The organism is Chromobacterium sp. IRSSSOUMB001 (genome assembly GCF_023507765.1).
Classification (GTDB): Bacteria; Pseudomonadota; Gammaproteobacteria; order Burkholderiales; family Chromobacteriaceae; genus Chromobacterium; species Chromobacterium haemolyticum.
This window is the reverse complement of sequence record NZ_JALCYU010000010.1, coordinates 171,368-227,711: the sequence shown is the minus strand read 5'-3', so window position 1 is coordinate 227,711 and position 56,344 is coordinate 171,368. Positions and strand designations below refer to the sequence as shown.

The 56,344-nt window shown below is 62.6% G+C and carries 50 protein-coding genes (2 of these 50 cut by a window edge); 31 read left to right on the top strand and 19 right to left on the bottom strand.

Translation table 11 applies throughout. The features are described from left to right. The 4 genes in view from MOV80_RS15215 to MOV80_RS15200 are tightly spaced (each overlapping or abutting the next) and all read left to right on the top strand, a layout consistent with a single transcriptional unit that may run on beyond the window. Positions 1-1,343, top strand: the 3' portion of a protein-coding gene (locus tag MOV80_RS15215; RefSeq protein ID WP_249605272.1) for a hypothetical protein. Its footprint begins 148 nt before the window's first position; 1,343 of the gene's 1,491 nt are visible here — the last part of the coding sequence; the start codon falls outside the window, past its left edge; the stop codon is at positions 1,341-1,343. Then, positions 1,327-2,604, top strand: coding sequence for an aminotransferase class III-fold pyridoxal phosphate-dependent enzyme (locus tag MOV80_RS15210; RefSeq protein ID WP_249605271.1), 1,278 nt, complete (start codon positions 1,327-1,329; stop codon positions 2,602-2,604). The genes MOV80_RS15215 and MOV80_RS15210 overlap by 17 nt, the downstream gene beginning before the upstream one ends. Next, on the top strand, positions 2,601-3,521 hold the full coding sequence (locus tag MOV80_RS15205) for an EamA family transporter (protein WP_019101913.1): 921 nt from the start codon (positions 2,601-2,603) through the stop codon (positions 3,519-3,521). Before MOV80_RS15210 ends, MOV80_RS15205 begins: the two co-directional genes overlap by 4 nt. Next, complete coding sequence (locus tag MOV80_RS15200; protein WP_249605270.1) at positions 3,518-3,949, top strand: GNAT family N-acetyltransferase; 432 nt, start codon at positions 3,518-3,520, stop codon at positions 3,947-3,949. Before MOV80_RS15205 ends, MOV80_RS15200 begins: the two co-directional genes overlap by 4 nt. Here MOV80_RS15200 and fabG read toward each other — a convergent pair. Next, positions 3,946-4,719 (bottom strand): 3-oxoacyl-ACP reductase FabG, encoded by a 774-nt coding sequence (gene fabG / locus MOV80_RS15195; RefSeq protein ID WP_249605269.1) that lies wholly within the window; start codon positions 4,717-4,719, stop codon positions 3,946-3,948. The genes MOV80_RS15200 and fabG overlap by 4 nt on opposite strands. A 39-nt stretch (positions 4,720-4,758) precedes the next feature. After that, a complete protein-coding gene (locus tag MOV80_RS15190) occupies positions 4,759-5,658 on the bottom strand; it encodes a LysR family transcriptional regulator (RefSeq protein ID WP_249605268.1) in 900 nt (299 codons plus the stop codon). A gap of 458 nt (positions 5,659-6,116) precedes the next feature. Between MOV80_RS15190 and MOV80_RS15185 the strand changes: the two genes are divergently transcribed. From MOV80_RS15185 to MOV80_RS15170, 4 genes are read left to right on the top strand one after another with little or no spacing between them, the layout of a single operon-like run. Beyond that, the gene (locus MOV80_RS15185) at positions 6,117-6,833 is read left to right on the top strand and encodes an ABC transporter permease (protein WP_019101917.1); all 717 of its coding nucleotides are present in this window, start codon (positions 6,117-6,119) and stop codon (positions 6,831-6,833) included. Positions 6,834-6,886: 53 nt separating this feature from the next. Continuing rightward, positions 6,887-7,807: a glycine betaine ABC transporter substrate-binding protein gene (locus tag MOV80_RS15180; protein ID WP_019101918.1), complete on the top strand. Its 921-nt coding sequence runs from the start codon at positions 6,887-6,889 to the stop codon at positions 7,805-7,807. A gap of 10 nt (positions 7,808-7,817) precedes the next feature. Then, entirely contained in the window at positions 7,818-8,477 is a 660-nt protein-coding gene (locus MOV80_RS15175) for an ABC transporter permease (protein WP_019101919.1), read from the top strand. Further along, positions 8,477-9,625, top strand: a complete 1,149-nt coding sequence (locus MOV80_RS15170; RefSeq protein ID WP_019101920.1) for a betaine/proline/choline family ABC transporter ATP-binding protein — start codon at positions 8,477-8,479, stop codon at positions 9,623-9,625. The genes MOV80_RS15175 and MOV80_RS15170 overlap by 1 nt, the downstream gene beginning before the upstream one ends. Before the next feature lie 17 nt (positions 9,626-9,642). On the opposite strand, the gene MOV80_RS15165 is transcribed toward MOV80_RS15170, so the two are convergent. Then, positions 9,643-9,879 carry a helix-turn-helix transcriptional regulator gene (locus MOV80_RS15165; RefSeq protein ID WP_019101921.1) on the bottom strand — a complete coding sequence of 79 codons (237 nt, stop codon included), beginning with the start codon at positions 9,877-9,879 and terminating at the stop codon, positions 9,643-9,645. A gap of 430 nt (positions 9,880-10,309) precedes the next feature. On the opposite strand from MOV80_RS15165, the gene MOV80_RS15160 reads away from it, so the two are divergent. After that, a complete protein-coding gene (locus MOV80_RS15160) occupies positions 10,310-10,858 on the top strand; it encodes an NADAR family protein (protein WP_039755177.1) in 549 nt (182 codons plus the stop codon). Positions 10,859-10,921: 63 nt separating this feature from the next. Here the strand turns inward: MOV80_RS15160 and MOV80_RS15155 are convergent, their stop codons facing one another. Next, the gene (locus MOV80_RS15155; protein ID WP_019101924.1) at positions 10,922-11,929 is read right to left on the bottom strand and encodes a class 1 fructose-bisphosphatase; all 1,008 of its coding nucleotides are present in this window, start codon (positions 11,927-11,929) and stop codon (positions 10,922-10,924) included. Positions 11,930-12,128: 199 nt separating this feature from the next. On the opposite strand from MOV80_RS15155, the gene MOV80_RS15150 reads away from it, so the two are divergent. After that, complete coding sequence (locus tag MOV80_RS15150; protein ID WP_052051980.1) at positions 12,129-12,902, top strand: ABC transporter substrate-binding protein; 774 nt, start codon at positions 12,129-12,131, stop codon at positions 12,900-12,902. 33 nt (positions 12,903-12,935) lie between these two features. On the opposite strand, the gene gcvA is transcribed toward MOV80_RS15150, so the two are convergent. Continuing rightward, positions 12,936-13,829: a transcriptional regulator GcvA gene (gene gcvA / locus MOV80_RS15145; protein ID WP_019101926.1), complete on the bottom strand. Its 894-nt coding sequence runs from the start codon at positions 13,827-13,829 to the stop codon at positions 12,936-12,938. 216 nt (positions 13,830-14,045) lie between these two features. On the opposite strand from gcvA, the gene acnB reads away from it, so the two are divergent. Next, on the top strand, positions 14,046-16,631 hold the full coding sequence (acnB, locus tag MOV80_RS15140; protein ID WP_019101927.1) for a bifunctional aconitate hydratase 2/2-methylisocitrate dehydratase: 2,586 nt from the start codon (positions 14,046-14,048) through the stop codon (positions 16,629-16,631). A 127-nt stretch (positions 16,632-16,758) separates the two neighbouring features. Here acnB and aac(6') read toward each other — a convergent pair whose 3' ends face one another. The 6 genes from aac(6') to ggt all read right to left on the bottom strand — a co-directional run bounded on the left by aac(6') (position 16,759) and on the right by ggt (position 21,402). After that, on the bottom strand, positions 16,759-17,202 hold the full coding sequence (gene aac(6'), locus MOV80_RS15135; RefSeq protein WP_249605267.1) for an aminoglycoside 6'-N-acetyltransferase: 444 nt from the start codon (positions 17,200-17,202) through the stop codon (positions 16,759-16,761). An 83-nt stretch (positions 17,203-17,285) separates the two neighbouring features. Then, positions 17,286-17,417 carry a hypothetical protein gene (locus MOV80_RS23460; RefSeq protein WP_254894676.1) on the bottom strand — a complete coding sequence of 44 codons (132 nt, stop codon included), beginning with the start codon at positions 17,415-17,417 and terminating at the stop codon, positions 17,286-17,288. A gap of 300 nt (positions 17,418-17,717) precedes the next feature. Continuing rightward, positions 17,718-18,038, bottom strand: a complete 321-nt coding sequence (locus tag MOV80_RS15130; protein WP_019099898.1) for an SMR family transporter — start codon at positions 18,036-18,038, stop codon at positions 17,718-17,720. Beyond that, complete coding sequence (locus tag MOV80_RS15125; RefSeq protein ID WP_019099899.1) at positions 18,035-18,409, bottom strand: multidrug efflux SMR transporter; 375 nt, start codon at positions 18,407-18,409, stop codon at positions 18,035-18,037. The genes MOV80_RS15130 and MOV80_RS15125 overlap by 4 nt, the downstream gene beginning before the upstream one ends. Positions 18,410-18,682: 273 nt before the next feature. Further along, positions 18,683-19,444, bottom strand: coding sequence for a transporter substrate-binding domain-containing protein (locus MOV80_RS15120; RefSeq protein WP_019099900.1), 762 nt, complete (start codon positions 19,442-19,444; stop codon positions 18,683-18,685). Between the two features lie 200 nt (positions 19,445-19,644). Further along, positions 19,645-21,402 (bottom strand): gamma-glutamyltransferase, encoded by a 1,758-nt coding sequence (gene ggt / locus MOV80_RS15115; RefSeq protein WP_191186757.1) that lies wholly within the window; start codon positions 21,400-21,402, stop codon positions 19,645-19,647. Between the two features lie 172 nt (positions 21,403-21,574). On the opposite strand from ggt, the gene MOV80_RS15110 reads away from it, so the two are divergent. Next, positions 21,575-23,194, top strand: coding sequence for a methyl-accepting chemotaxis protein (locus MOV80_RS15110; RefSeq protein WP_118267732.1), 1,620 nt, complete (start codon positions 21,575-21,577; stop codon positions 23,192-23,194). 122 nt (positions 23,195-23,316) lie between these two features. Continuing rightward, positions 23,317-24,936, top strand: coding sequence for a methyl-accepting chemotaxis protein (locus MOV80_RS15105; RefSeq protein ID WP_249605266.1), 1,620 nt, complete (start codon positions 23,317-23,319; stop codon positions 24,934-24,936). Positions 24,937-25,085: 149 nt separating this feature from the next. Here the strand turns inward: MOV80_RS15105 and MOV80_RS15100 are convergent, their stop codons facing one another. From MOV80_RS15100 to MOV80_RS15090, 3 genes are all read right to left on the bottom strand, one after another. Then, complete coding sequence (locus tag MOV80_RS15100) at positions 25,086-25,280, bottom strand: hypothetical protein (protein ID WP_019102482.1); 195 nt, start codon at positions 25,278-25,280, stop codon at positions 25,086-25,088. Between the two features lie 533 nt (positions 25,281-25,813). Continuing rightward, entirely contained in the window at positions 25,814-26,203 is a 390-nt protein-coding gene (locus MOV80_RS15095) for a hypothetical protein (protein WP_019102481.1), read from the bottom strand. Between the two features lie 434 nt (positions 26,204-26,637). Further along, positions 26,638-28,284, bottom strand: coding sequence for a methyl-accepting chemotaxis protein (locus MOV80_RS15090; protein WP_249605265.1), 1,647 nt, complete (start codon positions 28,282-28,284; stop codon positions 26,638-26,640). Positions 28,285-28,728: 444 nt separating this feature from the next. Between MOV80_RS15090 and MOV80_RS15085 the strand changes: the two genes are divergently transcribed. Further along, a complete protein-coding gene (locus MOV80_RS15085) occupies positions 28,729-29,478 on the top strand; it encodes an endonuclease/exonuclease/phosphatase family protein (RefSeq protein ID WP_043590664.1) in 750 nt (249 codons plus the stop codon). A gap of 93 nt (positions 29,479-29,571) precedes the next feature. On the opposite strand, the gene MOV80_RS15080 is transcribed toward MOV80_RS15085, so the two are convergent. Both MOV80_RS15080 and MOV80_RS15075 read right to left on the bottom strand, forming a co-directional pair. Continuing rightward, a complete protein-coding gene (locus tag MOV80_RS15080; RefSeq protein WP_019103198.1) occupies positions 29,572-31,317 on the bottom strand; it encodes a methyl-accepting chemotaxis protein in 1,746 nt (581 codons plus the stop codon). Positions 31,318-31,363: 46 nt separating this feature from the next. Then, positions 31,364-33,058, bottom strand: coding sequence for a methyl-accepting chemotaxis protein (locus MOV80_RS15075; RefSeq protein ID WP_019103199.1), 1,695 nt, complete (start codon positions 33,056-33,058; stop codon positions 31,364-31,366). Between the two features lie 159 nt (positions 33,059-33,217). Here MOV80_RS15075 and MOV80_RS15070 point away from each other — a divergent pair, with 159 nt between their 5' ends. The 8 genes from MOV80_RS15070 (at position 33,218) to MOV80_RS15035 (ending at position 43,369) form a co-directional block, all read left to right on the top strand. Beyond that, positions 33,218-33,523 (top strand): STAS domain-containing protein, encoded by a 306-nt coding sequence (locus MOV80_RS15070; RefSeq protein ID WP_019103200.1) that lies wholly within the window; start codon positions 33,218-33,220, stop codon positions 33,521-33,523. Further along, on the top strand, positions 33,510-35,609 hold the full coding sequence (locus tag MOV80_RS15065) for a chemotaxis protein CheA (protein WP_249605264.1): 2,100 nt from the start codon (positions 33,510-33,512) through the stop codon (positions 35,607-35,609). The genes MOV80_RS15070 and MOV80_RS15065 overlap by 14 nt, the downstream gene beginning before the upstream one ends. 27 nt (positions 35,610-35,636) lie before the next feature. Continuing rightward, a complete protein-coding gene (locus MOV80_RS15060) occupies positions 35,637-37,298 on the top strand; it encodes a methyl-accepting chemotaxis protein (RefSeq protein WP_191186753.1) in 1,662 nt (553 codons plus the stop codon). Between the two features lie 13 nt (positions 37,299-37,311). Beyond that, positions 37,312-37,854: a chemotaxis protein CheW gene (locus tag MOV80_RS15055; protein WP_019103203.1), complete on the top strand. Its 543-nt coding sequence runs from the start codon at positions 37,312-37,314 to the stop codon at positions 37,852-37,854. Further along, positions 37,855-38,736 (top strand): protein-glutamate O-methyltransferase CheR, encoded by an 882-nt coding sequence (locus MOV80_RS15050; RefSeq protein WP_019103204.1) that lies wholly within the window; start codon positions 37,855-37,857, stop codon positions 38,734-38,736. Beyond that, positions 38,711-39,781, top strand: coding sequence for a chemotaxis response regulator protein-glutamate methylesterase (locus MOV80_RS15045; protein ID WP_019103205.1), 1,071 nt, complete (start codon positions 38,711-38,713; stop codon positions 39,779-39,781). Before MOV80_RS15050 ends, MOV80_RS15045 begins: the two co-directional genes overlap by 26 nt. Positions 39,782-40,247: 466 nt before the next feature. After that, a complete protein-coding gene (locus MOV80_RS15040) occupies positions 40,248-41,885 on the top strand; it encodes a methyl-accepting chemotaxis protein (protein ID WP_081574562.1) in 1,638 nt (545 codons plus the stop codon). Between the two features lie 128 nt (positions 41,886-42,013). Then, positions 42,014-43,369, top strand: a complete 1,356-nt coding sequence (locus MOV80_RS15035; protein ID WP_118267716.1) for a glycosyltransferase — start codon at positions 42,014-42,016, stop codon at positions 43,367-43,369. A gap of 519 nt (positions 43,370-43,888) precedes the next feature. On the opposite strand, the gene MOV80_RS15030 is transcribed toward MOV80_RS15035, so the two are convergent. Both MOV80_RS15030 and MOV80_RS15025 read right to left on the bottom strand, forming a co-directional pair. Beyond that, complete coding sequence (locus tag MOV80_RS15030) at positions 43,889-44,449, bottom strand: C40 family peptidase (protein WP_019102279.1); 561 nt, start codon at positions 44,447-44,449, stop codon at positions 43,889-43,891. Then, positions 44,446-46,356: an ATP-binding cassette domain-containing protein gene (locus MOV80_RS15025; protein ID WP_019102280.1), complete on the bottom strand. Its 1,911-nt coding sequence runs from the start codon at positions 46,354-46,356 to the stop codon at positions 44,446-44,448. Before MOV80_RS15025 ends, MOV80_RS15030 begins: the two co-directional genes overlap by 4 nt. Positions 46,357-46,479: 123 nt before the next feature. Here MOV80_RS15025 and MOV80_RS15020 point away from each other — a divergent pair, with 123 nt between their 5' ends. From MOV80_RS15020 to MOV80_RS14990, 7 genes are all read left to right on the top strand, one after another. Beyond that, a complete protein-coding gene (locus MOV80_RS15020) occupies positions 46,480-46,833 on the top strand; it encodes a hypothetical protein (RefSeq protein ID WP_019102281.1) in 354 nt (117 codons plus the stop codon). A 3-nt stretch (positions 46,834-46,836) separates the two neighbouring features. Beyond that, positions 46,837-47,280, top strand: a complete 444-nt coding sequence (locus MOV80_RS15015) for a protein YgfX (RefSeq protein WP_043590671.1) — start codon at positions 46,837-46,839, stop codon at positions 47,278-47,280. Then, positions 47,277-48,545 (top strand): bifunctional tetrahydrofolate synthase/dihydrofolate synthase, encoded by a 1,269-nt coding sequence (folC, locus tag MOV80_RS15010; RefSeq protein WP_107731842.1) that lies wholly within the window; start codon positions 47,277-47,279, stop codon positions 48,543-48,545. Before MOV80_RS15015 ends, folC begins: the two co-directional genes overlap by 4 nt. 7 nt (positions 48,546-48,552) lie before the next feature. Next, positions 48,553-49,374: an SPOR domain-containing protein gene (locus MOV80_RS15005; RefSeq protein ID WP_019102284.1), complete on the top strand. Its 822-nt coding sequence runs from the start codon at positions 48,553-48,555 to the stop codon at positions 49,372-49,374. 5 nt (positions 49,375-49,379) lie between these two features. Beyond that, on the top strand, positions 49,380-49,874 hold the full coding sequence (locus tag MOV80_RS15000) for a CvpA family protein (protein ID WP_019102285.1): 495 nt from the start codon (positions 49,380-49,382) through the stop codon (positions 49,872-49,874). A gap of 107 nt (positions 49,875-49,981) precedes the next feature. After that, positions 49,982-51,517 carry an amidophosphoribosyltransferase gene (gene purF / locus MOV80_RS14995; protein WP_039755384.1) on the top strand — a complete coding sequence of 512 codons (1,536 nt, stop codon included), beginning with the start codon at positions 49,982-49,984 and terminating at the stop codon, positions 51,515-51,517. 270 nt (positions 51,518-51,787) lie between these two features. Continuing rightward, positions 51,788-52,186 carry a hypothetical protein gene (locus tag MOV80_RS14990; RefSeq protein WP_019102287.1) on the top strand — a complete coding sequence of 133 codons (399 nt, stop codon included), beginning with the start codon at positions 51,788-51,790 and terminating at the stop codon, positions 52,184-52,186. Between the two features lie 171 nt (positions 52,187-52,357). Here MOV80_RS14990 and MOV80_RS14985 read toward each other — a convergent pair whose 3' ends face one another. Beyond that, positions 52,358-52,774, bottom strand: a complete 417-nt coding sequence (locus MOV80_RS14985; protein WP_198001669.1) for a hypothetical protein — start codon at positions 52,772-52,774, stop codon at positions 52,358-52,360. Positions 52,775-53,290: 516 nt separating this feature from the next. On the opposite strand from MOV80_RS14985, the gene MOV80_RS14980 reads away from it, so the two are divergent. Continuing rightward, positions 53,291-54,427 (top strand): DUF4158 domain-containing protein, encoded by a 1,137-nt coding sequence (locus MOV80_RS14980; RefSeq protein ID WP_081574567.1) that lies wholly within the window; start codon positions 53,291-53,293, stop codon positions 54,425-54,427. A 1,060-nt stretch (positions 54,428-55,487) separates the two neighbouring features. Further along, a protein-coding gene (locus MOV80_RS14975) for a type VI secretion system ImpA family N-terminal domain-containing protein (RefSeq protein WP_249605263.1) crosses the window boundary here: on the top strand, positions 55,488-56,344 show its 5' portion. It continues 64 nt past the right edge of the window; only the first 857 of its 921 coding nucleotides appear in the window; the start codon lies at positions 55,488-55,490; its stop codon lies off the right edge, out of view.

The following is a 56,344-nucleotide window of genomic DNA, read 5'->3' as shown; positions in this document are numbered from 1 at the left end:
TGGACAGCGTGCTGGCCATGGCCAATCCGGACGCGGAGATTTGGTTCGACATCCACGCCGGGTCGGCGCCGTCCTGGCAGCTGTCGCTGGCGGAGCAGCTAGACGCCTTGTCGCTGATCCGCGACGCGCCGGCGGACCCGGCGGCGCTGGCGCGGCAACGCAGGCAGTGGGATGCCTTGATCCGGCGCTGCGTCGACAAAATGTTGGCGGCCACCGCCGCGGACGCGCGCGGCGCTTACGCGCCGGTGGTGCTGAGCATGCTGCGCTTGTTGGATGAGCCGGCGCCGCGGGCCGACGCTTTTTGCATTGACGATGTGGGCGCGCCGGAGTGGCGTGACAATTTCGCGCTGCAAACCTTCTACCTGCAAAAGCTGTATCTGGCCGACAACCTCCCGCAGGCGCTGACGCTGTGGCGGCGGGTGCTCAACGGCTTTGCCGACGGCGCCGGCTTTGTCGGGCTCAGCCGCCGGGAGGCTCGCGCGGAGGAAGACCCCGCCAGCGACGGCTTCTACTGCCCGGCGCATCTGGAAGCCTATTTGCTGTGCCTGGCGGACTTGCTGCTGCTGGCGCCCAAGCCTCAGGCGCGGCGTAGGCTGCTCAGCCGGGAGCCGGCGTCCACGGTGGACAGCGGCGTCAACTTCATGCGCCGCGCCGAGCAGTTTGCGCTGGACGGCCTGGCCCAGCTGGGCGAATCGCGCTACGTAAGCCGGGTGAACGCCGAGGACGCCGGCTTCGGCCCCTTGGTGCAAGGCTTGTTCATCGAGCAATACCATGTCACTCAGCGCTTCGTCGAAATCATCGCGCCGTTGATGACCAAGCGGCTGCGCAGCCCGCTGAAGCAACGCGTTTACCGTTACTTCCAGGAAGAGCTGGGCCATGAGGTCTACGAGCGCGCCACCTGCGAAGCGTTGGGGGTGCCGCCGGCCTGGCTGGATCAGGCGCTGCCCTTGCCGCTGTTTCAGGCCTATGTCGACGCCTTCACCGTGCTGGGCCGCTACGATCCAATCGGCTATCTGAGCTCCATCATGGTGACCGAGGGCATGCTGGGCGTGGACAACCCGGTGCACGAGCGGCTGGAATCGCTGGTGGAGTTTCGCGCCGATTACCAGCGCGTGGCCAAGCGCCACGACGATCTCAACGTCGAGCTTAATCACGCGGCGTTGTCGCGGTTGTTTTTCCGTGAAATCAGCGCCTTGTCGCCGCTGACGCAGCAGCGCGCGCTAGCCAATCTGGCGTATCTGCTGGAGCTCAATCTGCGGGCGATGGACCAGGTGGCGGATTTTTACGGCCCGCAGTCGCAATTGGCCGTCTGCTCGCTGGACAGCTATGCCGTCGCCGGCTGAGCGCGAGGCGACGCAAACGGCCTACGCGGCCAGCGTCAACCCGGCTTGGCTGGACGTGTTGCGGCAATGCGGGCTGGACGCCCGGCCGCTGGAGGCAGAGGGCTGCTGGCTGCGGCTGGAGGATGGCCGGCGTTGGTTGGACTTCGTCGCCGGCTACGGCGCGGTGGTATTGGGCCATCGGCCGCAAGCCTTGCTGGCCGGCTTGGCCGAAGACCTGTTCGATCCCGCGCCCAATCTCCATCCGCTGGGGGTTTCCGGCTTGGCCGGCGATCTGGCGGCGGAGCTGCTGGCGCTGGCCGGCTTCGCCGACGGCAAGGCGCTGTTCGCCAGCACCGGCGCCGAGGCGGTGGAGGGCGCGCTGAAGCTGGCGCGGATGGCCAGCGGCCGCCGGCGCGCCTTGAGCTTCGACGGCGGCTTCCACGGCTTGACGCTGGAGGCTACCGCCTTGGCCGGCGGCGACTTCTGGCGCCAGGGCCTGCCGCGTGGCGAGGACTGCGCTGTCCTGCCCTGGGGCGACCCGGCCGCGGCGGCGGCGGAACTGGCGCGCGGCGACGTGGCCGCGGTGCTGCTGGAACCGGTGCAGGGCAGCGCCGGCGCGCGCGCCTGGCGCGGCGAGGCCTTGTCGGAGCTGGCTGAACTGTGCCGCCGCCACGGCGCGCGGCTGATTTACGACGAGGCCTTGTCCGGCCTGGGCCGCTGCGGCGCCTGGTTTGCTTACCAGGCGCTGGGCGCGCCGGCGCCGGATATGCTGATTGCGGCCAAGGGCCTGAGCGGCGGCGTGCTGCCGGTGTCGGCGCTGTTGTTTCGCGAAGATATTTACCAGGCGGTGTTCGCCCGGCCCGGCTGCGCCAAGATCCACGGTTCCACCTTTGGGGGCAACCGGCTGGCGTTGTGCTGCGGACTGCGCATGCTGAGCCTGCTGCGCCAATTGGACGCGCCGGCGCAAGCGCGGGAGCGCGGCGAAGCTTTGCGGCGACGCTGGCGCGGAGCCGGGCTGGAGGGTTTTGAGCTGGAGGGCGTGGGATTGATGCTGGCGCTGCGCGCCGGCCCGGCGGCGCAAGAGCGGCTGGGCGAGGGCGCGGCCGGCCTGCTGTGGCTGCAATTGCTGCAAGAAGGCGCGCTGACGGCGCCGGCGGCCCACGACGCCGCCGCGTTGCGCTTGCTGCCGCCGCTGAACGTGGCGGAGACGGAGTTGGATTATTTCCTGGAAGCTTGCCGGCGCGCGATCGCCGCGCTGGAGCAAGAGGCGACGACATCATGAAGATAGGACACGTATTGCTGGCGGTGCTGGTGGCGGCCATCTGGGGCCTCAGCTTCATCGTGGTGAAGATAGGCTTGACCGAGTGCCCGCCGCTTTTGCTGGCGGCCTTGCGCTTCGTGGTGGTGTTCGCCGCCGGGGCCTGGTGGTTTTCGCGGCCGTCCTTGCCCTGGCGCTGGTATTTGCGCGCCGGGCTGTGCCTGGGGGTGATCCAGTTCGCCTGTCTGTTCTCCGCCATCAAGCTGGGCATGCCGGCCGGCATCGTGTCGGTGCTGGCCCAGTTGCAGGTGTTCATCACTTTGCTGCTGGCCAGCCTGTTGCTGGGCGAGACGCGATCCCTGCTGCAAAAGGCGGTGATGGCGCTGGCCCTGCTAGGCGTGTTGCTATTGGGTTACGCTCGTTATCATGACGCCTTGCCCTTGCTGCCGCTGGCGCTGGCCTTGATCGGCTCGGCCGGCTTCGCCTGGGGCAATGTGGAGCTCAAGCGGGCCGGCAAGGTGGACATGTTCGCCTTCACCGTATGGATGAGCCTGGTGCCGCCGCTGCCTCTGCTGCTGCTGTCCTTCGCGCTGGAGGGCGGCCCGGCGGCGGCTTGGGCCGCGTTGGCCGGCTTCGGCTGGACCGCCACGCTGGCGCTGTTGTTCCTGGCCTTGATCGGCACGCTGTTCGCGCTGGGCAGTTGGGGCAAACTGCTCAGCCTGTATCCGGCCACGCTGGTGGCGCCGTTTTCGCTGCTCAGCCCGGTGTTCGGCCTGCTGGGCGGCTATTTGATCCTGAACGAGCGCTACGACGCGCTCAGCATTGTCGCGTCGGCCTTGATCGTGGCGGCGCTGGCGCTGAACACCTACGCGGGCAAACTGGGCGTCTTGCGCGCTTGGCTCGCGCGGGTCCACCTGAGCAAGGGAGCCGCGCCGCGATGAGAAAGCCGGAACTGGACATCTCCACCGACAAGCACAGGCTGGACGTGGCGCTGATCCACGCCTTCCTGCATAATCACGCCCCCTGGGCGAAGGGCATTCCTCGCGCCACCGTGGAGCAGGCGATTGCCGGCTCGCTGTGCTTCGGTGCCTACCTGGACGGCCGGCAGGTGGGCTTTGCCCGCGTGGTGACCGATCTGGCCACTTTCGGCTACCTATGCGATGTGTTCGTGGTGCCGGAATGCCGCGGGCGGGGTTATGCGCGGCAGTTGATGCAATGCGTCGCCGCCGAGCCGGCCTTGGCCCGGCTGCGTCGCATCGTGCTGGTGACTTCCAACGCCCACGCGGTGTACCGGCCGTTCGGCTTCGCCGCGTTGGAGCATCCGGAACGCTATATGGAGCTGCACCGGCCGGATGTCTATCAGGGCTAGCCGGCCAGCGCGTCCAGCGACTCAGGCAACACCTGGCCGCCGTCAACGATCAGGGTCTGGCCGGTGATGAATCCCGCCTCCTTGCTGGCGAAGAACAGCGCGGCATTGGCGATGTCGTCGACGCTGCCCAGCCGCCGCAGCGGCACCGCCGCGGCCATTTTGTCCAGGTAGTCCTCGCCCAGCTCGCGCAAACCTTCGGTCAGCACATTGCCCGGCAGTACCGCGTTGATGGTGATGGCGTCGCGCGCCAGCTCCAGGGCCGCGCTGCGCATGAAGCCCAGTTGCGCCGCCTTGCTGGCGCCGTAATGGCTCCAGCCGGCGTAGCCGGTGACCGGGCCGGTGATGGAGGAGGTCAGGATAACGCGGCCGTATTCAGCTTGACGCAGATAGGGCAGCGCCGCCTGCACGCAGAGGAAGTTGCCGCGCACATTGGTGTGCTGCACCTGGTCCCACTCCTCCGCGCTCATGCTCTCCAGCGGCGCGGACGGGAACACGCCCGCATTGCAGCACAGCACGTCCAAGCCGTTTTGCGTCGCGGTGTCCGCCATCAGGCGGGCGACATCCTCGGGGCGGCCCACGTCGGCGATATGGCCGGACGCGTTCAGGCCTTCGGCGCGCAGGAGGGCCAGCGCGGCGTCCAGCTTGTCCCGGCTGCGGCCGCTGATGGCCACGCGCGCGCCGGCGCGGGCGAAAGCCCGGGCCAGGCCCAGACCGATGCCGGCGGTGCCGCCGGTGATGAGTACGGTTTTGTCCTTGAGCGGGGTCAACATGATGAATCTCCTTGTGGGGGGATGGCGGTGTCGATGGCGTTAGCGCAGCTCGGGGTGGCCGCGCAGCCGCTCCGCCATCAAGTCGATGAAGGTCCGGGTTTTGGCCGAGGCCAGTCTGCCTTCTTGATGCAGGATGTGGATGGGCTGGCTGGCGTCGTCGTATTCGGCCAGCACCTGTTGCAATTGGCCGGCGGCTAATTGCGGTGCCACTTGGTAAGACAGCAGGCGGGTAAGGCCCAGGCCCGCCACCGCGGCGGCGATGGCCGCCTCGTTGTTGCTGACGGTGAGCCTGGGCTTGAGACGCACGCTCAGCGGTTTGCCGCCGTCGCTGAAACGCCATTCGTGGCTGGAGCCCACGCCGCGAGAGGCGATCAGCGAGTGCCGCTGCAAGTCCGCCGGCGAGCGCGGCGCGCCGCGCTCGGCGAGATAGGCCGGCGCCGCGCAGACCACCCGCCGCACTTGGCCGACGCGCAGGGCGCTCAGGTTGGAGTCCGGCAACTCGCCGATGCGGACGGCCACGTCCACGCCTTCTTCCAGAAGGTTGACCACGCGGTCCAGCAGCAAGGCGTCCACCGTCACCTCGGGATGGCGCAGCAGGTAGTCGTTGATCCCAGGCATCACGTAGCGCAGGCCGAACAGCGCCGGCGCGGTGATGGTCAGCAAGCCGCGCGGCGGCGCATTCCCGCCGGAGGCGGCTTCGTCGGCCTCGTCCGCCGCGGCGATCACGCGGCGAGCGTCTTCCAGATAGCGCTGGCCGGCCTCGGTAACGCGCACATGGCGGGTGCTGCGGTTGAGTAGGCGGGCTTGCAGCCGCGCCTCCAACGCCGCCACCGCGCGCGTAGCCGCCGGCGGCGACATGCCCAGTTTACGCGCCGCGCCGGCGAAGCTTTCCGCTTCCGCCACCGCGATGAATACAGTCATCAAATGCAATCGATCCATATTTTTTGCCGTGATTGTTGCAACGGACGAAACAGCGCATTCTGGCTTCGGGGCCGAGCGGCGGCAAGTGGCCGTTGGGACGGCGCGGGCGGGCCCAACGCGCGCGTACCTTATAGGGCTGGGCGAAGGAGAGCGGCCAAATTATCTATTTTGTTTGATGTGAACAAAAAGAAAGATTGCTTTTTCAATGCCTTGCCCTTGCTCTTTAAGTGTTGCCATGAACATTAGAAAATTTGCATGTTCGATACAAACAGTGTTATAACTTATTAGGTTTTTCATCAGGCGCACACCGCGCCACTCAAAATCGACGGTTTCGCGCCGTCGAGCCTCGCGTTTAAACGCACCTCATGTCCGGCCCGCGCCGGATGTCTATTTACTGGCAGCTCTCTAGTTGTCGCGATCATTACAGCGGATCGCCGTGGCCTTGCCGGCCATTGCTTTCGCCAAGGAGGACGCAGATGCACAAAAGAGCGTTTAGCAAGCGCAGCATGATCGGGCTGATCCTGGTCGCCGTAGCGGCGGCGGGATTGATTTACGGTGTAAGCCCAGCCGTATGGACCGAGTACCGGGAAGATCTGATCTACCTGGGCCGGCAACATCTTTATCTGGTGGGCGTCTCCATGGCGCTGGCTCTGGCCGTGGGCTTGCCCAGCGGCGTGTTGCTCAGCCGCCAGCGGCTGCGGGGCAGCGCCGAGCACTGGATGCAGATTTTCAATATCGGCAACACGTTGCCGCCCATGGCGGTGTTGGCGCTGGCGATGGCCCTGATCGGCATCGGCGACGCGCCGGCCATCGTGGCGCTGTTCCTGGCGTCATTGCTGCCCATTGTGCGCAACACCTACGCCGGCCTGGCCGGCCTGCAGCCGGCGCTGCTGGAAGCCGCCGACGCGCTGGGCATGACCCCGCGTCAACGGTTGTGGCGGGTGGAGCTGCCCAACGCCTTGCCGGTGATACTGACCGGTGTGCGGGTGGCGCTGGCCTTGAACGTGGGCACCGCGCCGCTGGCCTTCCTGATTGGCGCCAGCAGCTACGGCGAGCTGATCTTCCCCGGCATCTATCTGAACAACCATACCGCGCTGCTGCTGGGCGCCGGCGGCACCGCGCTGATCGCGCTGACGCTGGACATGACGCTGGCCGGCCTGGGCCGTCTGGCCGCCGCCCGCGGCCTGGCCTGATTCGAATACCCCCCTGTCGCCCGTTCCGGCGGGCGCTCGCACGGAGGACATCTATGACACAAGCACTTTTCTTCTCGCCCTGGCGCAAGCTGGCGCGCCGCGCGCTGACGCTGGCGGCCTTGCTGAGCGCAGTGCCGGCCTTTGCCGCCGGCCTGGTGTTGGGCAGCAAGAACTTCACCGAACAGCACCTGCTGTCCGATATCACCGCGCAGTACCTGGGCAGCAAGGGTTACCAGGTCACGCAAAAGGCGGACCTGGCGACGGTGATCCTGCGCAACGCGCTGGAGAACCGCCAACTGGATCTGGTGTGGGACTACACCGGCACCGGCCTGATCATTCATCACGGCATCCAGAAGAAAATGAGCAACGAGGAGGCTTACGCCACGGTCAAGAAGCTGGACGAACCCCTGGGGTTGATCTGGCTGAACCCGGCTCCGCTCAACAATACCTACGCGCTGGCGATGAAACGCGAGCGCGCCGAGGCCGAGGGCGTGCGCACGCTGTCCGATCTGGCGCGGCGGGTCAATGAAAACAACGGCGGCTCCAAGCGCTGGCAGTTGGGTTTCGACATGGAGTTCGCCGGACGTCCTGACGGCCTCAAGCCAATGCAGCAGCTCTACGGCATGGAATTGAGCCGCCCGCAAATCCGTCAGATGGATCCGGGCTTGGTGTACAACGCCATCCGCGACGGCTTCGTCGACGCCGGCCTGGTCTACACCACCGACGGCCGCGTAAAAGGCTTTGATCTGGTGGTGCTGCAGGACGACATGGGTTATTTCCCGGCCTACGCCGCCACGCCGGTGGTGCGCCGCGACACGCTGGAGCGCAACCCCGGCCTCGCCGACGAACTGAACAAGCTGGCGGCCTTGCTGGACAACGACACCATGTCCGAGCTCAACGCCAAGGTGGACATCGAACACCGTCCGGTGAAGGAAGTCGCCAGCGAGTTCCTGCGCCAGCGCGGCCTGATCTAAAGGAAGCCGCATGGAAACCCTATTGCAAACCTGCCAGTTCATCTGGCAAAACCTGCCGCAAATCGCGGTTTTGGCCGAGCAGCACCTGAGACTGGTGGGCATCGCCGTTGGGCTGGCGGTGCTGCTGGGCGTGCCTTTGGGCGTGCTGATCGTGCGCTTCCAGGCGCTGGCCGGCCTAGTGCTGGGCCTGGCCACCGTGGTGCTGACCATTCCGGCCATCGCCTTGTTCGGCTTGATGGTGCCGCTGTTTTCCATGATCGGGCAGGGCATCGGCGCGGTGCCGGCCATCACCGCCGCCTTCCTGTATTCCCTGTTGCCCATCGTGCGCAACACCCATACCGCGCTGACGCATCTTGAGCCCGGCGTGCGCGAGGCCGGCCGCGGCCTGGGGCTGACCTTCTGGCAGCGCTTGCGCTGGGTGGAACTGCCGCTGGCCACGCCGCTGATCTTTGCCGGCATCCGCACCGCGGTGGTGCTGAACATCGGCGTGATGGCGATAGCCGCCATCGTCGGCGCCGGCGGCTTGGGCACTCTGATATTGCACGGCATCAGCCAGAGCGACATTCGCAAGCTGATTGCCGGCGCGGTGGCGGTGAGCGTGCTCGCCGTCGCGATGGACTGGTTGTTGCTGCGCGCTCAGCGCGCGCTGACCCCGAAAGGAATTCGTTGATGATTGAACTGCAAAACCTCTGCAAGCAATTTACCCAGAAAAACGGCCAGGTCTTCCAGGCGGTGGACAATGTCAATCTGCATGTGCCGGAAGGCGAGATCTGCGTGTTGTTGGGCCCGTCCGGCTGCGGCAAGACCACCACGATGAAAATGATCAACCGCTTGATCGAACCCACGTCTGGCAAGGTCTTGATCAACGGCGAGGACACCGCCGGCATCGACAGCGTGACGCTGCGCCGCCAGATCGGCTATGTGATCCAGCAAATCGGCCTGTTCCCCAATATGACCATTGAGGACAACATCACTGTTGTGCCGCGGATGCTGGGCTGGGACAAGAAGCGCTGCCGCGAGCGCGCGCGCGAACTGATGAGCATGGTGGCCTTGGACCCCAACCGCTTCCTGCAGCGTTATCCGCGCGAGATGTCCGGCGGCCAGCAACAGCGCATCGGCGTGATCCGCGCGTTGGCGGCCGATGCGCCGGTCTTGCTGATGGACGAACCCTTCGGCGCGGTGGACCCGATCAACCGTGAGCAGATTCAGAACGAGTTCCTGCAAATGCAGCGGCAGTTGGGCAAGACCGTGATGCTGGTCAGCCACGATATCGACGAAGCGATCAAGCTGGGAGACCGCATCGCGGTGTTCCGTCAGGGCCGCATGGTGCAGTGTGCCGGCTCCGACGAAATTCTGGCGCGTCCCGCGGACGATTTCGTCGCCAGCTTCGTTGGCCAGGACCGCACGCTCAAGCGCCTGTTGCTGGTGCAGGCCGGCGAAGTGGCCGATCAGCAGGAAACGCTGACCGCGCGGCTGGATACGCCGCTGGCGGCGGCTTACGCCCTGATGGACGACAACGACCTGATGCACTTGACCGTGGTGGACGAAGACGGCCAGCCGCTGGGTTTTGTCCGTCGTCGCGACGCGCGCGGCGCGGACGGCGTGTGCGCGGACAAGATCAAGCCGGTGAGCGTGACAGCGGCGGCGGGCGAGAACCTGCGCGTGGTGCTGTCCCGCTTGTATGAGCACAACCTGACCTGGATGCCGGTGCTGGATGACGACGGCCGCTACAACGGCGAAGTGTCGCAAGACTACATCGCCGGCTATTTGAATTCGGGCCGCACCTCGGCGCGCGGTCCGCGTCAGACGGCCCGCTGACGCGGGCGGGCGGAGAATCAGACCGACGGCTCTCCGTCCGTCGGGTCCGCTTCCCGCACGTGGGTCAGTAAATCGCCGGGCTGGCAGCCCAACTGCCGGCACAGCGCGTCCAGCGTATCCAGGCGCAGGCTTTTGACTTTGCCCAGTTTCAGTAGCGACAGATTATGCGGCGTGATGTCGATGGCCCGCGCCAGATCCTTGGATTTGATCTTGCGTTGAGCCAGCATGACGTCCAGCGTGATCACGATAGCCATGCCGGTCTCCCCAGGGCTTGTAATGTCTTTTCCAACAGCGGCTTATCAGCCTTATGGGGGAAAACATACTCCGCTACGCCGCTTCATGGCAATGCGGACGGTTGCGCTTGCGCTGAGTAGTTTTACCCATGGGCAAGCGGGGTGGTCGGTCCTATGTTGGTAGGGCGGTGTTGCATATCCACTGCGCCCGGAATATGGGCGGATGCGGCCAAATCATCGTCATGCGGTAATTAATCATTGTTTTTGTCTGTTTACGTGGAAACCGGTGGATTCACGCGCGGGTCGGCTGCGCGCCGCGCTTGTCTAACCCGATTCCGGCTCTTTATAGTGATGGCCATGCAGATGTTCAGCGCCGCGGCGACAGCGGACAAAGAGGGGCTCTTGGCATTTTTGCGGCATATGGCCGCGCAGGAAGTGGAGGACGCGGACCATGGCGATCCGGACAGTAAGTGAGTTGCGCAAGCGGGCTGCGGCCGGCGAAACCCTGGATTTTCTGTTTTTCTGGGGGCATAGACCTAAACATGAAGGCAGTGTTTGCAAGAGCTGTCTGAGCCAGTGGTTCCCCGCTGGTTTTGAACTTGACGGAGTAGGGTACGCCAGCGCCGAGCATTACATGATGGCGGAAAAGGCGCGTTTGTTCGAAGACGCGGAGATTCGGAGCAGGATACTGGCCGCGGCCACGCCGGCCGAGGCCAAGGCCTTGGGACGTCAGGTGCGGGGCTTCGACAGCGACTTTTGGCAGCAGTGCTGCTGCGAAGTGGTGATGCGGGGCAATCTGGCCAAGTTTGAGCAAAACCCGGCGCTGGGCGATTTTCTGCGCGCCACCGGCGACGCTATTCTGGTGGAGGCCAGCCCGGTGGATTGCGTCTGGGGCATAGGCTGGGCCGAGGACGACCCGCAGGCCCGGCTGCCGGACATGTGGGACGGCAGCAATCTGTTGGGCTTCGCGCTGATGGAAGTGCGCGAGCGCCTGCGCTAGCGTGGGTGGCAAGCAAGAAAAACCCCTGTCGGTTTTGACAGGGGTTTTTCTTTTGGCGCGCGCTTACCGCTGTTCGGCGTGGTAGGCGGTGACGCGTTCCACTTCTTCCTTGGAGCCCAGGAACACGGCCACCCGCTCGTGCAGCTTCTGCGGCTGGATGTCCATGATGCGCTGATGGCCGTTGGTGGCCGCGCCGCCGGCCTGTTCCACCACGAAGGCCATCGGGTTGCCTTCGTACATCAGGCGCAGCTTGCCGGCCTGGTCCGGGGTGCGCGCGTCGCGCGGGTACATGAAGATGCCGCCGCGTGTCAGGATGCGATGTACCTCGGCCACCATGGACGCCACCCAGCGCATGTTGAAATCGCGGCCGCGCGGACCGGTGCTGCCGGCCAGCAGTTCGTCGACATAGCGTTTCACCGGCGCGTCCCAGTGACGCATATTGGACATGTTGATGGCGAATTCGCCGGTGCTTTCCGGCACTTTCATGTCCGGGTGGGTCAGCACGAAAGAGCCTTGTTCGCGGTCCAGCGTGAAGCCGTGGACGCCGCTGCCAAAGGTCAGCACCAATAAAGTTTGCGGGCCGTACACGGTGTAGCCGGCCGCCACTTGCTCGGTGCCGGGCTGAAGGAAGGCGCTCTCGGTGGCGTGGTCGATGCCCTGGGGGCAGCGCAGGATGGAGAAGATGGTGCCCACCGAGATGTTGACGTCGATATTGGATGAGCCGTCCAGCGGATCGAACATCAACAGGTACTCCCCCTTCGGGTATTCGCCGGGGATGTGGTAAGGCAGCTCCATTTCCTCTGAGGCCATCGCCGCCAGGCTGCCGCCCCATTCATTGGCGTCCAGCAGGTAGTCGTTGGCGATCACGTCCAGCTTTTTCTGCGCCTCGCCCTGTATGTTGCCGGTGCCGGCTTCGCCCAGCACGTCGGCCAGCGCGCCCTTGTTCACCGAGTAGCTGATGGCTTTGCAGGCGCGGCCTACGGTTTCGATCAGCAAGCGCAACTCAGGCGGCAGCGTGCCTGCCTTGCGTTGCTGTTCGATCAAAAAGCGGGAGAGGGTGATGCGGCTCATGGCAATCCTTAGCTTTGGGTGGGTGCGCGAAACAAATGCTCGATATGCCGGCTGCGCCGGCTTGACCGCCTTATTATAACGGATAAGCGTCTTGCGGTCGTTATGCCCCTGGCGGCGCGGCGGGCGGCGGAAATGGCCGGCAGGCGGCGCGTGAAACGGCTATGAATAAAAGCGGGTTCACGCGGCACGGGGAAAGATCATGGCTAAGGGTTTATTGGCGCTGCTATTGCTGCTGACGGCTTGGCAGGCGCGGGCGATCACCATTTACACCGAGGACTGGCCTCCCATCACTTTCCAACACAACGGCGTGCCGGACGGCATGGCGGTGGAAGTGGTGCGCGAAATCCAGGCGCGGATGCACGACAACAGCGCCATCGACGTGGTGCCCTGGGCGCGCGGGTATAAGGAGTTGCTGACTACGCCGGGGGTAATGCTGTTCACCGTGGGTCGAAACGACACACGGGAGAAACAGATGACGCTGCTGGGGCCCATCGCCATTTCTCAGACCGTGTTGCTGGCGCGTAAAGGCGAAGCGGCCGGCTTACTGGCTTTGGGCAACGGCATCTATCACCGGCCGGTGGGCGCTTACCGCGGCAGCATTTTCGCCGACGCGGCGATTGCGGCCGGTTTTGTGGAGGTGGACCTGGCGCCCACTCCGCAGATCACCGCGCAGAAGCTGCTGGTGGGCCGCTACGATATGTGGTCGGAAGGCGGATTCGTCGTCGCATCGGTGCTGAAAGATATCCACCAGCCGCCGGACGCAGTGGAAGTGGTGCGAGTGCTGGAAACGCTGGAGTTGTATCTGGCGTTTTCGCGCGGCACCTCGGCGGCGGAGGTGAAGCGCTGGCAGGCCGCGTTCAGCGCCGTCAAGAAAGACGGGAGCTTCAAACGCATTTACAACAAATGGCTGCCGCGCGACGTTGCGCCTATGGATGTCAAGCTGATTGGCCTGCAACCCGGCTCCGGACATTGATTTCACCCATGTTCGCGCGGCTTCGATACGGGTTCAGGCCGTGTCGGGGCGGGCTGCCTCGCTTTCCAGCCAGCGGCAGAATGCGGCGACGGCGGCGTCCTCCGCCGCCGCGCGCGGCGCCACCCAGCAGTAATCGCGCACCGTGGCCACCGGCGCCGGCAACGGCGAGAGCAGAACGCCGGCGTCTATCTGCGCCTGCGCCATCGGCATGGGGCCCAGCACCACGCCCAAGCCATCCATCGCCGCTTGCAAGGCCAGCGAGAAACTATCGAAGTGCAGGGCGCTGGCCGGTTTGAGCTCCGGCACCCCGGCCAAGGTCAGCCAGCGCGGCCACGCGGTGGGGCGGGTGTCGGCGTAGAGTAGGGTGTGGCGGGCCAAATCCGCCGGGCTGGCGATGGGCGCGCCGGCTAGCAGCGCCGGGCTGCACAGCGGCAGCTCCCATTCTTTCAGGAAGGGCTTGGCGATGTGGCCGGGCCAATCGCCGGGGCCGCGACGGATGGCGATGTCGAACGGGCTGTCCAACCGGCTGATGTCGCGGTCCGATGTGGCCAGGTGCAGTTCCAGCTCCGGAAACTGCCCGCGAAAACGGCTCAGCCGCGGCAGCAGCCAGTACATGGCGAAGGTGGGCGTGGAATTGATGCTGACCCGGCGCCGGCTGTCCGCTTGCAGCAGTTGGGAAGTGGCGTTGGCGATCAGGTCCAGGCCGTCTTGCACTTGCACCAGATAGCGCCAGCCGGGGTCGGTCAGCTTGACCCTGCCGCCGCTGCGCTCGAACAGCGGCACGCCCAGCCAATCCTCCAATTGCTTGATCTGCTTGCTCACAGCCCCGTGGGTGACGAAGAGTTCGCCTGCGGCGGCGGAAAAGCTTTCCAGCCGGGCCGCTGCCTCAAAAATGCGCAGGGTGTTGAGAGGGGGGTAAGTGCTCATGCTGTGATTTTAACTCACAATCTATGTTGCGATAACTCGTTTGAAAGCGGACGGCTAACAGCGTAATCTTCAGGCATGAAATCAAGGCCGCGCCAATGGGTGTCGCAGCGCGGCCTTGGTGGCCGCAGCAATCGCCTTACCCCATGTCCCGCAGCGTCGGAGTCCCGGCCTTGCCGGGGACGCTGCCAACAACCCAAGCCATAAAGGTCCAAAGTCATGCTGGAAGCTTACCGTCAACACGTGGCCGAGCGCGCCGCGCTGGGCATCCCGCCGCTGCCGCTGTCCGCCAAGCAAGTGGAAGCGCTGGTGGAACTGCTGAAAAACCCGCCCAAGGGCGAAGAAAGCACCCTGGTCGAACTGATCACCCACCGCGTGCCGCCGGGCGTGGACGACGCCGCCAAGGTCAAGGCTTCCTTCCTGGCCGCCGTGGCCGAGGGCGACGCCCAATCCCCGCTGATCTCCCGCGAACTGGCCACCCAGTTGCTGGGGACCATGCTGGGCGGCTACAACATCAAGCCGCTGATCGACCTGCTGGACGACGCCGCCGTGGCCCAGATCGCCGCGGACGGCCTGAAGAAAACCCTGCTGATGTTCGACGCCTTCCACGACGTGAAGGAAAAAATGGACAAGGGCAACGCCTTCGCCAAGCAGGTGGTGGAGTCCTGGGCCAACGCTGAATGGTTCACCAGCCGCCCGGAGGTGGCTGAGAAAATCACCGTCACCGTGTTCAAGGTCACCGGCGAAACCAATACCGACGACCTGTCCCCGGCGCCGGATGCCTGGAGCCGCCCGGACATCCCGCTGCATTATCTCGCCATGCTGAAGAACGCTCGTCCCGGCATCACTCCGGAAGAAGACGGCAAGCGCGGCCCGATGCAGTTCATCGAGGACCTGAAGAAAAAAGGCCACCTGGTTGCCTACGTGGGCGACGTGGTCGGCACCGGCTCCAGCCGCAAATCCGCCACCAACAGCGTGATCTGGGGCACGGGCGAAGACATCCCCTACGTGCCGAACAAACGCTTCGGCGGCGTGTGCCTGGGCGGCAAGATCGCTCCCATCTTCTTCAACACTCAGGAAGACTCCGGCGCGCTGCCGATCGAAGTGGACGTGTCCAAGATGGAGATGGGCGACGTCATCGACATCTACCCGTATGAAGGCAAGATCGAGAAGGCCGGCCAGAAGATCGCGGACTTCGCGCTCAAGTCCGAAGTGATTCTGGACGAAGTGCGCGCCGGCGGCCGCATCAACCTGATCATCGGCCGCGGCCTGACGGGCAAGGCGCGCGAAGCGCTGGGCCTGCCGGCGTCCACCGAGTTCCGTCTGCCCAAATCCCCGGTTGATTCCGGCAAGGGTTTCAGTCTGGCTCAGAAAATGGTTGGCCGCGCCTGTGGTCTGCCGGAAGGCCAGGGCGTGCGCCCGGGCACTTACTGCGAACCGAAGATGACGACCGTCGGCTCGCAGGACACCACCGGCCCGATGACCCGCGACGAACTGAAAGATCTGGCCTGCCTGGGGTTCTCCGCCGATCTGGTGATGCAGTCCTTCTGCCACACCGCCGCTTATCCCAAGCCGGTGGATGTGAAGATGCACAAAGAACTGCCGGCCTTCATCTCCACCCGCGGCGGCGTGTCGCTGCGTCCGGGCGACGGCGTGATCCACAGCTGGCTGAACCGCCTGCTGCTGCCGGACACCGTGGGCACCGGCGGCGACAGCCACACCCGTTTCCCGATCGGCATCTCCTTCCCGGCCGGCTCCGGCCTGGTGGCCTTCGCCGCCGCCACCGGCGTGATGCCGCTGGACATGCCTGAATCGGTGCTGGTGCGCTTCAAGGGCAAGATGCAGCCGGGCGTGACCCTGCGCGATCTGGTCAACGCCATCCCGCTGTACGCGATCAAGCAAGGCCTGCTGACCGTGGCCAAAGCCGGCAAGAAAAACGCCTTCTCCGGCCGCATTCTGGAAATTGAAGGCCTGCCGGATTTGAAGGTGGAGCAAGCTTTCGAGCTGTCCGACGCTTCCGCCGAGCGCTCCGCCGCCGGTTGCACGGTGCACTTGGACAAAGCGCCCATCATCGAATACATGACCTCCAACATCACCCTGATGAAGACCATGATCGCCAACGGCTATCAGGACGCGCGCACGCTGGAGCGCCGCATCAAGGCGATGGAGGCCTGGATCGCCAATCCGCAGCTGCTGAAGGGCGACGCCGACGCGGAATACGCGGCGGTGATCGAGATCGATCTGGCCGACATCCACGAGCCCATCGTGGCTTGCCCGAACGATCCGGACGACGTGAAAACCCTGTCCGACGTGGCCGGCGCCAAGATCGACGAAGTGTTCATCGGTTCTTGCATGACCAATATCGGCCACTTCCGTGCCGCCTCCAAGCTGTTGGAAGGCAAGCGCGACATCCCGGTGAAACTGTGGGTGGCGCCGCCAACCAAGATGGACGCTGAACAGCTGACCGCGGAAGGCCATTACGGCACCTTCGGCACCGCCGGCGCGCGTATGGAAATGCCGGGCTGCTCGCTGTGCATGGGCAACCAGGCGCAGGTGAAGGAGGGCGCTACCGTGATGTCCACCTCCACTCGCAACTTCCCCAACCGTCTGGGCAAGAACTCCAATGTGTACCTGGGTTCCGCCGAACTGGCCGCGATCTGCTCCCGTCTGGGCCGCATCCCGACCAAGGAGGAATACATGGCCGACATCGGCGTGCTCAATCAGAAGGCAGGCGAAGTTTACCGCTACATGAACTTCAACGAGATCGCCGATTACCAGGAACTGGCGGATACCGTGAAGGTGTAATCAAATCAATGATTTGATTGTCTGAGCCCTGGCGAGGCGTCCGGAGCGTATCATTGAATGCCCCTGGACGTACCCCCAAAAGAATACCCCGCGCAAGCGGGGTATTTTTATTGGATGCAAGCCTGATTCAGCGCAGCGGCATTCGATAAAACACCACTCTCTCCGTCTCCTCGAAACCCAAGCGGGCATGCATGCTTTGTGAGGCGAGATTGTCCAGCGGCGCGTCGGACGCTAGTTCCATGCAGTCGTGTTCCAAGCCCCAGGCCTGCACCGCCGCCACCAATTGCCGGGCGATGCCGTTTCGCCGGCAGGCGGGCAACACGAAAATGCCTTCCAGGAAGGCGACCGGGCTGTTGGCGCAACCATTGACATAGTCGTGCCGGATCGCGGCGTCGGCGAAGCCCACGGCCTGGCCGGCGGCGTCTCGCGCCAGGAAGGCGGCAAGGTGGCCCGACGCGAGAATGGCCTCGCCGTCTTGGTAGTGGCTGGTGGGGGCATGGTGCGGCCAGAGTTGTTGGCGCAGCGCCGCCCAGTCTGGCAGGGCGGCGCGGTCCAGTTTTTGAATCGGCATCGGTATTCCCGTGCCGGCGCGGAGGCGCCGGGAAAAACAAAGGGCCGGCATGGCCGGCCCGCTGTGTGGTCGAAGGCGGCGTGTCAATCGGCTTCGCCGCACAGCTCGCAAGGTTGATCTGTTTCGCCATGGATGGCCAGGATGCCGACATCGCTGGCGCAGTGCTCGCAGAGGGTGAGCAAGGCTTGGGTGTTTTCCAAGGACTCTTGGCTCATGCTGCTCACAACTCGATACTGTTGCATGTCTCAGCCTTTCATTGCTTGGATGGAGCCCGTACCCTAAACCGTTATGGCGCGCGTCGCCATACTCAGATAGGACAGGTCGAGCGCGGCGGCGCGTCATAAGAACCTGTTTACGATCTGCTGCGCGTCGGCGATACGGCGTTGAAACCGTCTTCAAAATGCTCATGTACCACTCGTACATTCCGCTTTCTCAGCCGTTTTCGCCTTGTCTCGCCTTAGCTCGCGAGATCGTAAACACGTTCTAACAGCGTCACGAAGCGCCGCCGAGGTTTATCAGGCGGTGGTCAGCACCACCACCGAGGAAATCACCACCGCCATGCCCACCCAGCCCAGCGGCTTGAGCCGCTGGCCAAAAAAGACGCGGGCGCCGATGGCGGTGCCGATGATGCCCAGCGCGCCCCACAGCGCGTAAGCAACGGCAAGGTCGATGCCCCGCACTGCCTGGCCAAGAAGGGTGAAAGCCACCCAAACCATGGCGATGGCGCCGAAGCCCCAGGCCTTGTTGCGGAAGCCGTTGGACTTTTCCAGCATCAGGTTGGCAGCCACTTCGATCAGGGCCGAGGACACCACGAATAAATAGAATACGGTTTTCATGCGTTTTGCTCCTGGGCTTGTTCATCGGCTTCGCCGGACACCACGCAGGCAATGCCCACCACAGACAGACCCAGTCCGATGATTTCCTGAGTCAGCAAGGTTTCGCCAAACAGATAGACCCCGATCAGCGCCAGGCCGGCCAGGCCCAGGGCTTCCCAGGCGGCGTAAGCCACGCCCACGGAGATGGTGCGGATGGCGAGAGACAGGAAGTAATAGGACAGCGCCAATGCCGCCGCCATCACGCCGTAGCCCCAGTAGCTTTCGGTGCGTGCGGCGTAAGCCATGAAGGACGTGCCTAGAATCTCGGTGCCGATGGCTACCAGCAGAAAAGCCCAGCCCAGCCAGGGGTGGGGAGAAGATTGAGTTTGCATGCTACGCTCCTGTGATTGGAAATCCGGAAGCCACATGCGCTAGAGGCGCAACAACGCTCCGCGAAAAGCGCGGATGACGCCGTCAGCAAAGACAGTCGGTCGCTTAGACCGCCCCGTAAAACCGTTTGGGGCAGAAGGGTTGTTTATCGCATTGAAGCGCAAGATAAGCGCCAAAAATGGCGTGGCGCTTATGGTGGCTGTTTGAAATTTTGAACAAATATAACACATCGCTAATGGATGTTCAATTTAATTGATAGCAAAAACTTTCAAATGCTATTTGCAAGCAGCCAGCCGGACGTTGTAGCGGCGCGCCAGACGGGGCAGCGTGCCGTCGTGGCACAGCGCGTTCAAGGCTTGGTTGAAATCCGCCACCATGCCCGGTTTGACTGACTTTAACGGGAAACCGTAGAGGTAGGTCAGCGGTTGGATGGTGGCCAGCGGGCGGAGGCCGCTCAGCGCTTCGCGGCGGATAATATAGCGAGTAACGTCTTCATTGGCAAAAGCCACCGCGTCCGAGCCGTAACGCATGGCGGCCAATTTTTTTAACACTGTTTCCTGGTTGTTTTCCACTGAAATGTTCATATTGGGCAGGCCGGCAATCAGCTTGTCCAAGGCGTTCTGCGTCACCGACGGGCCGTATACCGCAATGCGGTGGTTTTGCAGATCCTGCGCTTGCTGGTAGCGGAAGGTGGAGCTGGCGGTGGCGAACAGGCCGTAGCTGCTGTTGTACACCGGCGCGCTCAAGGCCAGCGATATCCTGCGCTCCGGCGTGTCCTGGACTGGAAAGATGCCGTCCACCTTGCCTTCCTCTGCCAGCAACAAAGCGCGGCGCCACACCATGGCCTGAACTTCGCAACTCCAGTTCAGCCGCTGGCATACCGCCACCAGCGTGTCCACCATCAGTCCCTGCGGCTGGGGTTTTTCGGTTACTTCGATGAAGGGCGGGAAATCCTGGGTGACGAAGTGCAGGGTGGCCGCGTCGACATGGAGCGGCAACGACAAGGCCAGCGCGGCGCTGCTCAGCAATTTCAGCATGTGCGGGCTTCTCCCCAATGAACGGCGTTGGACCGGCGGCCAGGTTCGGATGCCTTGTTACATTATGGTTGAGTTTTCATGCCGGTTTAACGCTTTATCGGCCGGCCAGGCGCTTCCTTGACGCTGATAGCGGGGAGCCGCCTGGCCGGCGCGACTTGGAACGCGTTTACGATCTTGTGCGGCGGATCGTGAGCAAGTTCTTAATAGCCCATCGTGGCGCCATCCGGGTTGCGCGGGTCGGAATACCCATACAAGCCGCCGTCGCGCAGTTGTATGGTCTGGGTCCGGCCCATGCTGGGCTTGAGCGAGATCTTGTAGCCTTGCTCGCGCAACAGCCGCAGCGTGTCCGGACTCAGGCCTTTTTCCACCCGCAGCTCATCCGGCAGCCACTGGTGGTGAACCCGCGGCGTGGACGCGGCTTCGGCCGGGTTCATGCCGAAATCGATGGCGTTGACGATGGTTTGCAAGGTGGTGGTGATGATGCGCGCGCCGCCAGGGCTGCCGGTCACCAGCCAGGGTTTGCCGTTTTTCAGCACCAGCGTCGGCGACATCGACGACAAGGGCCGCTTGCCGGCCGCCACCGCATTGGCGTCGCCGCCGATCAGGCCGAAGGCGTTGGGCACGCCGGGCTTGACGGAAAAGTCGTCCATCTCGTTATTGAGCAAAATGCCGGTGCCGCCGGCAACGATGCCGCTGCCGAAGTTCAGGTTCAGCGTGTAAGTCACCGCCACCGCGTTGCCTTGCTTGTCCACTATGGAGTAGTGGGTGGTCTGGTCGCTTTCATAGGGCTGCGGCTTGCCGGGCTTGATCTCGGCGGCGGGCCGGGCCTTGACCGGGTCTATCGTCGTCGCCAATTGGTCGGCGTAACGCTTGGAGGTCAGCCCGGCCTGCGGCACTTTGACGAAGGCCGGGTCGCCCAGGTATTCCGAGCGGTCGGCGTAGGCTAGTTTCATCGCCTCGGCCAGATAGTGGATGGTTTGCGCGCTGTTGGGGCCGTAATCGGCCAGCGGATAGCGTTCCAGCAGGTTCAGGATCTGGACTATGTGGATGCCGCCGGAGCTGGGGGGCGGCATGGACACCACTTGGTAGCCGCGGTAGCTGCCGTTGACCGGCGCGCGCTCCTCCACCTTGTAGCCGGCGAGGTCAGCCTTGTTGATCAGGCCGCCGTGGCGCGCCATCTCCGCCACGATCTTGTCGGCGATGCTGCCCTGATAAAAGGCTTTCGGCCCTTGTTGCGCGATCAGGCGCAGAGATTGTCCCAAATCGCGCTGCACCAGTTTTTCGCCGGCGCGCAGCGGGCGGCCGTCGCGGAAAAACACCGCGCGGCTGCTGTCCCATCGGCCCAGATTGTCTTTTTCCACCTCCAGCATTTCCGCCAGCGTCTGCGACACCGCGAAGCCTTGCTCCGCCAGCTTCACCGCCGGCGCGATCACCTTGGCCAGCGGCAGGGTGCCCCAGCGCTGCTGGGCGTGGGCCAGGCCGGCCACGGTGCCGGGCACGCCCACCGCCAGGTGGGTGTACAGAGAGCGGCCGTCAACCACCTTGCCCTGAGCGTCCAGATACATGTCGCGGCCGGCCTTGGCCGGCGCGATCTCGCGGAAATCCAGCGCGATATTGCGGCCGCTCTTGGCGTCGTGCAGCACCATGAAGCCGCCGCCGCCCAGGTTGCCGGCGTTGGGCAGCGTCACCGCCAGCGCAAAGCCCACGGCCACCGCGGCGTCTACCGCATTGCCGCCCTGGCGCAGAATGTCCAGCCCCACTTGGGTGGCCAGGCCTTGCTCGGTGGCCACCATGCCGTTGCGAGCGTAGACCGGGTGGAAAACATCGTAGTCGTAATCGTATTTGACCTGCGGCGCCGCCGGCGGGCTCAGCGCCAGGGCCGGGGCGTTGAAGCCCAGGCTCAGGCTTAAGGCCAGCGCGCTTAGCAGCAGTCTTGGGCGGGTACGGAATGGCGTCATGGTGATTCTCCTTTGTTGTTTGCGTTTTATGAATGTTGTGATTGCGAGAACATTCTACGGTGCCGGCGCAAGTCGCAAAAGCCTGATTTTCCATGCCAAATGATTTGAAAATTCCAAGGAACCACGCCTATAAAGAATCGAGTTTCATAAGTGACGAACCTAGGGGGCTACCATGAGCATATCCCAACGCTTGCTGCTGACCTTGGCGGTTGCCTTGCTCGGCTTGTTCATTGTCGGCGGCTTCGGGCTGCTCCAACTGCACCGCGCCAACGAACGCTTCGATTATCTGCAAACCAACTCTTTTCCCAGCATCCAAACGCTGGATCAGGCGCTGCAAGCGCAAACCGATATGCGGGTGCTGACCTATCGCCACGGCATCACTGAAGACGCCAAGGTCAAGGCCGACATAGAAGCCAACATTGCGCAGCTGGACAAGCAGATGGACACGGCGCTGGATCATTACCAGAAAAACCTAGTGTCCGACGACGAGGACCGGCGGCTGATAGAAAAGGACCGTGCGGATATCCATGTCTACCGCCAGCAGCGCGACGCCGTGTTCAAGATTTCGCGCGAGCAGTCGCCGGAAACCACCCGCAAGGAACTGGTGAACGGGCCGCTGCTGCCCGTGGCCAAGGCCGTGGTCAAGGACATCAAGGACCACATCGACTACAACTACAAGCTGGCCAAGCAACTGTCCGCGGACAACGCCGTGGCCTACGAGCAGGCCTTCGTCTCCTCGCTGGTCGCCATCGTGGCCGCCTTGATCCTCAGCGGTGCGCTGGGCATCGCCTTGTTCCGCAGCATCCGCAGCAGCCTCAACCAGATAGGCGAAACCCTGGATCAGGTCAGCGCCAGCAAGGACTTCCGCCTACGCGCACAGGTCTTGCGCAAGGATGAGATCGGCCGCACCGCCGCGGCGTTCAACCGCTTGCTGGAAGACCTGCAACACAGCTTCCGGGGCATACGCGACAACATTTCCGAGATAGACAAAGCCACCTCCGGCCTGGCGGCCAACACCAATCAGATTGCGCGCAGCTCGGAAGTGCAGAGCGAATCCGCCGGGGCCATGGCGGCGGCGGTGGAGCAGATGACGGTGAGCATCAACCATGTGGCCAGCAACGCGGTGGAGGCGCGCACCCAGGCGCAGCAGGCGGGCAGCATGGCCAACGAGGGCGGGCAGGTGATTTCCGCCACCGTGCTCGGCATTTCCGAGGTGGCGGGCGCAATCAGCGACGCCTCCCATCGCATTGGGCAATTGAAGGAGGACAGCGCCACCATCGCCTCGGTCATGGGGGTAATCAAGGATATTGCCGATCAGACCAACCTCTTGGCCCTGAACGCGGCGATCGAAGCCGCGCGCGCCGGCGAAACCGGCCGAGGCTTCGCGGTGGTGGCGGACGAAGTGCGAAAACTGGCCGAGCGCACCGCCAGCTCCACCACGGAAATCGGCGCGATCATCAACAAGATGCAAAGCAGCACGATGGAAGCGGTGCAAAGCATGGAAAAAGTGGTGGAGCAGGTGCATCAGGAAACCGACAACGCCCGCGAAGCCAGCAGCGTGATAGAGAAGATCCAGGACAGCAGCGGCCAGGCGATGGAGCTGGTCAAGGACATCTCCGGCAGCATCAACGAGCAAAGCAGCGCCAGCAATACCATTGCCCAGAAAGTGGAGCAGATCGCTCAGATGGCGGAAGAAAACGCGTCCGCCTCCAGCGCCTCGGCGGATGCGGCGGAGCAATTGCAACAGCAGGCCAAAAATATCCTGGACACCGTGACCCAATATCAAGTGTAAAGCCACGCCTTTGCTGATTTTGTATGTTTAGTGGATATTCTTATTTAGTACTTTATTCTGTTTTCTCGCTATGTCTATAACAAAGCCACATGCGGCATCGGGTGAAGAAACGGAGAATAAGGATGAATATCTCACAGCGGCTTATGCTGACCTTGATGGTGGCCATGCTGGCCTTGATCGGCGTCGGTAGTTATGGCTTGTGGCAATTGCACAGCGCTAATGAGCGGTTTGATTATCTGAAGGTCAATACCTTCCCCAGTATCAAGGCGTTGGATCAGGGCTTGCAAGCCTTGACCAATATGCGCGTTGCCGCATATCGCCACGGCATCGCCGTCGACGCCAAACGCAAGGCGGAGGCCGAAGCGCAGATCACCGAAAGCGATAAAGCGCTGGATCAGGTGCTGGCCGTTTATGAAAAAGACCTGCTGTCCAATGACGCGGACCGCAAGCTGTTGCAACAGGATCGTGCGGATCTGCAAACCTACCGTAATAATCGAGAGAGCTTTTTGCAAGCTTCACGCGAGCATCCAGGCGCGGAGGCGCAAGCGATGCTGGTGGCCGGGCCGCTCCCGGACTCCGCCAAGGCGCTGGCCAAGGACCTCAACGACCATATCGACTTCAACTACGCATTGGCTGATAGTCTTTCAAAAGACAATGCCGCCGCTTACAGCATGGCCTTCGGCAGCTCAGTCGCGGTGATCGCGGCCTGTTTGTTACTGAGCGGAGGCCTGGGCTGGCTCCTGTTCAGCCATATCCGTCTGAGCCTGCATCAGATTCGCTCCACCATGTTCAATGTGAACCAGCAAAAAGACTTCACCTTGCGGGCGCCGGTGGGGCGCATGGACGAGGTGGGAGAAACCGCGTCCGCCTTCAACCAATTGTTGGAGAATCTGCAACGCAGCTTTCGTGACATTCGCGACAGCATCGGCGCCATTGACGGCGCGATGTCCGGCCTGGCCAACAACACCCATGAGATTGCTCGCAGTTCGGAGATGCAAAGCGAATCCGCCGCCGCGATGGCGGCGGCAGTGGAGCAGATGACGGTGAGTATCAACCATGTTGCCTCTAGTGCCCAGGAGGCACGGGGTCAGTCGCAGCAGGCCGGCGAGATGGCGACTGAAGGCGGCCAAGTGATCTCCGCCACCGTGCGCGGCATCACCGAGGTGGCCGGCGCGATCACCGACGCCGCGCAGCGCATTGGACAATTGAAAGAAGACAGCGCCACTATCGCCTCGGTGATGGGGGTGATCAAGGACATCGCGGATCAAACCAATCTACTGGCCTTGAACGCGGCAATCGAAGCGGCGCGCGCCGGCGAGATGGGACGCGGCTTCGCCGTGGTGGCGGACGAAGTGCGCAAGCTGGCGGAACGCACCGCCAGTTCCACCACTGAAATTGCCGCCATCATCAACAAGATGCAGGGCAGCACGATGGAAGCGGTACAAAGCATGGAAAAAGTGGTGGAGCAGGTGCATCAGGAAACCGCCAACACCCGCGCCGCCAATGACGCCATAGACCAGATACGGAACAGCAGCGGCAAGGCGATGGAATTGGTGCGCGACATTTCCAACAGCATCGCGGAGCAGAGCGTGGCCAGCAACACCATTGCCCAGCGCGTGGAGCAGATCGCCCAGATGGCGGAGGAAAACTCTTCGGCATCCAGCGGCTCTGCGGACGCCGCCGGGCAGTTGAGCCAGCAAGCGCGGGTGATTTTGCAGACGGTGTCGGCTTATCAGGTCTAAAGATGCAGAAGTTCCGATTTGATCGGACACTCAGGCCTTGCTCGCGAGATCGTAAAGACATTCCAAGGGCGGCGCGGCGGAAACGCCGGCGCCGCCCTTGGACGAAGCCGCAGGCTTATTCAAGGCCTTGGCAGTGTTGCGCTTAAGGCTTATTCGGCTTGCTGCTTTTCGGCCTTGTCCCGCTTGGCGCGTTTTTGTTCCTTCTTCTTGGCCGGCTTGTCGGTCATCGGGTGCTTCAGCACCTTGGCGGCCAGCTTTCTAGCCGATTTAGTGGCCTTCTTCTGCCCGCGTACCTTGTCCGCCAACGCCGCCAGTTTTTTTGCGGCGCGTTTGATTTTGGCCATTCAGACTCTCCTTTACGGATTGATGAATCGAACCCCCATGGTACGGCCTGGCGGAGAATAAACACCGGACCTTTCAGGTCGTTGACAGTGGGAGGATGAACGCGAATGCAGTTAGAGCCTGTGCAATCTCCGCTGCGCTTCAGCGGTACGTTCCTAGGAGCGTGGAAAATCTGGGGAGGGGCAGGTGGAAATGGCAAGCATTTCGGCTGAGCGAGTCACCCGCCTGTGGTTTTTATCCGGCACCAAGAGGGAGGGTGAATGGATCAAACAGGTGACTCGCGCAGCCGCCTTGCTTGTGCTTTCCAGCAAGGATTGCAGGCTTTTTACCATAGATTGCCCACGCCAGCTATTGTCACATTCCCCATTGTGGCGCGGCTGAGCGGCCCGGACAAGGAAAGTCCGGGCGCTAAGCGCTTGTTTACGTTCCGCTGCGCGTCGGCGGGGTTGTTGAGACAAGGGCGTTGAAAACGGCTTCGAAATTCTCATTTACCGCCTATTCATCCGGATGTCTCCGCCGTTTTCGCCTGCGCTCGCTAGAGCGTAAACACGTTCGAGGGCCGTTGGGCTTGCGCCTCCGCGTCGCTCTCGTGCATGTGGATGCTGACGGCGATCAGCACTTCCAGATGATCGAAGAAACCGGCCCAAGCGCCGCGTTGCGGGCTGAAATCGAACAAGTTCATATCATGGGCGATGCGGGAGAGCAGGCCGTGGCCGGCGTGGTCCGGGTGTTGGCGGAAGAGCTGAACCAGCGCTTGGCCATGGCGTTCGCCCAGCGCGTAGGCCTCCGAAAAGTCCCGGCACAGAGGCACACGCCAGTAATGCGGATGGCTGCGGTCCGGCGAGGGGCCGACAAAGGGCAGTTTGGCTTCGCGGGCCTCCAGCAGGCGGTAGAAGGCGCGCAGTTCTTCTTTGGATTTACTCATGGCGGGCCTCCTGGTTGAAACAGGCAAGCGCCGATGCGGGGGAAGACGGGGAAACGGAGCGGGATACGCGGCTAATGAATGTCGACATTGCTACCTCCTCAAGCGGATGCCGGCCTGGCCGCGGGGCGCGGCTAGGCGGGCGCATGACAAGGTTGGACTACCGGACGCTATCCCAAAACCGGCGCACCGCGAGGTGCCCTCGCCACGGCCCGCCCGAATGGGCAAAGCAATAGCGAGACAGAGCGCGGGGAGGCCGCGGTCTGCCGGGATACCGTATATCGGGAGTCCAAGCCCGAACGCCGCAATTGCAGCGGCGCGGGGCTATTGTTGGCGAGGCGGGTGTTGGCTGTCAATGCAGGGACGGCAAGGATGAAAAAAAACCGCCCCGCGGACCAGGCCGGCGGGGCGGGGGATGAAGCCGTTGAGTCGCTGGCTTAGAGCTTGAAGGCCAGCGTGGTCTGCTGCAGCCGCTCCGCCACCACCGCCAGTTCGCGGGTGGCTTGAGAGAACACATCCACTGCAATGCCGTTTTCCTTGGACATCTGGGCGATGGCTTCCACGCGGGTGGCCAGTTCGGTGCTGGCCTGACGCTGTTCCTGCATCGCCATGGCGATGTCGCTGATGGCGCCTACCACGCCTTCCGCGCTTTCTTCCACCGAGCTGATGGTGGTGGATACGTGTTCCGAGGATTCCACTACTTGGCTGACGATGTGGCGGCTGCTGCGCATGCTGTCCACCGCCTCCTTGGCCCCGGCCTGGATCTTGGCGATCATCTGGGTGATTTCGGTGGCGGAGCCGGTGGTGCGCTCGGCCAGCTTGCGCACTTCGTCGGCCACCACGGCGAAACCGCGGCCCTGTTCGCCAGCGCGCGCGGCCTCAATGGCGGCGTTGAGCGCCAGCAGGTTGGTCTGATCGGCCACTTCCTTGATGACGGTGGCGATGCTGCTGATCATCTGCGCCTGCTCGGACAAGGATTCCAGGTTGTTGGCGGAGGCGGCCACGCTGTCGTTGACCTTGCGCACCTGATGGGTGGAGTCCTGAACTTCTTTGTTGCCTATCTTGGCCTGGCTGCCGGCTGCGCTGGCTTGGGAGTCCGCCAGCGAGGCATTGTTGGAGCATTGGTCGATGCTGACGGTCAGTTCTTCGATCGACGCGGCGGCGCTGGAGGTGGCGTTGACCTGCTGGCCGATGCTGGCGCTGACTTGTTCGGTGGAGGCGGCCAGTTCCTCGGCGGTGGCGGCCACGCTGGAGGCGGAGTTGATGATGTCGCCCACGGTGACGCGCAGTTTTTTCTGGGTGTCGGACAGCGATTGCATCATCTGGGCCACTTCGTCCTTGCCCTGTACTTCGATCTCGCCGGTCAGGTCGCCGCTGCCCAGCTGGAACAGCGCCGCCATGCCTTTTTTCAGGCTGCCGACGATGCCGTTTTGAATCATCACGCCCAAGGCCAGCAGCACGATCACGGCGGCGGCTAGTACGACCATGACGGTGTTGCGCGCGCGTTCATATTTGGCCGCGGCGTCTTTCAAGGCCTGGTCGGCCACTTTGATGTTGATGTCGACGATCTGGCTCATGATGTCGTCGGCAATCTGGAATTTGGGCCGGCATTCGGTACGCATCACTTCCAGCGCCTTCTTGTTATTGACGCCGTCGCCGGTATCGGCGTAACTGAGGTCGCGCGCTTTTTTACAGGCTTCCTCCATGGCCGGCCAGGCGGCGTCAAAACGTTTGAGCGCTTCTACTTCCGGCGGGGTGAGTACGGTTTTGCGATAGAGGTCCATCAGCCGGTTCATTTCCGCCAAGAATTTGGCGCGGTTGGCCGAGCCTTGGTCCTTGCGCTTTTTGTCGGGTTCGGAGATGAAGCGATAGTCGGAGCGGCTGATGTAGATGGCGTTCTGGTTGGCCACCGCCACCCAGTAGACGGACATCAATAAATTGTCGTGCATATCGGCAGTGAGGTCGTTCATATCCGACGTGCTTCTGACGCCCACTCCCCCAATAATCACGCTGGCCAGCACGCCAAGCACGATCAGCCCAAAGATCTTGACCTTGATGCTGAACTGCGCAAGAAAGTTTCCCATCGCTCGCTCCCTAAACTTCCGCCGATAACCACACATTGTTTTCTAGCTACTGTTATAAGTGTGTAGTGCAGCTGTATTCATCTTGCAATGCTGGATGTTGGATATTTTGCAGTCATGCAATACGTATTAGGAGAATGATTTTCAGTTACAGGCATCCGCGGGCGTGAAGATTGAAATTACGCCGTCAGCGCTTATCTTTGAAACTGAGGCGGCGGACAATGGCGCGGGGAACGGGGCTTGCGGCCGGTGGTCTGAGTTAGCTTATTCACGATCTGCTGCGCTGCGGCGATACGGCGTTAAAAACAAGCTCAAAATGCTCATGTACCACGTGTACATTCCGCTTTTTCGCTCGTTTTCGCCTTGTCTCGCTCTGGCTCGCGAGATCGTGAACAGACTCTTAAGAAGCGGCGGGCCGAGCGTCCGCCCGATAAAGAAGCATATCGTATGAAAGCCATTACCGTAGCCACTTACAACATCCACAAGGGCATGTCGCCGCTGAACCGCCATGTGCGGCTGGGCGATATGGCTTCCGCGCTGGAGTCCATAGACGCCGATGTGCTGTTCTTGCAGGAGGTGCAAGGCAAGAACATTGAGCGCGCCTTGCAGCACGCCAGCTGGCCCAAGCTGCCGCAGCATCATTTCCTGGCGCGCCGGCTGGATCACAAGGCGGCTTACGGCCTGAACGCGGCGTATGAGCACGGCCATCACGGCAATGCCCTGCTGACGCGTTTCCCCATCAATACCTGGTGCAACCGCGATATTTCGGTCAACCGCTTCGAAAGCCGCGGCCTGCTGCATTGCCAACTGACGCCTGCGGGTTGGAAGCGGCCGGTGGTGACGCTGTGCGGCCATTTCAATTTGCTGGCGCGAGACCGGCGCAAGCAGTTCCTGGACCTGGCGCGTTATGTGCGCGAGAACGTGCCGGAGGATGCGCCGCTGATTTTGGCCGGCGATTTCAACGATTGGCGTGAGGAAGCCTCCGACCACCTGATGGACAGCTTGGGCTTGGTGGAGGTGTTCGATCAGTTGTTTGGCCGCCATGCGCGCAGCTTTCCGGCGCGGATGCCGATGCTGCCCTTGGACCGGATTTATGTGCGCGGGCTGAAGCCCTTGGGGGCGGAGGTGCTGAAGGGCGCGCCGTGGTCGCGCTTGTCCGATCATTTGCCGCTGTCCGCCAGCCTGGTACCGGTTTGATCATCGGCTCACGATCTGCCGCGCGTCCAGAGACGATATCCAACAAGAAGGGCTCCGCATTGCGGAGCCCTGTTGCTTTGCGTAGGGCCGGGTTCAAAGGTGGAAGCGTTCCACTACGTTTTTGAGCTTGCTGGCGTGGTCGTTCAGTTCGCTGAGGGTGGCGCTGGCGCCTTGGGCCACTTCCGAGGTGCTGCGGGTCATGCCGTTGATGTGTTCGGTGGTGTGGGCGATGTTGCCGACGGCGGTGGATTGCTCGCGGGTGGCGTGGGTGATCTGGGTAAAGGTATCCACCACTTGCCGCATCAGGCCGCCGATGTTTTCGATCTCGCTGGCCGCGCCCTGGGCCAGGTCCACGCTCTGGTCCACGGTGGTGCGGGCCTGCTGCATGCTGGCGACGGTGCCGGCGGTTTGCTGGCGCATGCCTTGGGTCATATTGGTGATTTCGGTGGTGGCCTGGGCGGTGCGTTCGGCCAGCTTGCGCACTTCGTCCGCCACCACGGCGAAGCCGCGGCCCATTTCCCCGGCGCGTGCGGCTTCGATGGCGGCGTTGAGCGCCAGCAGGTTGGTTTGATCGGCGATGTCTTTGATCACGTTGACGATGGAGCTGATTTCCTCGGAGCGGTTGCCCAGCGAATGCAGGGTGTCGCTGAGGGTGGACATGGCCTGGGAGAGTTTGCCCACTTCGGCGGACACTTGGTGTACGGCCTGGCGCCCGCGTTCGGCGCTGCTGTTGGCCTGGGAGATGATGGCGTTGGCGTCGGCGGTGGTGTCGGCCACATGGGTGACGCTGACGGTGATCTGCTCAATGGTGGCGGCGCTGGAGCTGATGGCTTGGTTGACCTGGTCCGCGTCTTCGCTGATCCGGCTGGTGGTTTGGTGAAGAGAGCCGACGGCGCTGACTAGTTCCCCGGCGTTGTTGTTGACTTCGCCTATCAGCCGGCGCAGCCGCTGGTTCATGACGCCGATTTGCCCCAGCGCGCTGGCTTCCGGCGCTTTGGGCACATCCACCGCCAGGTTGCCGGAGGCGATTTCTTGCAGCACGCCTTCGATATCGGTGACGGAGCCGCCCAGCTGGGTATGGATCTGGCGGCGGCCCAGCAGGATCAGCAGCAGGATTTCGCCCACCAGCAGCACGATGGCGGTGAGGAACTGCAGCTGGGCGTTGGACAGCCTGTCCTTGGCCTGCGCCAGCGCGGCGTTGGTGCGTTGATCCAGCAGCACGAAGAAGTCGTCGATGGGCTTCATGATCTGGGCTTTGAACTGGTGGTATTCCTTGCTGTGCACCAGTTTGCGCGCCAGTTCCATGTCCGGCTGACCGCTGACGGTGTATTGGCCCTGGGCGTCGGCGAACTTGCCTTTGACCGCGTTCATCGCCCGCACTTCCAGTTTGACCAGGCCGTCGGAGTTGGCTTGAGCTTCTTTGAGCTTGGCGAACTCGGCGTCGGTGAAACCGGCTTGTTGCATCAGGGTTTGCAAGGGCACGGTTTCGCTGTCCGGCCGGGGTTTTTCCTGGCCGGCGGCGACGAAGTCCCAGTAAATGCGGTTGTACTCCTGCGGGCGCGGCGCCTTGCCGTTGCGGATGTCCAGCACGCGGTTGTATTGCTGCTCATAGCCGGGGTCGCCGGTGACGACGTAGGTGCGGCCCAGCCGGGTGAGGTCGTCCGAGCTTTGTCGCAGCTCGGAGGCCAGCAGGTAGGAGTGGTAGCGGCTTTCGCTGGCGGCGCTCATCACGTCCACCGCCTGGCGCATGGAAACGAAGGTGTAGATCACGCCGATGAAGGTGAGCGCGATGAGAAGCAGCAGGCCGGTGATGGCCTGGTTGGCGCGTAGGTTTTTCATGTGGAGATGTCCTCACAGTGCAGCTGAACGATGTGGTGGTGGCCGGTCAATGTCGGGGTCCATGGCCCGCGTGGACGCGGCCGGCGGCGCTGGTTTCTCCTCCTTGGGGAGCGGGGGCGGCGGCGTGGAAGCGCCGCATCTGGGCGTGCACTTGGTCCGCATGGCCGCGGCTATCCGCCGAGATGGCGGCGAGTTCTTCCACCAGGCTGGCGTTTTGCTGGGTGGCGGCGCTCAGTTGCTGGATGGTGGCGTTGATTTGGCCTACGCCTTGCGCTTGCTCATTGGCGGCGATGGCGATTTCCCGGATCAGGCTGGCGGTTTTGCCGCTGGAGGCGACGATGGCGGCGAGTTGCGCGCCGGCCTGGCCGGCAAGCTGGACTCCGCTGGCGGTCATGCCGCTGATTTCCCGGGCGGCCACCTGGCTGCGCTCCGCCAGCTTGCGCACTTCCTGGGCCACGACGGTGAAGCCGTTGCCTTGCGCGCCGGCGCGGGCGGCTTCGATGGCGGCGTTGAGCGCCAGCAGGTTGGTTTGATAGGCGATGTCGTCGATCACCGAGATGTGCTCGGCGATGCGCTCCATGCTGCGCACGGTGTGGTCGACGATTTCGCCGCCCTGGCGCGCGTCGTCCGCGGCCTGGGCCGCCATGGTTTCCGTGAGCGTGGCGTTGTGGCTGCTTTGGTTGATGGCGGAGGAGATCTGTTCCAGCGAGCAAGCGGCCTCGGCCAGACCGGCCGCCTGTTCGCTGGTATTGAGGGAGAGTTGCTGGGAGCTGTGGCTGATCTGAGCCGACATCATCGACAGATGGCCGGCGCCGCGCTGGGAGTCCGCTATCGCACGGCTCAGCGTGGTGACGGTCTGGAGTATGGCCTCCGCCAAGCTGTCCGCCGGGTAGCCGCCCGGCGGAGCGGCGGCGGCTAGATCGCCGGCGGCCACCGCCCGCATCAGTTGGGTGACGCGCAGCGGTTCGTCGCCCAGCATGGCGAACAGGCGGCGGTAGATGGTCCAGAACATGAGCAGGCCCAGCGCGCAGCAGGCCAGCATCAGCCCGATGACGATGGCCAGCCATAAGCCGGCCTGGGTTTGAGCCTGGGAGACGGCCTGGTTGGTGCGCTGCTCCATCAACTGATAGAACGCGTCCACCGGCTGCATGATGGCGGCCTTGTCCTGATGGTATTGACGGTCGTGCAGGATGCGCCGGGCCAGCTCGGGATCGGGCGGCCCTTGCCGGGAGAAGCCGCCCTGGCCGTCGGCGAAGCGGCCCTTCATCGCGTTCATGGCCACGGTTTCGGTGTTCACCAACCGGTCGGAATTGGCCTGAGCTTCCTTGAGTTTGGCGAATTCGGCGTCGGTGAAGCCGGCCTGCCGCATCAGTTGTTGCAGCGGGACGGCTTGGCCGTCCGGTTGCGGCTTGTTGTCGTCAGCGGCCATGAAGTCCCAATAAATGCGGTTGTAGTGCTGAGGGCGCGGTAGTTGGCCGTTGCGGATGGCCAGCACGGCCCAGTATTGCCGTTCATAGCGCGGGTCCGCGGTTTCCGCGTAGGTGCGAACCAGACGGGTGAGATCGTCCGAGCTTTGCCGCAGCTCGTTGGCGAGGAGATAGCTTTGATTGCGTTGCGATTCCGCTTGGGCTTGCAGGCCCAATTCATGCCGCAGGCGCAGGGTGCAGAGCAGGAGCAGCAGCAAGAGCAGGGCGAAGACGCCGGCGCTGGCTGTCAGCAGGGATTTGATGCTCAGTTTCATAGGCCTCCCGCCATGCTGCATTTGCCGTGTCCGCGCCGCCGCGCGCCAGGCCTGGTTACTGTTTTTTATAAAACAATCTGTTTCTTGACTACTTTTAGTGTTGACACTTAAGTAAAAACATTGAGTTAACACCCGCTTGGCGTTTGGTCTGGGGGCGGAATGACCTTGCATGTCGAAATCGGCGAGGGTTGGGCCAAGGCCAGCCTGAGCGGCGAATTGAGCATTTACACGGCGGAGCAGCTGAAAAGCGATCTGTTGCCGTTGCTGGCGCACGAGGCGGTGTCGCTGAGCTTTGCCGGGGTGACGGAAGTGGACGGCTGCGCCTTGCAGTTGCTGCTGGCGTTTGGGCGGCAGCTGAGGCAACTGGAGCTGCTGGCGGACAACCCCTTGGTCAGCGAGGCGTTTCAGTTGCTGGGCGTGGCCTTGGCCGCGCCGCCGGCGGGAGGCGAGGATGGACTGGAGTAAGGCCAGGGCGATTTTCCTGGAGGAATCCCGCGAGCTGTGCGACGCGCTGGAAGGCGCGCTGCTGGACCCGGCGGCGTTTCCCGCCGACGCCGAAACCTTCAACCTGCTGCTGCGCACCGCGCACACCATCAAGGGTTCCGCCGGCACTTTCGGTTTCGACGCGCTGGTGGCTTTCGCCCATGCGATGGAGAGCGTGCTGGAACGGCTGCGTCGCGGCAAGCTTGCGTTGGGCGAGGACTTGGTCAGCCTGCTATTGAGCTGCAACGATCATTTACGACGAATGCTGGAGGCGGTGGAGGCCTCCGCGCTGGATGCGGAACCGGTTTGGCCGGACGGGGCCCCGCTGCTACAGCGTTTGCAATTGTTCTTGTTGGACGGGGCGGCCTGCGCGGTGGCAGGCGAAGACGCGCTGGACGCCGCCGCCACGCCGCTATGGCAATTGTCGCTGCGTTTTTATCCCGATTTGTTCCGAGACGGCTTTGATCCGCTGTCCTGTCTGCGCTTTCTCAGCCAGTTGGGCGCGCTGCGCGAGGTGGAGTTGGTCTGGCCGCCGCTGCCGGCCTTCGCCGAGTTGGAGCCGACGGATTGTTTCATCGGCCTGGAGTTGAGCCTGGAGTCCAAGGCCAGCCTTGAGCAGGTTTGCGATGCTTTCGAGTTTGTGGCCGAGGGCAGCTTGCTGGGCATTCTGCCGCCTCACGCGCCGCTGGCGGCGTTCCGCTCGCTGGCGGAGCGCTTGGGCGATTCGATAGAGCCGCAGCTGTCGCGCTGGATGGCGCGAGGGGCCTTGACGGCGGCGGAGGCGGAGTGGGTGCGCGAGGCGCCCTGGCTGGCGCGGCCGGAGAGCGAGGCGCGCGGCGAACCAGGAGCGGCGGCGGGCAGGGCGGGCCGCGGCGACAGTCACTATATCCGGGTGGAGGCCGGCAAGCTTGACCGGCTGATCAACCGGGTGGGCGAGCTGGTAATCGCGTCCGCCGGCACCAAGCTGATTGCGCAGAGCCGCTGCGACGCCGAGCTGTTGGAGTCCGTGGCCATCATCAACACGCTGGTGGAAAGCATACGCGACGACGCGCTGACTTTGCGCATGGTGCCGGTGGATGAGGTGTTCTGCCGTTTCCCGCGCATGGTGCGGGAGGTGTCGCGGCAATTGGGTAAATCCATACAGCTGACGATTCAAGGCGCGGACACCGAGATCGACAAATCCATGGTGGAACGCTTGACCGATCCGCTGATGCACTTGGTTCGCAACGCGGTGGATCATGGGCTGGAGACGGCGGCGGAGCGGCGGGAGGCGGGCAAGCCAGAAACGGGGAAGGTGACGTTGAACGCTTTTCACGACGCCGGTTCGGTGGTGGTGGAGATTCAGGACGACGGCCGCGGCATAGACCGCGGCAAGGTGCTGGCCAAGGCGCTGGAGCGTGGTTTGCTGAGCGAGGGCCGCCAGTTGAGCGAGCAGGAAACCCTGCAGCTGATTTTCCTGCCCGGCTTTTCCACCGCACACGCTTTGAGCGATCTGTCCGGCCGCGGCATGGGTCTGGACGTGGTGAAGCGCAATATCGAGCTCTTGCGCGGCGAGATCGAAATCTTTTCCCTGCCGGGCCAGGGTACGACGTTCCGGCTGCGGCTGCCTCTGACGCTGGCCATCATCGATGGCTTCCGGGTGGAGGTGAACGATTCGTCGCTGGTGATGCCGCTGGACATGATGATCGAGTGCGTGGACATGCCGGAGGAGGCCATGCGGCAGAACGCGCGTCAGATCAATGTGCGCGGCGATTGGCTGCCGTTCGTGTCCTTGCGCGAGCTGTTCAATCTGCCGCCGGCCGCGCAGCCGGAGTACGTGGTGATTGTGCATTACGGGGAAAACCGCGCCGGCGTGGTGGTGGACCGTTTGATGGGAGAAGTGCAGGCGGTGATCAAACCCTTGGGCGAGATTTTCCGATCGCTGCGCGGCATCAGCGGCTCCACTATTCTGGGCAACGGCAAGCCGGCGCTAGTGTTGGATATTCCACAGTTGATTCACCACGCCTGCCGCCGTGAGCGGAGGCGGATTCGCCAATCCAGCGAGGCTCAGGCGAACGATGTCATTTAGCGCGCCTGTGCGCGCCGGGAGGTAGCCATGCAGTGGTTTCACAATGCGCAGGTCAAGACCAAGCTGGGTCTTTCGTTTGGCGTGGTGCTGTGCTTTTTGCTGGCGCTGGGCTTTGTCAGTTACTCCGCCACCGAGCGCATCACCGCGGTGATGGTGAATCTGTTCGATAATCAGCTGACGCCGATAAAGGATATCGGCAACGCGGCGCGCTACGCCATGGCGAGCAACCGCTCTTTGTACCGCTATATCGCCGAGAGCGACACTAAAATGATGGACGCGGTGGACCTGGAGATGGCGGGCTTTGACAAGAGCATGAACGCCAGCCTGGACACTTACCGCAAGACGGACCTGACGCCGCCGGAGGTGGACGCGCTGCGTCGCTTCGACGCCGCCTGGGCCCTTTATCAGCCTTACGCCACCGAAGTGAAACGCTTGTCCTACACCGACCGCGGCGACGGCGAGAACAACAAGCTGGCGCTGAAGCTGATGGCGGAGAAGGGCTGGCCAGCCTTTCAGGCCGTAGACGCGGTGCTGACCGAACTGGTGAACCTGAACGCCAAGCTGGCCGACAACTCGTTGGTGGAAACCAAGGTCATCAGCACGGACGCTTTGCGGATGTTGGTGGGCATCGCGGTGGCGGCGATATTGTTGAGCATCGCGTTGGGGGTGATGGTGACGCGCAGCCTGCTCAAGCAACTGGGCGGGGACCCGTCCTATACGGTGCAGGTGGTGAGCCGGGTGGCGGCAGGGGATTTGTCCGTGCCGGTGAAGCTGCATCCGGACGATAACTCCAGCCTGTTGTATTCGATCAAGTCCATGGCGCACCGTTTGTCAGAGACGCTGTCCGAGGTCAGCGCGATGTCGGAGGCGATAGGCTCGGCGTCCGAGGAGGTGTCGTCCACCGCCAATTCCCTGGCGCAAACCTCGTCCGAGCTGTCGTCCAGCATTGAGCAGACCAGCGCCTCGGTGGAGGAGATGGCGGCCACGGTGACGCAGAACGCGGACAATGCGCGCGTAACCGAGGGCATTGCGTCCAAGTCCGCGTCCAGCGCAACTCAGGGCGGCAGCGCGGTCAGCGATATGGTGCACGCGATGAAGGAGATCGCGTCGCGGATCACGGTGATCAACGATATCGCCAACAAGACGGATTTGTTGGCCATCAACGCGGCGATCGAGGCGGCGCGCGCCGGCGAGCACGGCAAAGGTTTTGCCACGGTGGCGGTGGAGGTGAGAAAGCTGGCGGAGCGCAGCCAGGTGGCGGCCAGGGAGATAGGCGATCTGGCCAGCCGTTCCGTGAGCGTGGCCGAGAAGGCCGGCACGCTATTGCAAGAGATGCTGCCCGGCATAGATCAGACCGCCAGCCTGGTGCAGGAGATTTCCGCCGCCTCGCGCGAGCAGCGCTCCGGCATTGATCAGATCAACAGCGCGGTGACGCAGATCAGCAGCGGCATGCAGTCCTCGGCCACTTCGGCCGAGGAGCTAAGCTCCACCTCCGAGGAGTTGAGCTCCGCGGCGATGCAGTTGCAGGAGCTGATGCAGCAGTTCAAGCTGCGCAATACCCGCGGACGCAAGTCCCGCATGGTGCACATAGGGCACTTGCACGCCGGCAAGGCCGCGCCGCCGCCGCCGATGGAAGACGATGACGACATGGACCTGAGCGTGGACGAGGACAAGTTCTCCAAGTATTGAGAGGAGCGCGGCGATGAGAAACAGCGAACAGCCGGCCGGCCAGGACGGTGGCGGCCAGAAATTCCATTGCGTCACTTTCATTCTGGGCGAGGATTTGTTCGGCATTCAGATCAACTTCATCCGGGAGATCATCGAGTTCGACGGCATCACCGAGGTGCCGATGATGCCCAATTTCGTGCGCGGCATCATCAATCTGCGCGGCGCGGTGGTGCCGGTGATCGATTTGTCGGTGCGCTTCGGCCGCGGCCAGACCGCTTTGAAGGCGTCCACCTGCGTGGCCATTCTTTCGCTGCCGGGGCTGGAGGGCGGTTACGCGGACATCGGCATCTTGCTGGATTCGGTGTGCGAGGTGCTGGAGATCCCGCAAAGCGAGATCGACCCCTCGCCCAGTTTCGGCTCCAATATCCGCAGCGACTTCATCCAGGGCATCGCCACCATCAATCAGCGCTTCGCCATTTTGCTGAATGTGCGCCAGGCGCTGTCGGTGTCCGAGCTCAGCGAGATGGCGGAGGCGGTGACTCAGCAGTTTCTGAGCGACGACATCGAGGCGCTATAGATGCTTGCCCTGGAGGAGTCGCTGGCCGCCACGCCCTTGCTGACGGATGGGGAGTTTTTCCAGTTGCGCCGCTTTATCTACCAGACCGCCGGCATTTCCATGCCCGTGAGCAAGCGCTCGCTGATTCAGTCGCGGCTGGCCAAGCGTATTCGCCATTTGCGCCTGAACAGCTACGCGGCTTACTGGCGCTTGATTTCGGACCCGGCCAACGAGGCGGAGCGGCAGTACGCGATCAATCTGTTGTCCACCAACGAAACCTATTTTTTCCGTGAGCCGGAACATTTTTTCTGGCTGCGGCAAAAAGCGGCGCGCTTGCAGGGCAAGGGCGAGTTTCGGGTGTGGTCCGCGGCTTGTTCCACCGGGGAGGAGCCGTACACAGTGGCGATGATTCTGGCCGAGGCGCTGGGCTTGCAGGGCAATTGGCGGGTGTACGCCACCGACATCAACACCCGGGTCACACACCTGGCCCGGCGCGCGGTCTACACGGTGGAGCGCGCGCGCAAGACCCCGCCGGAACTGTGGCGGCGTTATTTCCTGCGAGGCCGCGACGAGTACGCAGGCATGGTGAGGGTGGCGCCGGAGTTGGCGAAGAAGGTGAACTTTTCCAATCTGAACCTGCTGCACGCTTCCCACTTCGCCCATAGCCATTTCGATGTGATTTTCCTGCGCAATGTGCTGATTTACTTCGACGAGGCCACCAAGCTGCGAGTCCTGCTGTCGTTATGCGACAAACTCCGGCAGGGCGGGCATTTGATCATCGGACATTCGGAATCCATCCGGCACCTGGCGCTGCCTCTGGCGCAAGAGGCGCCGTCGCGTTATCGACTGGACTCCCATCTTGCGAGCGGACGAATCGATGAGCATCAGTGTTCTGATAGTTGACGACTCCGCGGTGGCGCGCGAGATGCTGAGCCAAATGCTGGCCACCGCGCCGGACATCAAGCTGCTGGGCGCGTCGCCGGATCCCATTTACGCGATGAATCGGATGAAAATCCGCTGGCCGGACGTGATCATTCTGGATCTGGCGATGCCGCGAATGGATGGGTTGACCTTTTTGCGTCAGGTGATGGCGGAGCGTCCCACGCCGGTAGTTGTTTGCTCGGCCTTGACCACCGAGGGCGCGCGGGTGTCGCTGGAGGCGATGAGCGCCGGCGCGGTGTCCGTGTTGCTCAAGCCGCTGGTCAACGCGAAGACGAATTTCGCCGAGAACGCCAAACGGCTGGTGGAGGAGGTGTACGCGGCTGCGGGGGTGAGGGTGGAAGCGTTGAAGCAAGCGGCGCCGTCCGGTTATCCAGCGCCCAAGCTGACCGCCGACGCCATCCTGGACGCGCCGCCGGAGCGCCGCCGGCCGGCCCAGAGCACGGAGCGCGTCATCGCGCTGGGCGCTTCCACCGGCGGCACCCAGGCGCTGGAGTTCCTGCTGCAACGCTTGCCGCCGCACTGCCCGGGCATGGCGGTGGTGCAGCATATGCCGGAGGGCTTCACGTCCATCTTCGCCAGCCGCCTCAACCAACTGGCCCAGGTGGAGGTGAGGGAGGCGAGGAACGGCGACGTGGTCAGCGCCGGCACGGTGTTGATTGCGCCGGGAGGCCAGCATTTGTTGCTGCACCGCCGGCAGAAGCAGTTTGTGGCCGAGGTCAAGGGCGGGCCGCCAGTGTCGCGGCACCGGCCGTCGGTGGACGTGCTGTTTCGTTCGGTGGCGGTGAGCGCAGGGGCGAATGCGGTGGGGGTGATTCTTACCGGCATGGGGGACGACGGCGCGCGCGGCATGCGCGAGATGCATGACGCCGGCGCGCGCACGCTGGCGCAGGACGAGGCCTCTTGCGTGGTGTTCGGCATGCCGCAGGCGGCCATCGCCCGCGGCGGGGTGGACGAGGTGATGTCCTTGGAGCGGTTGGCGAGGTTGTTGCAGGGTTTGCGCGCCTGAGAACCCGTGAGGCTATTTGCCACCCGCCGGGCGGCTGGGATACGCAGGGCCTGAAGATAGATACAGCGACGATAGGTGTTTTTACGTAAACGCCATTGCTTGCTGGGGCTTATTTGTAAAATATCCTTTAAAAACAAAGCGGAGCTGGGTCGCTTTATCTGGAGAAAAAGCGATTATGCACTTGCTATGTGCAAACTACCAAAGCCAGCCGCATTGATTCGCGTTTAATTGGCGTTATCATCACTTTCCATATTCAGCGCTCGCCGCCGCAACGGGCTGCCTGTCCTTGCGTCGCCGCCTGTCTATCTTTCCCCGCTCGCTCCGCATCACTTTGCGGCGTCGTCATCGCCTCTTGTCGATTACTGAATGATCCACTGCCTGGACTTGCGGCGCCGGTCCGGCGCGTCCCGGATGCACCGCCGGCGGGGAGTTGTTTTTGGAATGAATGTCGAGGGAATGCATCCGTATGAGTGTCTTGAACAAGGACTGGGGCTTGCGGGCCAAACTATCCGCCGCTTTTACTTTGGTGAGCTTGCTGATTGTGGCGGTTTATTCGATCTACGCCTATCGCAGCACCGTGGACTCCGAAATGAAAGGCGTGGATCAGACCTTGCTGACCGCCGCCTACGCGGCGCGTCAGATGGTGGGCGAGAATTTCCACGATCAATTGCCGGACAGCAATCCCAATAGTCAGGTCACCACCAAGCAACTGACCGATTTTGCGAGGGACAGCGGCTTGGCTTACGCGTATTCCACCATTCAGCGCGGCGGCCGGGTGCTGTATACCAGTTCTTCCGCCAGCCCGAACGAGGTGAAGTCCGGCCAGTACCAACAGTGGTTCCTTGCCGAGTACAAAGATGTGCCTGCCGGCCTGGCCGCGGCCTTCAATAGCGGCAGCGTCCAGTACGAGGAGTACCAGGGCGAGTTCGGCCTGTTCCGTTCGGTGTTCGTGCCGTTTACCTCGGCCAGCGGCATGCGCTACGTGGTGGGGGTGGACACCTCCTTGCAAAAAGTGGAGGCCTTGCGCACTCAGGTGTTGTGGCAAAGCGGGGCGGTGGGCCTGGGCCTGTTGCTGATGTCCCAGCTGGTGGCCTTGCTGTTGGCCAATCGCATGGTGCGGCCGGTGAATGAGTTGAACGTGGCCTTGCAACAGCTGGCTGGCGGCGACTGGAACCTGGCGCGCAGCATGCCGGTGCGCAGCCGAGACGAAGTGGGCCGAATCGCGTCTTCGTTCAATACTTTCATGGAGGCGCTGCGTCAGCGCCTGCTGGAGATCCGCGGCGAATCCGACGCGGTGCAGAGCGAGTCCCAGCATATAGATCAACTGGTGGGCGGCGTGGCCGCGCGTTCCGGCCAGCAGGCGGAAGATGTGCGCGGCAGCGCGGCGGCGGTGGAAGAGCTGGCGGTGAGCATCGCCCATGTCTCGGAAATCGCCGAGGACGCGGCCAAGCTGATGTCTTCGTTCGAAGGACAGACCCAGACCACGGTGCAATATATTCAGAACGCGGTGGAGGGCATGCGGACGGTGCAGCAGGAAGTGACCCAGCTGGCCGGCAAACTGGATCAACTGGATTCGCGCACCAATGAGATCAATATGATTGTGGCGGTGATCAAGGATATCGCGGATCAGACTAATCTCTTGGCCTTGAACGCGGCGATCGAGGCGGCGCGGGCCGGTGAACAGGGCCGCGGTTTCGCGGTGGTGGCCGATGAGGTGCGCAAGCTGTCCGAGCGCACGGCCAACGCCACGGTGGAGATCGGTTCGATGATTGATTCCGTGCAGCAGGATTCCGCTTCCGCCATCTCCGGCATGCGCGCGGCGGTGAACCGCGTGGATGCCAGCGTCAATCACGCAGGCGAGGCCCAGGACACCTTGCAGGGCTTCTCGGTTCAGATTCAGGGCGTGTCGCGCGGCATGGGCGATATCTCCGCGGCGGTGCGAGAGCAGGCCAACGCCTCCCAGCACCTGGCCGGCAGCGTGGAGTCGGTCAGCAGCTCGGCCGAGGAAAACCGGCTTGCGGCGGAAGAGGCGCAGCAAGGCGTGGAGAATCTGTTGGAGCGCGGGGTGTCGCTGCGCGGGGTGGTGCAGCAGTTCACGCTATAAGCGCCTGTTCAAAGTCACGATGCGCGCAGTACTGTGTGTACGCAACCGCCCTCGAGGCGGTTTTCTTTTTGCCAAATAAATGACATTGACGTAATGTGGCTTGTCGTCCCAAAGGAAGGAGGCGGGTCATGGAGCGGGAGTTGTCGTTGTCGCATGCCGGCGCGGACCCGGCGCGCGGTCCTTTGATCATCGTGGCCTCCAGCGGCACTGGCGGGGACATGCAGCCCTTCGTCACGCTGGCGCGCGGCTTGAGCGAGCGCGGCCACCGGGTGCGAATGCTGGCGCCGGCCTTGCAGGAGGAAGCTGCGCGGGCGGCCGGCTTGCCGTACTGGCTGTTCGGTAGCATCGAGCGGGAACAGGCGGCGCTGGACAACCCCGATCTATGGCATGAGCGCAAGAGCTGGGGCGTGCTCTGGGGTAGCTTGGTTCCGGATCTGGACGCCTTGCGGGAGCGGGTGAGGGATCTGCCGGCGGATGAGGACTGCGTGGTCTTGTGCCACCCCGTCTTGGTGCCGATGGCGGCGCTGGCGCGAGCAACGCGGCCGAATTTGCGCATTGTGACGGCCTATCTCGCGCCGTCCAATCTGTGCAGCCGCCACGACCTGCTCACCCTGGGCTCGTTGCGGATTCCCGGTTGGTTGCCGCCGGCCGGAGCCGGCCTGTTGTGGTGGGCTCTGCATCGTTGGTTCAACGCTCAGACCTTGCCCGGCCTGAACGCGGCCCGCGTAAAGCGCGGCCTGCCGGCGGAGCCGCATTTTTTCGAGCATATGCTGAGAGCCCCCAACGCCTCGGTGGGCCTGTTTCCCCGTTGGTTCGCCGCCTTGCAGCCGGATTGGCCGCGGCCGTTCTTCGAAGGGGATTTCCTGCTGCCCGCCGCGCAGCAGGGCGCGGGGCTGTCCGCCGAGCTGGAGGCCTTTCTGGCCGCTGGCGATGCGCCCATCGTGTTCACGCCGGGCACTGGGCATCGGCACGCGGCGGCCTTCTTCGGCACCGCGCTGCGGGCTTTGCGGCAGCTGGGCCGGCGCGGGATCTTCATCACGCCGTACGAGGCGCAGTTGCCGCCGGCTTTGCCGGCCAGCGTGCTGTGGCAGGCGCACGCGCCTTTCGCCGCGCTGTTGCCGCGGGTGGCGGCGCTGACGCATCACGGCGGCGTCAGCACCATGGCGGACGCGATGCGCGCCGGAATTCCGCAATTGATCGTGCCTTACGCTTACGATCAGTTCGACAACGGCCAGCGCGCCAAGCGCTTGGGCGTGGCCGAGGTGTTGTTGGCGCAGCGCGTGTCCGCGCGGCGGATGGAACGCGTGCTGGCCCGCTTGCTGAGCGGGCCGGGCGCGGACCGGGCCTGCCGCGAACTGGCCGCGCGCATGGCGGCCGAAGCGGAGCCGACGCGGGCGCTGGACTGCGTGGAGGAGGCCTTGCTGGGGAAACCCGGACGCGCGGCGGAAAAAACCGGCGCCAGGCCGGCCTTGGCGGAGGGGTGACGAGGCTCTACAAGGCGAAACCCGCTGAGAAAGCGGAATGTGCATGCGGTACATGAGCATTTCGAAGCGAGTTTCAACACCGTATCGCCGAAGCGCAGCAAGCTTTATGCGGCTTTCAAAGTCTAGCGAGCTAGAGCGAGACAAGGCGAAACCCGCTGAGAAAGCGGAATGTACATGCGGTACATGAGCATTTCGAAGCGGGTTTCAGCGCCTTTGTCTAAAATCCCGCCGAAGCGCAGCAGGCTTTATGCGGCTTTCAAAGTCTAGCGAGCTAGAGCGAGACAAGGCGAAACCCGTTGAGAAAGCGGAATGTACATGCGGTACATGAGCATTTCGAAGCGAGTTTCAACACCGTATCGCCGAAGCGCAGCAAGCTTTATGCGGCTTTCAAAGTCTAGCGAGCTAGAGCGAGACAAGGCGAAACCCGCTGAGAAAGCGGAATGTACATGCGGTACATGAGCATTTCGAAGCGAGTTTCAACACCGTATCGCCGAAGCGCAGCAGACTTTGAACAGCTTCTTAGCTGAACAGCGTGCGCGCGCCCTCATACCGGGCCGCGAAATAACTGTTGTCCAGCCGCGCCACGCGGATGGAGCTATTGGTGCGCGGCGCGTGCACGAACTTGCCGTCGCCTATGAAGATGCCCATATGGGAGAACGGGCGATTCATGGTGTTGAAGAACACCAGGTCTCCAACCCGCATACGGCTGTCCGGGATGGGGCGAGCCACGCTGGCGATTTCGGCGGCGGTGCGCGGGAGCGTGACGCCGACGGCGTTCTGGTAGATGTAGCCGACCATGCCGCTGCAATCCAAACCGGCCTCGGGGTTGGTGCCGCCGAACTTGTAGTCCAGGCCCAGCAGGCCCAGCGTGTAGATGAGGATTTCCCGGCTGGCGCCGTCGGCTTTCAATCCGGAGAGGCTGAGGTCGCCGGAGGGACGGGGTTTTCGGCCGCCCGCCACCTTGGAGGGCGTGGTGCCGCAGGCGGCCAGCAAGCCGGCCAGCGACAGCAGCGCGGCGCCGCGCAGCAGCGCGCGCCGGTCCAGCGGCGAAGAAGGCGAAGGCGGCAGGGTTTTGCTCATTGTTGCTTTGACTCCAGTTCTTCCCAGCGCGCCAGCTTGTCCATCAGCAATTCGTCGATTTCCTCCACCCGGCGCTGCCAGGCGATGGCCTCCTTGGGCGTGTCGCGGTAGCAGTTGGGGTCCAGCAATTGCTGATTCAGGCTGGCTTGCTCGGTTTCCAGCGCGGCGATCTCGTCCGGCAGCGCGGCGAGTTCTCGCGTCTCATTGTAGGACAGTTTATTGCGCGCGGATTTGGGCTTGTCCTTGGCCTTTTCCTGCGGAGCGGCGGCTTCCCGGGGCTTTTCCGCGGGTTTCATCGCCGCCATGCGCGCCTTGGTGTCGATCCAGTCCTGGTAACCGCCTGGATATTCTTCCAGCCGTCCGTTGCCTTCGAAGGCGATCACCTGGGTGACCACGTTGTCGAGGAAAGCCCGGTCGTGGCTGACCAGGAACACGGTTCCCGAATATTGAGCGATCACGTCTTCCAGAAGTTCCAGCGTGTCGATATCCAGGTCGTTGGTGGGCTCGTCCAGCACCAGCACATTGGCCGGGCGGGTGAACAGCCGAGCCAGCAGCAGGCGGTTGCGTTCGCCGCCGGACAAGGAACGCACCGGGCTGCGCGCGCGTTGCGGCGAGAACAGGAAGTCTTCCAGATAGCTCATCACGTGTTTCTTCACACCACCGACTTCCACGAAGTCGTTGCCCTGGCTGATGATGTCGGCCACGCTGCTGTCTTCGTCCAGTTGCTCGCGGAACTGGTCGAAATAGGCGATTTCCAGCTTGCTGCCTTGCTTGACGCTGCCGCTGTCCGCGTCCAGCTGGCCCAGAATCAGTTTGAGCAGCGTGGTTTTGCCGGCGCCGTTGGGGCCGATCAGGCCGATCTTGTCGCCGCGCAGGATGCGGGTGGTGAAGTCGCGGATCAGGGTTTTGCCCTCAAAGCCCTTGCTGACGTGCTCCAGCTCCGCCACCAGCTTGCCGGAGCGCTCGCCGGCGTTAAGCTGAAAGTTGACCTGACCCACGCGCTCCCGCCGCGCCGAACGCTCGCGGCGAATGGCTTCCAGCCGGCGCACGCGGCCTTCGTTGCGGGTGCGGCGCGCCTCGATGCCCTTGCGGATCCACACTTCTTCCTGGGCATGGAATTTGTCGAAGATGCGGTTCTGCTCTTCCTCTATGGCCAGTTCTTCCGCCTTGCGCACATGGTAGCTGGAGAAGCTGCCCGGATAGCTGCGCAGAATGCCTCGGTCCAGCTCCACGATGCGGGTGGCGACGTTGTCCAGGAAGCGGCGGTCGTGGGTGATCAGCAGCACGCTGCCGCCATAGCTCTTGATCAGGGTTTCCAGCCATTCGATGGCGGATACGTCCAGGTGGTTGGTGGGCTCGTCCAGCAGCAGCACGTCCGGCTTGGCGGCCAGCGCGCGCGCCAAAGCCACGCGTTTTTTCCAGCCGCCGGACAGTTCGCTGATCCGCGCGTCCGGGTTCAGGTTCAGATGCGAGAGCGTGGAGGAGATCAGCGCGTCGAACTGCCAGCCGCCGCGGGCTTCCAGTTCGTGCTGGATATGCTCCATCCGCGTCAGCGTCTGTTCGTGGTCCGCGTCCGCCTGGGTCAGTTGATGGGTGACCTGATGGTACTCGGTGAGCAGGCTTTTCAAGTCGCCCAGGCCTTCGGCCACGGCTTCGAACACCGTGTGCTCCGGGGCCAGCTCCGGCTCTTGCGGCACATAGGCTACCTTGACGTCGCCCTTGATGTTGACGCGGCCGTCGTCCAGCGCCACCGCGCCGGCCACGCTTTTGAGCAGCGAGGACTTGCCGGCGCCGTTGCGGCCGATCAAGCCGACCACTTCGCCCGGCTCCAGCGCAAAATCGACGTTATCCAGCAATGCGTGGTGACCAAAAGCCAGGCAGGCTTTTTCGACGGTAATCAGAGCCATGGTGCGTGTTGTTTTCTGTATGGAAAAATGCACGGATTGTAACATGCCGGTCACGCTTCCACGCTTAGCGCCGCGTGGTTTGTGCTGTTACAATGCCGGCCAAACTTGAATGAAAGGCATGCTATGTACTTCGTTGACCGCTCGGTGGCCGTGATCAAACCGAAACAACCGTTCCTGGATTGGCTGAACCAGGCCCCGGACAACGACATGGATCTGGCGCTGGACAGCCTGCGCACCGACTGCACCGTGATCCTGCTGCCGGAGTTCGACGAGCCGGAAGAGGGCGTCGCCTACATCGACGAAATCTATGAACAATTGTTCAAGATGGAACTGGCGTCCTGGTACGAGGACGAAGAAACATGGCCCAAGGATCTGTCCTTGAAGGCCTTCTGGGAGTGGTTCGACGTGGAGATCCATTCCACGGTGATAGACAGCGTGGACGCCGACATCAGCAACAACCCGGCGCTGGATCTCTAAGCAATGAGCCGGCGGCAGCGGCTGGAGCCTTTCGGCTTCGAACTGAGGCCCTCCCGCCTCTGGCTGGCGCTGACGGCGGCCGCCGCCGCGCTGCTGAGCTGGGCGGTGATCCGCCACCTGCCGCCGGCCTGGCTGGCCGTGTTGCCGGTTGCGGCCTTCTTGCTCTGGCGGGCCTTGCACGCCGACGGCTGGGGCGACGCCGGCCGTTTCAGACGGCTGGAAGTGGACGGCCTGGGGCGTTTGCGCTTGTGGCGCGAGTCCCCTCTGCCGGCCAGCATGCTAGACGACTGCTTTGTCACCCCGTGGCTGACGGTGCTGAATGTGCGCATCGGCGGCCGTCGGCGCGCAGTGATGTTGTGGCCGGATTCGGCGCCGGCGGACGGCCGCCGCCGCTTGCGGACTTATTTGCTGTGGTTTCAAGCCGCGGACGATACTGAGACGAAATGACTGGACACAAGACTCTGGCCGAGTGGCTGAGCTGGCAGGAAAGCCTGCACGCCACCGCCATCGATATGGGCCTGGCCCGCGTGGAGCGGGTGCGCTCCGCAATGAATCTGCAACCGTCTTGCCCTGTGGTGATGGTAGCCGGCACCAACGGCAAGGGCTCGGTCTGCGCGATGCTGTCCGCGATGTTGCGTTGCGCCGGCTTCAAGGTGGGCACTTACACCTCTCCTCATATCCTGCGCTACAACGAGCGCATCGCCATTGATTTGGCCCCGGCCAGCGACGAGCGCATTGTCGCCAGCTTCGAGGCGATAGACGCCGCGCGCGGCGACACCTCGCTGACGTATTTTGAATTCGGCACCCTGGCGGCGGTGCACAGCTTCGTTGCGGAAAAGGTGGATGTGATCGTGCTGGAAGTGGGGCTGGGCGGACGCCTGGACGCGGTCAACATCTTTGAACCGGACGTGTCGGTGGTGGTCAGCGTGGATATCGACCATCAGGCCATCTTGGGCGACAACCGCGAGGATATCGGTTTCGAGAAGGCTGGCATTTTCCGCGCTGGCAAGCCGGCCCTGTGCGCGGACCCGAATCCGCCGCGGCGTCTGATCGAGCACGCGCGGGCCATTGGCGCGGATTTGAAGCTGTACGGGCCGGATTTCGGCTATCAGCGCATGGACAACCAGTGGTCCTTCCATATGGGCGACGCCCACCGCCACGCTTTGCCTCTGCCGGCCTTGCGCGGCGGTTATCAGATGATCAACGCCTCCGCCGCGCTGGCGGCGCTGGAGTGCTTGAAGCCTCGTTTGCCGGTGAGCCTGGGAGCGGTTAAGCGCGGCCTGCTGGAGGTGGAGTGGCCGGGCCGCTTCCAGGTGCTGCCGGGTCGCCCGGCGGTGGTGCTGGACGTGGGTCACAATCCGCACGCGGTCAAGGCGATGACGGCCAGCCTGAAACAGCTGCCGTTCGCCCGCAACCGGCTGGCGGTGTTCTCCATGCTGGAGGACAAGGATCTGGAGCAGGTGGCGTTTTTGGCGCGGGAAGAGTTTGACGCTTGGTTCGTCGGCGGCCTCGACATGCCGCGCGGCCAGAGCGGCGAGCGCATCGCCGCCAGGCTGGCGGAAATGGGCATCGCGCGGGTGCAATCCTTCGCCACGGTGGCGCAAGCCTGGTCGGCGGCCTTATCGCAGGCGGAGGAGAGTGATAGAATTGTCGTTTTTGGTTCCTTCCACACCGTTGCCGAGGTGATGGAAGCCCGGCAACACCCGGCTTGAGGAAAGCATGGCTTTATCCACCCACGAGGAGTTGATCCTGTTGCGTAAGCGCGCCAGACGCCGTCTGGTGGGCGCTGTGGTATTGGTTACCGTCGCCACCGTCGTTTTGTGGAATGTCGTGGGCCGCCTGCCCGAGCAGCAGATGAAGCCGGAATCCATAGAAGTGCTGGGCGCGGGCGCTTCCGCGCCGGCTGCCAATCACGCCGAAGCGCCGGCGGGCACCGTGCCGCCGCCGGCCCAGCCCGCTTCCGCGGCGCTGGCCGAAGTCTCGCCTGCGTCCAAGCCCGGCGCCACCGAACTGGCGGCCAATCTGTCTTCTATGACGCCGGCCATGCCGGCGGTGCAACCGGCCCCCGCGATCAAACCGGAGCCCAAGCCGGAAGTCAAAGCCGAGCCGAAAGCGGAAGCCAAGCCCAAACCCGAACACAAGCCGGAGCCAAAACCGGCCAAGCCCGAAGCCAAGCCCGAGCATAAAAAGCCTGAGATCAAGCTGGATGAAAAGCCGGCGCGCAAACCGGACCCGGCGGCCATCCTTGAGGGGCGCTTCGACTCGCTGGACAAGCCCGCGGCGAAGAAAGAGGAGCCCTCCGCCAAGAGCGAGGGCAAATCGGTGATCCAGTTGGCGGCGCTATCGGACCCGGAAAAGGCCGACGCCTTGAAATCCAAGTTGTCGTCGATAGGCGTGTCCGCCCATTTCAGCAAGGTGCAGACCAGCAAGGGCGAAGTGACCCGAGTGCGGGTGGGGCCGTTCAACAGCCGCGCCGAGGCGCAAGCCACTTTGCAGAAGCTGGCCAAGGCCGGCGTTAATGGCATTATCGTGACCAAGTAGCCGTCATGACCATCTTCGACTATATTGCCATCGCCATCATCGCCGGCTCCATCCTGGTGGCGATGATGCGCGGCTTGGTGGCCGAAGTGCTGTCGCTGGGTTCCTGGCTGATCGCTTTTTGGTGCGCCAAGCAGTTTTCGCCTGTGGTGTCGGCGTTTTTGCCTGGCGAACTCAGTTCCGAAGGCTTACGGCTGGTGGCTGGATTCGTGGCGGTGTTTTTCCTGGCCTGGCTGGCCACGGCCTTGCTGCGGGTCACGCTGACCGGCATGCTGGACAGTGTGGGACTGGGCGGAATCAATCGATTGTTTGGGGCGGTGTTCGGCCTGGCTCGCGGGCTGGTGCTGGTGACGGCCCTGGTTTTGGTGGGCGGCTTGAGCGATCTGCCGCGACAACCCATGTGGAGGAATGCCGTGCTCTCGGCGCCATTTGAATCGGTGGCCTTATCATTAAGGCCCTGGTTACCGGCGATGCTGGCCGATAACCTCCACTACACCGGGTAGCTGGTGAACAAGGCGGAATATCTTGATATCTTCACTTCAAGATTCCGCCTTTTTCTTTGTCTTGTTTTTTTGTCCGTTTCTTTAAGTTGTAGGGAAGAGAGCAAAAGATGTGTGGAATTCTAGGCGTGGTCGGTCAGGCTCCGGTCAACCAGTTGCTGTATGACGGTTTGCAGGTGCTGCAACATCGAGGTCAGGACGCCGCCGGCATCGTGACCACCAATGGCAAGACCTTTCACATGCACAAGGGCAGCGGCATGGTGCGAGACGTGTTCCGCACCCGCAATATGCGCTCCCTGCTGGGCACCGCCGGCATCGCCCACGTGCGCTATCCCACAGCCGGCTCCGCCTCCTGCCTGGCCGAGGCGCAGCCGTTCTACGTCAATTCGCCGTTCGGCATCGTGCTGGCGCACAACGGCAACCTGACCAATACCGAAGAGCTCAAAGCGGACATGTTCCGCCACGACCTGCGCCACATCAACACCAACTCCGACTCCGAGGTGCTGTTGAACGTGTTCGCCCACGAGTTGACCCAGCGGCTCAGCGGCAACGAGCTGAACGTGGACGCGGTGTTCGGCGCCATCGAAGCGGTGCATCGCCGCGTGCGCGGCGCCTATGCGGTGGTGGCGATGATCGCCGGTTACGGTCTGGTGGCCTTCCGCGATCCCAACGGCATCCGCCCTCTGGTGATAGGCACTTGCGTCAACAACGGCAAGACCGAATACATGTTCGCGTCCGAGTCCGTGGCGCTGGACTGTTCCGGTTTCAATCTGCTGCGCGACGTGCAGCCGGGCGAGGGGGTGTTCGTCGGTTTCGACGGCGAATTCCACGCCCGTAGCTGCGCCAGCGAAACCCGCCACGCGCCTTGCCTGTTCGAATACGTGTATTTCGCGCGGCCGGATTCGGTGATTGACGGCGCCTCGGTCTACCAGGCGCGCATCGTGATGGGCGAGAAGCTGGCGGAGAAAATCCGGCGCGCCTTGCCGGAACTGGACATCGACGTGGTCATGCCCATCCCGGACACCAGTCGCCCCAGCGCCTTGCAGCTGGCCAATCACCTGGGCCTGCCGTACCGCGAAGGCTTCATCAAGAACCGCTATATCGGCCGCACCTTCATCATGCCGGGCCAGGCGGTTCGCAAAAAATCGGTACGTCAGAAGCTCAATCCGGTGGCTTGCGAGTTCAAGGGCCGCAACGTGCTGCTGGTGGACGATTCCATCGTGCGCGGCACCACCTCCAAGGAAATCGTGCAGATGGCGCGCGACGCCGGCGCCAAGAAGGTGTATTTCGCCTCGGCCGCTCCGGCGGTGCGTTTTCCCAACGTCTACGGCATTGATATGCCGACTCGCGCGGAATTGCTGGCCACCGGCCGTAACGAGGCCGAGATCGCGGAAGAGATCGGCGCCGACGCGGTAATCTATCAGGATCTGTCCGCGCTGGAAGAAGCGGTCAGCAGCGTCAACCCCAAGCTGAGCAGCTACGAAACCTCCTGCTTCAACGGCGAGTACATTACCGGCGATATCACGCCGGCTTATCTGGACGCGATCGAGGCCGATCGGCTGGACGGCAAGGCGGGGGCGGAGCAGAGCGGCAGCGAGCAGATGATTGACTTGAACCTGAACGTGGCTGAACAGAATTTAATGTAATAGTGATTTAACTTCCGAACGGCGGCGGGCATTGCCCGCCGCTTTTTTGTCTGTCACCGCGACGCAATTTGGCGACAGCCACGCTGACAATGCCTGAGTCTTGCGGTATTTCGCTTGCCAAACCCGTTTCCCATATTGAATATTTGATGCCATAAGCCGATAAAAACCCGGCGTGTTAAAGCAGATGCGTAAACTGGTCTAAATTAATATGTATTTAAAACTGTTTACTTGTTAGTCTGCCTTTGACGCGCCTGATATTGAGGAGTGGATATGGATGACATTCTGGAGATGCTGGTTGCGCGGCAAGCCGCGCTGGAGAGAATCATCGAAGGCCTGGTACTGACCATGAGCCAGAGCGGAGCCATCAAGTTGCAGGACTATCTGAAGATAGGGCAGCTGATGCGGCTGAATAGCGCGGTTACGGATTCCATCGACGTGGCCGACAGCCTGCGCCGCATCAACGCGCGCTTGCAAACGCACGCGCAGGGCGGGCTGGATTCGATGAACGCCTTGTTGCGGGAAACCATGCTGTTCGCTCAGGCCGCGCCGCCGCAACGCGACGCGCTGCAACAGGGGCTGGGCGTGAGGGCGTCGCTGGAAATCAGCGCTCAGTTGGAAGAACTATTGCAGCGGCGCGCAAGGCGGCCGCGAAAATCGACTCGGGCCTAGCGCCGCATGAAACTAGATCTCTCGAACATGTTTACGATCTGCTGTGCGTTGTGAGGCCTGGCGCGGCGCGTACCGCTTCGAAATACCGATGTACCGTTGATACGCTTCGCTTTCTCAGCCATTTTCGCCTTGTCTCGGCGTGGCTTGGCCTGAGAGATCGTAAACACGTTCTCAGGGGAAACGCGTTGCGCGCGGGTCTCCCGCCGGCGCCAAGCGCAGATAGGACGCGCGAGACGGATCATGGCGGTCCACCATGATTTCCACCTTCTCGCCTGCTCTCGGCATATTGCCTAGATCTATCAGTTGTTCAATTGTCAGATCCCGGCTAAAGCCGTCCTGCCATACCTTCAATTCCAAACGCATCATCGGCACTTGGTTGACCAGCAAGCCGGTTTGGCGGATCGAGAGCACGTCGGCATTGAGCCTGATACCGTCTTTCACGCTTTCGCGCTGCCATGGACCGGACAGGCCGCGTAGTTGCGAGGTCCAGTCGAAAGAGCGAAACAGCAGAAAGCCGGTGATGGCCAGCGACAACACAGTCACTCCTATAGATAGGAGTACGGAAAAACGGATCCAGGACTCGAACATCGGCGTCTCCCTTGCAAGGCGCGGGCGGCGTTGGAGGCATGAGCCGTCGCCGCGGGCGAAACTGACAATATTAAGCACTTTATGGAAGCATGGGATTCGTTTGGAATGACAGAAGTTCCCGTGTTTTTTACGCGAAGAGCATCCGCCGCGCGCGCTCACGTCTGGGCGTCCCATTGCGGCCAGCCGTTTTTATTCCTTTGCTACATTCAAAATAAATACATTGGCATTTTTTGGGGGTGTAGTTCTTTGTCGTGTGACTAATTTGTCGTTGGAATTAAGAAATCGGCATATTTTCGGGAACTACCACAAAGGTGGTCAATCACAAAGTATTGCTTACTATAGAAGCAAGCTAGTCTTCACAATGTTTTAGTTAGCCCTTTCGTCGGCGGGAATTGCGCCGGTAGAGGGCCTCACCGGCTCCAGCCCGCCATTCGGAGAGATGGAGCCGACCCGAAGCAGTCGGCCCGAAGAAATGCCGGCGCTTCGCACATTGGCCAAGGCCAGGGGAAGAGAATCATGCCAAGACGTCCGTTGCTCTCGCCATTGGAGCGCGCCAGCTTGCTGGAGCCTCCCGAGGACGAATACGAGCTAGATCAGTTAACCGCTTTCAGCGAACAGGATTTCGCTTTGATTCAGCAGCACCGCGGCAGCGCCAATCGGCTGGGGGTGGCCGTGCTGCTGTGCTATTTGCGCCACCCGGGCATCGCTTTGGACGAAGGCTGCCAGCCTGCTCCGCGGTTGTTGCGGCGGGTAGCCGCCGCGTTGGGGGCGAGTGAGTCGGACTGGGAGCGCTACGCCACCCGCGATCAGACTCGGCGCGAACACCTAGTCAAGCTTTACTCTTATCTGGGCTTGAGACCTTACCGAGCCGAAGACGGCCAGGCGGTATTACGTCATCTGACCAGGCTGGCCAATCAAACCGATCAAGCGTTGACCTTGGCGCAAGCGATGGTGTCCTGGCTGCGAGAGCGCCGTATCGTTTTGCCAAGCATAGGCGTGATAGACCGCAGTTGCGCGGCGGCGCTGACCCTGGGATCGCGTCAAGTCTACGCTCGGCTTAACGACGCTTTGAGCAGCAGTCAGCGTGAACGGCTGGATGCTTTGCTGGAGTTGAGGGAGGGCGGAAAGCTGACGACATTGGCCTGGCTGCGGCTGAACTCGGACCGAACGCGCGGCGCGGCGCCGCAACTGGAGCGCTTGAGGGTGGTGGAAGCCTTGGCCTTGCCTACGAATTTGACACAGTTGGTGGGGCCGGCGCGGATGCTGGAGTTGGCGCGCACGGGCGACGGCATGAGTTGTCATGATCTGGCCGAACTTGAGCCGCAGCGCCGCATGGCCACGCTAGTGGCCATCGTGTTGCAGGCACGCGCGGCTTTGCTGCGAATGCTGCAGAACCTGGAAAAGCTGAAGGCGATCGATGCTTTATCGCTGCCAGCTGGCCTGCAGAACCTGGTGTCGCAACAGCGAATGGGCAAGCTGGCGACGGAAGGGCGGCAAATGAAACCCAAAGATCTGGCCAAGCTGGAGCCGCGCCGGCGCATGGCCACTTTGCTGGCTTTGGTATTGGAACTACGCGCCGCCCTGGTCAAGGAAATCCTCGATCTGCGTGAGCGCCTGGTGGGCAAGTCGTTGGAAGCCGGCGAGTTTGCTTGAGAAGACTTGATCAAGTACCGGATTAGGCCTGGACACAAATCTCATAGGCAATTGCAGGCAATAATAAACCCCGTCTTTGGCGGGGTTTATTTTTTTTATCGCCGGAAGGGAATTTAATAAAAATTACTTAACGCTTTTCAAATTAAACAATCGTTTATTTTATTGCTCTAGATTAGGGATAACCCTAATCTTGTTTTTGATTTATGCAGATAAGCCGTCAAGACGTGCTCAATCATCTAAATATGCTAACGTGCAAAAATTGCACCATTCCTAATAAGTGGTTTTTGTGTATCAAATGCAACAATGTTTGACCAAAATGTGAATTTGCACCTTGCGCTTTGCGGCGGAACATAAGCAGGCGTGCATCGATTTTTTAAGTATAGGCTTAATAAAACTGAAATGCGAGGCAGGCTTTCAGCAAGCTGACCGTTTATGCCAATTTACATTAAACAAATCACAATATAAAAAACTTTTCTCAAAATTATCCTAATAAGTATGTATTTTACACATTGCCCAGTGTCCGCATCCAATTTTTTGAGAAGGCCGACAAAGCTGAGTAAGGCAACGGGCGAGGCTATGCGAGCACGCACGTAAGCGAGCCTGCCCAGCGCTTGATCGCCTCCGTCAGCCTCCGTGGAAATGTAAAGAAAATCTGCAGCTTGTGAACAAGGTGTATGTTTTTAAAGCCTGATTAAAAGTAGGCTCCAATTAAGCCATGCACGGCGTTCTTGTCTTGTGTTTTTGTCTCCGACTCCCTTCTCGGAAAGCCTTGTCTTCAACGGCTTCGTTAAGCAATTTGCCGATTGCTTGCATGCGTGTCCGTCATGAAAAACAGCTTATGCATTTGTATTGGCGTGCGATTTTCCCCCATTTCCCCTTTGTTTACCGGTAAACCCGCCATCGGCCATTTGTTTGGACAGGCCCAAGCGTTTGCTTATAACTTTGTTCTCGAGTTTTTGTGAAAGGGCCCACGTATTTATCGGCGCCTTATTCAAAACATTGAGACTGTCCTGTGCAGGGCAGCAGCCAAGATAAAACTTTCGCCAGGAACGCTGAAACCATGAGCTATGTCACCGCCGATATCGCCTTGCCGGAAAGCCCTGTCTTGGATGAACTGGATTTCGACGCCGATTTTGCTCGCGTCGACGCCGCGATCTGCGAATACGACGCTGTGGGGCACGTTCCTCTGCGCAAGGGCGCGGAACCCTTCCATTGGACCAGCGTGGAAAGTACGTGTCGCACTTTGCTAAGCAAGGCGGCTGATGTGCGGGTAGGGGTCTGGCTGCTGCGCGCGGCGATCGCTCAGAGAGGCTTGGCCGGCGCGGCGGAAGGCTTGGCCGCGTTGGGCGCGATCGCGGAGCAGCCGCTGGAAAATATCCGCCCGGCTGGCCAGCCGGACGCGCCGGCGGGCGAAACCCATGTCTTGCATCTGGCCTGGCTGTGCGGACCGGCCTTCCTGCATCAACTGGCGCACAGCCGGCTAAGCGCGGACAGCGAGGTCAGCGTCGGCCAATTAACCAAGGATCCGACCGCTGCGGGGCCGGCGGCGCGGGAGCAGGCGCTGCGGGACTTATCCCGACTGCGCGCCGGCCTGGCCGGCTTGACGGATCTGAGCGAGAGCGAGGGTTTTGCCGAGCAGTTTGACTGCGCCGGTCTGATCGCCTTGCTGGATGAGCTGGAAGCGGCGCTGACACCGGCGCTTGCCGCGGTTCCCGAAGAGGTGCCCGGCTTGAGCGAGGCCGTCCCGGCGGCGCGCGCGCTGCCGGCCGGCGCCTTGAAGAGCCGAGAGGAGGTGGCGGCGGCGCTGGACTTGATCGTTGCGTATTTCCGCGAGCACGAGCCAGGACACCCGGCGCCGATCTTTCTGCTGCGCGCCAAGCGGATGTTGGGCGCGGGTTTTGAAGAGTTGATGGCGGA

Bases quoted from the DNA above. Each gene is read 5' to 3' on its own strand.
- folC (WP_107731842.1), top strand. From the start codon at position 47,277: ATGACTGGACACAAGACTCTGGCCGAGTGGCTGAGCTGGCAGGAAAGC.
- MOV80_RS14980 (WP_081574567.1), top strand. From the start codon at position 53,291: ATGCCAAGACGTCCGTTGCTCTCGCCATTGGAGCGCGCCAGCTTGCTG.
- MOV80_RS15080 (WP_019103198.1), bottom strand. From the start codon at position 31,317: ATGAAAAACCTACGCGCCAACCAGGCCATCACCGGCCTGCTGCTTCTC.
- MOV80_RS15050 (WP_019103204.1), top strand. From the start codon at position 37,855: ATGCTTGCCCTGGAGGAGTCGCTGGCCGCCACGCCCTTGCTGACGGAT.
- MOV80_RS15095 (WP_019102481.1), bottom strand. From the start codon at position 26,203: ATGAGTAAATCCAAAGAAGAACTGCGCGCCTTCTACCGCCTGCTGGAG.
- MOV80_RS15055 (WP_019103203.1), top strand. From the start codon at position 37,312: ATGAGAAACAGCGAACAGCCGGCCGGCCAGGACGGTGGCGGCCAGAAA.
- MOV80_RS15105 (WP_249605266.1), top strand. From the start codon at position 23,317: ATGAATATCTCACAGCGGCTTATGCTGACCTTGATGGTGGCCATGCTG.
- MOV80_RS15210 (WP_249605271.1), top strand. From the start codon at position 1,327: ATGCCGTCGCCGGCTGAGCGCGAGGCGACGCAAACGGCCTACGCGGCC.
- MOV80_RS14985 (WP_198001669.1), bottom strand. From the start codon at position 52,774: ATGTTCGAGTCCTGGATCCGTTTTTCCGTACTCCTATCTATAGGAGTG.
- purF (WP_039755384.1), top strand. From the start codon at position 49,982: ATGTGTGGAATTCTAGGCGTGGTCGGTCAGGCTCCGGTCAACCAGTTG.
- MOV80_RS15200 (WP_249605270.1), top strand. From the start codon at position 3,518: ATGAGAAAGCCGGAACTGGACATCTCCACCGACAAGCACAGGCTGGAC.
- MOV80_RS15165 (WP_019101921.1), bottom strand. From the start codon at position 9,879: ATGGCTATCGTGATCACGCTGGACGTCATGCTGGCTCAACGCAAGATC.
- MOV80_RS15125 (WP_019099899.1), bottom strand. From the start codon at position 18,409: ATGCAAACTCAATCTTCTCCCCACCCCTGGCTGGGCTGGGCTTTTCTG.
- MOV80_RS15060 (WP_191186753.1), top strand. From the start codon at position 35,637: ATGCAGTGGTTTCACAATGCGCAGGTCAAGACCAAGCTGGGTCTTTCG.
- MOV80_RS15120 (WP_019099900.1), bottom strand. From the start codon at position 19,444: ATGCTGAAATTGCTGAGCAGCGCCGCGCTGGCCTTGTCGTTGCCGCTC.
- MOV80_RS15005 (WP_019102284.1), top strand. From the start codon at position 48,553: ATGGCTTTATCCACCCACGAGGAGTTGATCCTGTTGCGTAAGCGCGCC.
- MOV80_RS15030 (WP_019102279.1), bottom strand. From the start codon at position 44,449: ATGAGCAAAACCCTGCCGCCTTCGCCTTCTTCGCCGCTGGACCGGCGC.
- MOV80_RS15035 (WP_118267716.1), top strand. From the start codon at position 42,014: ATGGAGCGGGAGTTGTCGTTGTCGCATGCCGGCGCGGACCCGGCGCGC.
- MOV80_RS15205 (WP_019101913.1), top strand. From the start codon at position 2,601: ATGAAGATAGGACACGTATTGCTGGCGGTGCTGGTGGCGGCCATCTGG.
- MOV80_RS15085 (WP_043590664.1), top strand. From the start codon at position 28,729: ATGAAAGCCATTACCGTAGCCACTTACAACATCCACAAGGGCATGTCG.
- MOV80_RS15000 (WP_019102285.1), top strand. From the start codon at position 49,380: ATGACCATCTTCGACTATATTGCCATCGCCATCATCGCCGGCTCCATC.
- MOV80_RS15045 (WP_019103205.1), top strand. From the start codon at position 38,711: ATGAGCATCAGTGTTCTGATAGTTGACGACTCCGCGGTGGCGCGCGAG.
- MOV80_RS15190 (WP_249605268.1), bottom strand. From the start codon at position 5,658: ATGGATCGATTGCATTTGATGACTGTATTCATCGCGGTGGCGGAAGCG.
- MOV80_RS15150 (WP_052051980.1), top strand. From the start codon at position 12,129: ATGGCTAAGGGTTTATTGGCGCTGCTATTGCTGCTGACGGCTTGGCAG.
- MOV80_RS23460 (WP_254894676.1), bottom strand. From the start codon at position 17,417: ATGAGCCAAGAGTCCTTGGAAAACACCCAAGCCTTGCTCACCCTCTGC.
- MOV80_RS15130 (WP_019099898.1), bottom strand. From the start codon at position 18,038: ATGAAAACCGTATTCTATTTATTCGTGGTGTCCTCGGCCCTGATCGAA.
- MOV80_RS15065 (WP_249605264.1), top strand. From the start codon at position 33,510: ATGGACTGGAGTAAGGCCAGGGCGATTTTCCTGGAGGAATCCCGCGAG.
- MOV80_RS15075 (WP_019103199.1), bottom strand. From the start codon at position 33,058: ATGAAACTGAGCATCAAATCCCTGCTGACAGCCAGCGCCGGCGTCTTC.
- MOV80_RS15020 (WP_019102281.1), top strand. From the start codon at position 46,480: ATGTACTTCGTTGACCGCTCGGTGGCCGTGATCAAACCGAAACAACCG.
- MOV80_RS15110 (WP_118267732.1), top strand. From the start codon at position 21,575: ATGAGCATATCCCAACGCTTGCTGCTGACCTTGGCGGTTGCCTTGCTC.
- gcvA (WP_019101926.1), bottom strand. From the start codon at position 13,829: ATGAGCACTTACCCCCCTCTCAACACCCTGCGCATTTTTGAGGCAGCG.
- MOV80_RS15015 (WP_043590671.1), top strand. From the start codon at position 46,837: ATGAGCCGGCGGCAGCGGCTGGAGCCTTTCGGCTTCGAACTGAGGCCC.
- MOV80_RS15100 (WP_019102482.1), bottom strand. From the start codon at position 25,280: ATGGCCAAAATCAAACGCGCCGCAAAAAAACTGGCGGCGTTGGCGGAC.
- MOV80_RS15170 (WP_019101920.1), top strand. From the start codon at position 8,477: ATGATTGAACTGCAAAACCTCTGCAAGCAATTTACCCAGAAAAACGGC.
- MOV80_RS15185 (WP_019101917.1), top strand. From the start codon at position 6,117: ATGCACAAAAGAGCGTTTAGCAAGCGCAGCATGATCGGGCTGATCCTG.
- MOV80_RS15155 (WP_019101924.1), bottom strand. From the start codon at position 11,929: ATGAGCCGCATCACCCTCTCCCGCTTTTTGATCGAACAGCAACGCAAG.
- MOV80_RS15180 (WP_019101918.1), top strand. From the start codon at position 6,887: ATGACACAAGCACTTTTCTTCTCGCCCTGGCGCAAGCTGGCGCGCCGC.
- ggt (WP_191186757.1), bottom strand. From the start codon at position 21,402: ATGACGCCATTCCGTACCCGCCCAAGACTGCTGCTAAGCGCGCTGGCC.
- fabG (WP_249605269.1), bottom strand. From the start codon at position 4,719: ATGTTGACCCCGCTCAAGGACAAAACCGTACTCATCACCGGCGGCACC.
- acnB (WP_019101927.1), top strand. From the start codon at position 14,046: ATGCTGGAAGCTTACCGTCAACACGTGGCCGAGCGCGCCGCGCTGGGC.
- MOV80_RS15040 (WP_081574562.1), top strand. From the start codon at position 40,248: ATGAGTGTCTTGAACAAGGACTGGGGCTTGCGGGCCAAACTATCCGCC.
- MOV80_RS15025 (WP_019102280.1), bottom strand. From the start codon at position 46,356: ATGGCTCTGATTACCGTCGAAAAAGCCTGCCTGGCTTTTGGTCACCAC.
- MOV80_RS15070 (WP_019103200.1), top strand. From the start codon at position 33,218: ATGACCTTGCATGTCGAAATCGGCGAGGGTTGGGCCAAGGCCAGCCTG.
- MOV80_RS14990 (WP_019102287.1), top strand. From the start codon at position 51,788: ATGGATGACATTCTGGAGATGCTGGTTGCGCGGCAAGCCGCGCTGGAG.
- MOV80_RS15160 (WP_039755177.1), top strand. From the start codon at position 10,310: ATGGCGATCCGGACAGTAAGTGAGTTGCGCAAGCGGGCTGCGGCCGGC.
- MOV80_RS15090 (WP_249605265.1), bottom strand. From the start codon at position 28,284: ATGGGAAACTTTCTTGCGCAGTTCAGCATCAAGGTCAAGATCTTTGGG.
- MOV80_RS15175 (WP_019101919.1), top strand. From the start codon at position 7,818: ATGGAAACCCTATTGCAAACCTGCCAGTTCATCTGGCAAAACCTGCCG.